Consider the following 57,671-nt stretch of genomic DNA (forward strand, 5'->3'; position numbering starts at 1 on the left):
AGATGTTGCCAGAGAAACAATGAAAGAAGCAGGAGTTCCTGTAGTACCTGGATCTAATGGTATTATTGCGGATGAAGAAGAGGGAAAGAAAGTTGCTGAGCAAATTGGTTACCCGGTCATTATCAAGGCGACAGCTGGCGGTGGTGGTAAAGGGATTCGAGTAGCACGGACAGAAGAAGAACTGGTCAAAGGGATTCAAGTGACGCAAAATGAAGCGGAAAAATCCTTTGGGAACCCAGGGGTCTATTTAGAAAAATTCATAGAGGATTTCCGACATGTGGAAATACAAGTACTGGCAGATAATCATGGCAATGTGATTCATTTGGGCGAAAGAGATTGTACAATTCAGCGCCGCTTGCAAAAATTGATTGAAGAAACACCATCACCAGCCATCAGCGAATCTATGCGTGAACAAATGGGAGAGGCAGCTGTTAAGGCTGCCAAGGCGGTAGATTACTCTGGGGCTGGAACTATAGAGTTTATCTTCGACCAAAAGGATCAAACCTTTTATTTTATGGAAATGAATACACGCATTCAAGTGGAGCATCCCGTTACTGAAATGGTTACAGGAATTGATTTAATTAAAGAGCAGCTGTATATTGCCGATGATCAAGTATTACGTTGGAAGCAGTCGGATGTTACGTTTAATGGCTGGGCAATGGAATGTCGTATTAATGCGGAAAACCCAGTTAAGGATTTCATGCCTTCCCCTGGAACTATTGACTTGTACTTAGCACCTGGAGGATTTGGTGTGAGAGTCGATTCGGCTGCGTATCCGGGTTATCAAATTCCACCCTACTATGATTCCATGGTAGCCAAGCTGATTACATATGGTTCGACTAGAAAAGAAGCAGTCGATAAGATGAAGCGGGCGCTAGAAGAATTTGTTATTGAAGGGGTTTATACTACTATCCCGTTCCATCGCAGAATGATGGCGCACCCTGTCTTTGTGGAAGGTGATTTTAATACGCAATTTTTGGATAAGTATAGTATAATGGAGGAAGAGTAACCAATAGACAAAGGGGGATCATCATGGCTGAAGATCAATTATTAAGTGTTGGTGAATCAACATTACTAGGCAAAGTAGAGATTGCTCCTGACGTATTAGAGGTTATTGCTGGAATTGCCACCGAAAAGGTTGCTGGTGTAGCGAACATGAGAGGGAATTTTGCTGCTGGTGTAGCAGAACGTTTAGGTAAGAAAACACATGGTAAGGGTATTAAATTAGATTCTACAAAAGAAGTTATTACGATGGATGTCTATATTGACATTCTGTTTGGGTATACGATCCCGACCATAGCATACAAAATACAACAACAGGTGAAACAAGCTATTGAGAACATGACAGCTATTCGGATAGCTGAAGTGAATGTTCATGTTGTTGGTGTGCACACGGTGACAAACGACGAAAAAGAAACAGGATCTTAACATGATATGGATGAATAGATAGAAGCCTTGGACGATACCAAGGTTTCTATTTTTATATGGGTAATTGAATTTGAAAAAATTTTATATTCCCCAGCGGAAGCCAACCACGTAGACGTGTGAGTCGTTCGCAGGCTAAAATCGTGACGTCCAGTCACATCGCCTGCACTTGCACGTCCTGTGCATCGCAGCACGAGCTGAAGATCCACTTGGAAAAGTGTTTTTCTTTTTCAAGTTAGCTGAAGCCATGCGGAAAGCGAAGGTCTTGAGTGGAGTTGTCGTGCACACTTATTCTCTCAAAATGACAACTAAGATGTTTAATATAATCCGTATTATCGGCAGTGTATCTAGTTTGAATAGTAATAAAGGATCGGCTGGAATTTGCCCGATTTTATCCTATAGTTAAGAAAGCAAAAAGGTGTCAGCAATAATGGATTAAACGACTTTAACACCGAAATAGCCGTTCGTGGTTAATTGGTAGAAAGCATATAACCTTCTTTGCAGTGAACGTCTAATATTTTTACTAGTGGGTAGTAGCAATCATGAATAGAACGTGGTATCATTTGGTGAGGAAGAATAGATCGTGATAAGGAGTAGAAGAAGTTCATGAAACGAAGAACAGCACGTGAGAAAGCATTGCAGATATTATTTTCGTTAGACGCAGAAGAATACGATGTCCAAACAACAAAGGAGTATATTCTGGAAGAGGACGAACAAGATCCTTTCTTGCTACAGATTGTGGAGGGTGTTATACAACACCAAGTTGAGATTGATCAAAAAATTAAAAATCATTTAGAAAAATGGACGATAGCGCGAATAGCTGTCGTAGAAAGAACATTACTGCGAATGGCAACGTATGAATTATTTTACTATAAAGATGCGCCAGAGAGTGTTATCATTAATGAGGCAATAGAATTAGCGCACATTTTTGGTGATGAAAAATCGGGCAAGTTTATCAATGGCGTATTATCTAAAATGATGAAATAGGGGGAATCTTTGGTGACTGCAGAAGTGATTTATGGGAAAGAATTAGCTCAATCATTGCGAGATGACATGAAAGAAGAGGTGGAAGCCTTGCGGTTAAAGGGGATCATACCTGGTTTAACCGTTGTTTTGATTGGTGATGACCCTGCCTCCAAATCTTATGTCAAAGGAAAGCAAAAGGCCTCTGACTATGTAGGTGTCGATTCGGAATTAATTGAACTTCCTTCTTCTACCAGCCAAGAAGAATTATTGACATTAATCGATGAATTAAATAGTAAAACGACAGTGAATGGTATTTTAGTTCAGCTGCCATTACCAGCACATATTGATGAACAAATGATTATTGAAGCTATTTCGCCGGAAAAAGACGTTGACGGCTTTCATCCTGTTAGTATTGGTCGGATGATGACCGGTAAGGATACCTTTTATCCGTGTACACCATACGGGATTATTCAGATGCTGAAATCAAAACAGATTGACATAGAAGGAAAACATGCCGTTATTATTGGTAGAAGTAATATTGTTGGAAAGCCAGTGGGACAATTATTGCTGGGTGAGAATGCAACGGTAACCTACTGTCATTCGCGCACGAAAGATATGGCCAAGTTTATTGCGGATGCTGATATTTTGATCGTAGCGGTAGGTATCGCTCATTTTATCAATGGCGATCATATCAAAGAAGGAGCAGTAGTCATTGATGTAGGTGTCAATCGTGTAGAAGACGGTTCTTTAACTGGTGATGTAGATTTTGAATCAGCTAAGGAAAAGGCTGGTTTTATTACACCAGTACCTAAAGGGGTTGGCCCAATGACAATTACCATGCTGATGCACAACACGATTAAATCAGCAAAAAAAGCAAACGGCTTGTTGTAAAGTGAAACCAGCTTCTGTTCGTTTAGAAAAATGCTTATGAGAGATATGCAGTTATCCTTATCGAACGCAAGGATAATGACGACCGTAACGCTTTATATTGAGGCGTGTCCCAATATCCGAAAAAGACTGAGAACCTTAAGCCAACGCAAAAATTTGGTGTGTTATTTTAGTTGAGCTTTTTGAACACCTTTCCAAGGTCATTCTCCAAAAGGAATGACCTTCTCTCCCATCGGATAAACTGAATGTAAAGGAATGAGGGCGTGGAAGATCAATATTTATCTGTAACAGCATTAACCAAATATATTAAAAAGAAATTTGATGTGGACGAGCATTTGAATGAGCTTTGGTTAAGAGGGGAAATCTCTAACTTCAAGCATCATTCCCGTGGTCATATGTATATGACCATAAAAGATGATTATGCAAGCATTAGAGCCATCATGTTTCAAAGACAGAATCATCATTTGAATTTCCAACCGGAAAGCGGCATGACTGTATTGATCAAGGGATTTGTCAGTGTGTTTGAATCACAAGGTCAGTATCAGTTGTACATTCAAGAGATGCAGCCAGATGGTATTGGAGCCTTTTATTTGGCTTATGAACAGTTAAAAGAAAAATTGAGCAAAGAAGGTTTATTCGACAAGATACATAAACAACCATTACCTAAGTATCCTCAAAATATAGCAGTGATTACTTCTCCTACCGGTGCAGCCATTCGAGATATCTTAACAACATTAGAGAGACGCTATCCGATTGCAAACGTACTGATTATCCCTGTCCTTGTACAAGGAAAACAAGCGCCATCCTCGATCGTGAAAGGGATTCAGCAAGCAAATAGTATACCAGAAATAGATCTTATCATTACAGGACGTGGTGGCGGTTCACTGGAGGAACTGTGGAGTTTTAATGAAGAGGAAGTAGCACGTGCTATTTTTGCTTCTGATCTGCCTGTCGTTTCTGCAGTTGGCCATGAAACGGACGTGACAATCAGTGACATGGTTGCCGATTTACGTGCGCCTACTCCAACGGCAGCTGCCGAACTGACCGTACCATCGCAGCTGGATTTAATGGAGAAGATCAAACAATCAGAGCAAACGATGCTGCAGTATATACGCAACAAACTGCAACTATTGCAAGATAAGGTAAAGTCGATCAATAATTCGTATGTATTTAAATATCCAGAGCGTTTAGTGTTGGAAAAGGAGCAGCGTTTGATTGATCAGACAGACAGACTGTCGAAACAATTGGAGAGAGTCGTTCAACGTAAACAAGAACATTTACAATTTGTTGATACCCGTTATGAACGTCTAGATCCATTGAGACAGCTATCTAAACAGCAGGAGCAGATAGAGGAAAAGTATAACAGGCTGCAACGGATTACCAAGCAGCAATTTGAACAGAAACGGAACCAGTTCTCCAATACATTGATGCAGTTAGATTTACTTAACCCGGTTCACATTATGAGAAGGGGTTATTCTGTAACCTATAATCAAGAACAGCAAATCATTAAGAGCGTAGAACAAGTGCAGCCAGAAGAGGGAGTTACGATACAATTACACGACGGAGAACTGGACGCGACGATTATTGAAACGAGAAAGGGAGATTCAAGTGACGGAATCGAATGAGCAATTATCTTTTGAGGAAGCCTTAGAAAAGTTAGAAGCTATTGTCCATAAGATGGAAGAAGGAGAAGTACCTTTAGAACAGGCGATGGCTTACTACACGGAAGGAGCCAAACTGTCAAAGATATGTCATGATAAATTGGCTAGTGCAGAAAAACAAATGAAGGAATTACTCACGGAGGATAACGATCGTAAACCTTTTACCATTGAGGGACAGGAGGAAGAATAGTTGAATTCGTCCATTGAAGAATTATTAACATCCGAACAACAGCTTATAACGGAAGCCATTACAAGCAAAATTGAGTCATTACCTATTCCAAAGCGGTTAAAAGATTCTGTCCTATATTCCGTACAGGCAGGAGGAAAACGCATTCGCCCGATATTGATGAAGTGGACTGTTGCTGCACTCGGCGGAAATATTGCTCGAGTGTATCCAACTGCTGTTGCCTTAGAAATGATTCACACCTATTCTTTGATTCATGATGATCTGCCATCCATGGATGATGATAAGTTTCGGCGCGGGCAGCTTACCAATCATAAGAAATTCGATGAAGCCACTGCCATTTTAGCAGGTGATGGTCTATTAACAAATAGTTTTTTTATGGTGAGTAATTCTGATCAATATACCCCTAAGGAGAAAAGTTATCTTATTAGCCTGCTTGCAGAAGCAAGCGGATTAACAGGAATGGTAGCAGGACAATATTTGGATATGCAGGCAGAAAACCAGGAAATCACCATCGATGAATTGGAAGAGATTCATCGTCTAAAAACGGGTGGTCTTATTTCATTTGCGATAGAAACGGGCGGTTTCATAGCGGGTGTAACGAATCAACAACAATTGCTTTTAAAAGACCTCGGTGATTGCTTAGGGCTTATCTTTCAAATTCAAGATGATATTCTGGATGTGGAAGGTGATCAGGCCTTACTTGGCAAACAAGTAGGAAGTGACGTGAGTAACGAAAAAAGCACCTATACGAGTATATTAGGCGTTGATGGAGCCAAACAGCATAAAGAACGTTATGTCCAAAAAATGAAGGGTATTTTAAGCCAGCTTCATTTAACAGACTCTGACCTAGCCCAACTTTGTCATTATATAAGCGAACGTAATCAGTAATGATTGAGGAAAGAGCGATAACATGTTATACTATAATTAATGGCGTGGAGTGGTGCAGTATTCTAGTCGATCCGACGTTTCTGAAGGCGAGCCTAAAAATTCGCCAAAGGGCACATCGATGAAGTTCCTTGTGCTGGCTTGAGCCGCCCAGGCTTGGGTTGGTGCTGGGAGTTAAGGTTGAAGGGCGATCCACAAAGGCATGTGGGCGACGACCCTCCTTCCGCGGAGGCCCATCTCTGTATTTCTTGTTTAGCCAAACAAGGAGTATGGACTGGGGTATGAACCTACGGAGCAAGGATATGGGATATGCTTGTTCGTAGCGTAGCCTGCCTTGAGTGGTACGAAGGGGATTACAGGTAAGAAGATGCCTTGTATTAGGTGGCCACTAATATGAAGTGCTTTTTGTATGAAATTCGTACTGCAAAAGAGGCTAGGGGGCGTTTAAAGATTGCCGAGGAAATCTCCTAGACTGTTCCAATCGGACATTTAAAAGGGATTATAGTGCGGACTGAGTGGTAATCCAGTCGAGCTGATGGTGACATCGCTAAGGCAGGTTTAAAGGGGAACCGCCAGAGTGGCAACACTCGGTACCTGTCTGGGAAAACCTACTGGACCTATGCCGCAGTTTTAACTTTTTAAATGACCATTCCACCTTACATAGAGTATAATAATGAACGAGGTTTACACATATGAACAAAAAACAACTAAAAAAATCAATGAAATTTAGTTTTAGTATTGCCGTTATCACGTTTGTGTTAGCGGCTATTTTTTCAGTAGTCTCTTCTTCTATTCTGGGCGGAGTTATGTCCATTGTTGGGTTGCTGATTGTCTTTCTAATCGTCTTAATTGGCGTTATTTTCGATACACTGGGGATAGCGGCAACAGCAGCTGATGAAGTACCATTCCATGCGATGGCTGCAGAACGAGTTACTGGTTCGAAACATGCCATTTTGATTGTACGGAATGCGGACCGATTTGCAAGCTTTTGTAATGATGTTATTGGCGATATTTCTGGTATAATAAGTGGTACGGCTTCAGCAATTGTTGTCTTACAGATAGCCAATGGTTTCGGACATGGGGAAGGTTCTATTTACTACATCATCATTAACGTGACCCTAACCAGTCTTGTTGCGGCTTTAACCGTTGGTGGAAAGGCGATGGGGAAGTTTCTAGCGATTACCTCTTCTACAAAAATCATCTTTTTTGTAGGGAAAATCATTGCATTTCTTGAAGAAAAACTTAAAATAAAAGTATTATCAAAATCGTAATTAATAAGAAAAAGATAGGGAGGATTCCTTTATGGATCTTACCAAGATAAAAAATCCAGCTTTTTTAAAAAAATTATCTACCGAAGAATTAGAAGTGTTGGCAGCTGAAATTCGCCAGTTTTTAATTCGGAAATTGTCTGTTACAGGTGGCCATTTAGGTGCTAATTTAGGTGTGGTGGAGTTAACATTAGCCTTACACAAGCATTTTAGCAGTCCAACAGACAAGCTATTATTTGATGTAGGCCACCAATCCTATATTCACAAAATTTTAACGGGAAGAACAGATCGTTTTGATACACTAAGACAATATAAAGGGTTATGCGGTTTTCCAAAAATGGTCGAGAGCGAACACGATGTGTGGGAAGCGGGTCATAGTTCTACTTCGTTATCAGCAGCGATGGGAATGGCGATAGCTAGAGATATGAAGCAAGAAGATTATTCCGTTGTTCCGATCATTGGTGATGGTGCTTTGACAGGCGGCATGGCGCTAGAAGCCTTAAACCATATTGGGCATGAGAAGAAAAATTTAACCGTCATTCTAAATGATAATGAAATGTCGATAGCAGGTAATGTAGGGGCACTGCACAATGCCTTAGGCAGGATGAGAAGTGCAGGGAAATATAACCGTGTCAAAGATGAACTGGAATTACTGTTGAAAAAAATTCCGGCTGTTGGGGGGAAAATAGCTCAAACGGCGGAACGAGTAAAAGATAGCATGAAATATTTCATGGTTCCAGGCATGTTATTTGAAGAATTCGGTTTTACGTACTTTGGTCCAGTAGATGGACATGATTTTAAAGATTTAGAAGAGCACATTACGTATGCCAAAAAAACGAAAGGTCCTGTGTTGGTTCACGTAATTACCCAAAAAGGGAAAGGTTATCAGCCAGCAGAAACGGATCAAAAAGATAAATGGCATGGCGTAGGTCCTTATAAGATTGAATCCGGAGAAAAAATCAAGCCTGCGGATGCCGCTCCTGCCTGGAGTCAAGTCGTTAGTGATACGTTGGAACGGGAAGTATCCCGAGAGGATCGCTTAGCGGTCATTACCCCGGCGATGATTTTGGGTTCTAAATTAGACAAGTTTCAAGAGCACTATCCAGACCGTTTACATGATGTCGGCATTGCCGAACAACATGCTGTGACACTGTCTGCAGGTATGGCTACACAAGGAATGAAGCCGTTTCTGGCTATTTATTCCACTTTCTTGCAGCGGGCATATGATCAATTAGTTCATGATGTTTGCCGACAAAATCTTAATGTGGCATTTGGAATCGATCGAGCTGGTTTAGTAGGGGCAGACGGTGAAACTCACCAAGGGGTGTTTGATATTGCCTTTTTACGACATTTGCCGAACATGACAATTATGATGCCAAAAGATGAAAATGAATGTCAGCATATGGTGCATACTGCCTTAACTTATGATGATGGCCCAATAGCCTTGCGTTTTCCAAGAGGAAATGGTTTAGGTGTAGAGATGGATGCAGATTTACACCCGTTGCCGATTGGAAAATGGGAAGTCCTTAAAGAAGGAACAGATGGTGTGATTCTGACTTTTGGTACAACGATTGAAATGGCCTTGGAAGCCAGTCAAATGTTAAAAAAACAAGGATTAAATATCGAGGTAGTCAATGCTAGGTTTATTAAGCCGTTGGACGAACCTTTATTACATGATCGTATGAACAAGCATATACCGATTGTAACGGTCGAAGAAGCCGTGCTGAAAGGCGGCTTTGGCAGTTCAGTTTTAGAATTTGCTGAAGAACATGGATATAAACCACAAATCAAACGTATGGGTCTGCCTGATCGATATATTGAACATGGTAATGTTAAGGAGCTTCTGGCAGAGGTACAGTTAACCAAAGAGCAGCTCGTACTCGAAATGAAAGCACTGTTAACAGCGAGTAATGATAAGCAAAAAAGGGCATGATAAAAGATGGGTAAAAAACGATTAGATCAACTGATAATGGATAGAAATTTGATTGATTCAAGAGAAAAAGCCAAAAGAACTATCATGGCCGGTCTTGTTTTTTCAGAAGGGTTATGCCTAGATAAACCTGGTACAAAAGTGCCTGAAGATATTCCTCTTGAAATAAAAGGAAAGGCGATTCCATATGTTGGCCGTGGGGGATTGAAACTAAAACAAGCGATCGATTTTTTTGGTTTAGATTTATTAGGTCAGGTGATGATAGATGTCGGTTCCTCAACAGGTGGTTTTACGGATTGCGCATTACAGCATGGTGTGACACTTAGCTATGCTGTTGACGTTGGCTATAATCAATTAGATTGGAAATTACGCAATGATCCTCGTGTCGTAGTTATGGAAAGAACTAATTTTCGTTACGTCACACCGGATATGCTTACAAAGGACCAACCAAATTTTGCAACGGTTGATGTGTCCTTTATTTCCTTACGTTTGATCTTGCCACCTCTTTATCAGTTATTAGCAAAACAAAGCAAAGTGGTTATTTTAATAAAACCGCAATTTGAAGCTGGTCGGGATCAGGTTGGTAAGAAAGGCATCGTTAGAGACCCCAAAATTCACCAACAAGTGGTTGAGGAGACGCTAGGATTCGCTCAAGAGCTAGGGTTTCACATTTCGGGTCTTACCTTTTCGCCAATTACTGGTGGAGACGGTAATATTGAATACTTAGCGCTATTGGAAAAATCGACAGCACGTGTCGAGCAGAACCCGCTGCCGTTGCTTATCAAACAAGTAGTAGCAGACTCCCATCAAGCCTTAAAACAATAGCAAAAAAGCAAAGTTGGAGGAACTGGAATGAATAAAGCGCAACGTCAAATTAAGATTCGTGAAATTATTTCTGAACAAGAAATTGAAACCCAGGATGATCTAGTAGCGGCATTACAGAACCAAGGCTATGGAATAACACAGGCAACGATTTCACGCGATATCAAAGAGTTACATTTAGTGAAAGTTCCCGGGACAGATGGTAATTATAAATACAGCTTACCAGCAGATCAAAAGTTTAATCCCTTAAACAAGCTAAAGCGATTTATTATGGACGCTTTTATCAGCATTGATACGGTGACTCATTTTATTGTAATGAAGACCTTACCGGGTAATGCACAGGCAATGGGGGCGTTAATTGATAACTTAGGATGGGAAGAGATTGTTGGTTCTATTTGTGGCGACGATACCATCCTGATCATTTGTAAAACAACAGATGAGGCAATGGCATTAAAAGATAAATTCTTAGAGATGTTATAAAAGGTGTGGAAGCAGATGTTAACGGAATTATCAATCCGAAATTTTGCGATTATCGATGAATTATCTATTTCATTTAATAAAGGTCTAACCGTGTTAACCGGTGAAACAGGTGCTGGAAAGTCCATTGTTATTGATGCATTAGGGCTGTTAATTGGCGGTAGAGGTTCCGTAGAGTATGTCCGTCATGGCGAGAAAAAAGCGGAAATCGAAGGATTGTTTATCGTGGAAGATAACGATCATCCTGTATACCGCATGACCAAAGACTTTGGCTTTGAAATCAAAGAAGATCAGATGTTGGTCTTACATCGAACGATTTCTCATACTGGCAAAAGCATCTGTCGGATTAATGGGAAATTAACCACCTTAGCAATCCTAAAGGAAATCGGCCAATCTATCCTTGATATTCATAGTCAGCACGAAACGCAATCTTTACTTAATCAAGAGAAGCATATCGAATTGCTTGATCAATTTTTGCAAGCAGATCACCCCGCCTTTAAACAAGATTATCGACGTTTTTTTCAACAATGGAAAGACTTAAAGGCGAAATATGAAGCTAATAATAAGAACGAACGTGAATTGGCACAAAGAATCGATCTGTTAGAGTTTCAACTGAGAGAAATTCAAAATGCAGAGCTACAACCAAATGAAGATGAATCTCTAAGTGAAGAACGAAATCATCTTCATCACTTTGAACAGACACATCAAGCATTGAATGAGGCCTACAATGCACTGCATGGTGAACAAAGAGGGCTGGATTGGCTGTCACAAGCTTCCAATAACCTGGAAACGGCTGGTGAACATCATCAAGATATTCAAAAGCTACATCAAACGTATGTTGACCATTATTTTATGATTGAGGAATTGTCCTACCAAATCCGTCAATTTGTTGATTCGATGGATTATGATCCAGCCCGATTGGAATTGATTGAATCCAGACTCCATGAAATTGATCAGTTAAAGCGTAAATATGGACCAACTGTAGAAGAGATAATGACCTATAGTGCCAAAGTCGAAGAGGAACTGGAAGAAATCAGGAATCGTGATCAGCATCTCGCCAACCTGTCAGAAACACTGCAAGAGCTAGCCAGTGATCTGTTAATAGAGGCAAAAGAATTGCATGAGATAAGAAAAAAAGCAGCTTCTACACTAGAAGCTGCAGTGTTAGCAGAATTAAGGGATCTTTATTTAGAAAAGACGACCTTTCAAGTAGATTTATCAATCCCTACACGAGAAAATGGGTTGTTTTTTGAAGGGAAGCACATTCAGCCACATCATAATGGCTTTGATCAAGTTCATTTTCTGATCTCCACTAACCCCGGTGAGCCTGTTAAAGAATTAGCAAAGATTGCCTCAGGCGGTGAAATGTCCAGGATTATGCTTGCTTTAAAGAATATTTTTTCAAAGCATCAAGGGATTACCAGTGTGATTTTTGACGAGGTTGATACCGGTGTGAGTGGCAGGGTAGCACAAGCAATGGCTGAGAAGATTTACAATATTTCAAAAGGATCACAGGTTTTATGTATTACCCATTTACCGCAAGTCGCTTCTATCGCTGATACCCACATAAAAATTGAAAAACTTGTTGAGGATAATCGGACCCATACGACGGTTCAGACCTTAACTTTTGAGCAGCGAATCGAGGAAATTGGCAAAATGGTTACTGGAAATGAATTAACAGAAGCCTCTAAGACTCATGCCAAAGAATTGATTGAAATGAACCAACAAGCAAAATAACCTTCCTAAGCTTACTTTTTCCAAGGTGGAAATCTTCACCCGTTTTTGTTATGTTTAACGGGTTTAAAAAGCCCTCTTTACGGTCAAATTAAAGATACAGATTAATTATCTGGACCAACAAGGAGGGCGATTATGTGAAGAGAGGTTTCATGAGGAAAAGTACAGGATTAATACTCCTTGTCCTATTAATGGTACTCCCATGGTACACACCATTTCAGATATACCTTTCCATTCCCACGCATATTAAAACTTTTGCACAGTCAGAGATCATCAATCCAGATGAAACTGTTCAGGCTTCAGCAGAACAGAGAGTTCAATATGCCACGGATTTAATGGAGAATCAGATACAGGAGAGCGGGGAGCAAGAAATAGTCTATACCTTGAACAATATTCCTGTAAAAAAAGTAAATGTAGAAGCGTATGATGATTTTAAGGTGATTCCTGGAGGACATTCTGTTGGGATTAATCTGCAAACACAGGGGGTTTTGGTGGTTGGCCATCATTTAGTAACGACTAAAGAAGGAACCACATCCCCTGGAGAAGAAGCAGATATTCAAGTAGGGGACAATATAATTTCAATCGATGATAAAGAAATTGCAAGTATGCAGGAAGTGCAACCAATGGTTAAACAAGCAGGAGAAGAACAACAAACATTAGATGTTACTCTAAAACGAAATGACAAAGTGATGGAGACCGAATTAAAACCAACGTATGATGTAAAAGCAGAAGAATATCGGATAGGTATTTATATTCGAGATTCAGCCGCTGGAATTGGCACGATGACCTTTTATGATCCTCAATCCAAAAAGTATGGTGCTTTAGGGCACATTATTTCCGATATGGATACAAGAAAGCCAGTAGAGATAAATAATGGATCCATTGTTCGTTCCGAGATCACGGATATCAAAAAAGGAGAACATGGTGTACCTGGAGAAAAACAAGCGGATTTTATCTTGAAGGATTCCAATTTAGGTAATATTACAAAGAATTCGCCTTTTGGCATCTTCGGTACTTTAAATCAATCTCCGGTTGAGGGAGAATGGTCGAAGCCAATGTCGATTGCGCTCCCTAATGAGGTAGAAGAAGGGCCGGCCAAGATTCTAACCGTTATCGAAGGCGAGAAGATTGAAGCATTTGATGTGGAGATTGTCAATACACTTGATCAATCAGCGCCGGCTACTAAAGGGTTGATATTACAAATCACGGATAAGCGATTATTGGATTCAACAGGTGGTATTGTTCAAGGGATGAGTGGAAGTCCTATTATTCAAAATAATAAAATCATCGGTGCTGTTACGCATGTTTTCGTGAATGATCCAACCAGTGGTTACGGGGTACACATTGAGTGGATGCTGAGCGAAGCGGGTATCGATATCTATAAACAGGATAAGAAGGCAAGCTAAGCCTAATAAAGTCCGTTTCCATTAATAGCTGGAAGCGGGCTTTATTAGGTTTTGTTACAAGTAAGCATCATAATCATATCACAAGCTGTATGAACGTCCTCTGATCAAGAGCACCTATCTGAGAAATCTGAGAAATGACTATAGTTCATTTTCCAGAGCAGGTAAAACAGATCAACATTATCACATGGAACAGTTTGTTTGCAGCACCTGTCTTATTAGCAGTTGATACTTGATTTTCACTATTGAATCCGTTAACAAAATTTGTTATGCTTAAATAAAGATTTTTCGACAAACAGCATGTCGATAATTGACAGTAAGTTTTTTACAACAAAAGCAGGAATTCTCTTTGTTTTGTCGAAAATATTAGTTGATGACAAAATAATTTAGCAAGATCATAATTGAAGGAGGACTTTTTGTGGAAAAAACAAAGGTTATGTTAGTGGATGACAATCGCGAATTGGTGGAATTGATGGAAGAATACTTAGAATACCAAGAGGGGCTTGAGGTAGTAGGCAAGGCTTATAACGGTAAGGAATGCCTGGAAATATTGGAAGATATACAACCGGATGTGGTTGTTTTAGATATTATCATGCCCCATATCGATGGATTGGCGGTGTTGTCAAAGTTAAAGCAAAATGATGAGACAAAGCATATTAATGTCATTATGTTGACGGCATTCGGGCAAGAAGAAGTAACCAAAAAAGCAGTTAATCTAGGGGCATCTTATTTTATTTTAAAACCATTTGACTTAGAGTATCTGGCCGAACAAATTAAGCAGGTCCATGGTATACAAACATCTATACAGCACGAAACTGCGTCTTCTAGTCAATCGTCAAAAAAGAAATTCGATTTAGAGGCCAATATCACACATATTATTCATGAAATTGGAGTCCCTGCACATATTAAGGGATATATGTACTTACGCGAAGCCATTACAATGGTCTATAATGATATCGAACTGTTAGGATCGATTACCAAGGTACTCTATCCCGATATTGCTTCGAAATACAAAACAACTGCTTCACGAGTGGAACGTGCTATTCGTCATGCCATCGAGGTAGCGTGGAGCAGAGGGAATATGGATTCCATTTCTTCTTTGTTTGGTTATACAGTCAGCGTCTCCAAAGCAAAACCCACCAACTCCGAATTTATTGCGATGGTCGCTGATCGTCTCCGATTGGAACATCGAGCGAGTTAAGGTAGTGTGAGGTACGGAAGCTTTATTAAAATAAAAGCATTGATTAATTTGTTGACTTATAAAAGGTCAGAAAAACCGGGCATAATTCGCCCGGTCCTTTACCGACCACTCAAAGTAGCCACTGAACTGCTCGTTCATTCAAGGTCAAAATCATTCCAAGTCCTCTCATACCAAGGATTTTATACTTTCTTACAAAAAAACCGGGCGAAAACCAGCCCGGTCCTTTATTTTGCTATCCGAAATTAGATACTAACTGCCGATTCGTTCCATATAAAATAATTCCAATCCCTATTATATCAATGATTATAAACTTTCCTAATTTACAAAAAAGGGAAAGGGACACGAAATGGTCCCTTTCCCTTCCATCTAAGAATGTTATAGCCACGTTTTATGAGGCATGATCGGATTGTTCATGTTCATTAAGGTAAATCGAGCGAGCTGGAAAGGCTACTTCGACTCCTTCTTCTTTCAAGATATCCATGATTTTAAAATTAATTGCTTCTTTGATATCTAGATGTTCTTCCCAAGCGGTTGTTTTGGTAAAGAGATAGAACATAATATCTAAGCTGCTTTCATTATATTCGGAGAACTTTACAAAAATAGTCTCAGGATGGATATCCTCATTGTTTTTTAAGTAGGTTCTAATCTTGTCTAATACGTTATCCAGCTGTTCTTTCGATGTTTCATACGTGACCCCAAGTGTAAAGGAAATCTGTCGTTTACCCATTAAACTCCAATTAGTAATTGGCTCATTGGAAAGGGTAGCGTTTGGGATGGTCACTAATGAATCCTGAAAGGTACGAATGATTGTACTACGGAAATTGATATCCTCAACCGTACCTTCCACACTAGGTGTCATAATCCAATCCCCAATCGAAAATGGTTTTTCTGTAATAATCACCACTCCACCGAAAAGGTTTTTGATGACTTCTTGTGCCGCCAAAGCAAAGGCTAAACCACCTAACCCTAACCCAGCGACAAATCCGCTGACGTCATAACCGAATTCCTGGGCGATAATACTTAAAGCAATCGCAATGATAATAAAGCGAAGGGCTTTCGATAGGAACGGAAGTAATATTTGATCCACTTCAAAGTTTAGTGTTTCCCCGATCTTTTTGAAGAAAAGGGAAGAGCTTGAGCTTAAATTATAGAGCCACCAGGCAACCGCGATAATGACAGAAATACTGAGTAATTGTCCTACAAGCTCTGCCTTTTGACTGATAAATGGAAAGTAGGCTAACGCGATATAGATACCAATCACTACAAACAAGAAGCGTAATGGCTTCTCAAAAGCCTTAAGTGCAGCATTTAAGAATTCCGTTTTGCTATTATTGGTTAGTTTGACAAATAAATAAAAAACATACTTAATAAAAATCTTTCGAATGAGGAAAGCAACCAAAATGATGGCAATACTAATCCCCAGTTGTATATAGTCGTCCATCGTTATGTTTTCCCAAAATCTCCAATTCAAATAAATCCCTCCTGGTTTCGTTTCGACATGTTGCGGATTTTGATGTTTCTCCCTTTTCCCTTTTTTCCATTCGCACTCTATTATCTTTTACCTTGAATGATTGTACACTTTAACATACTATGCGACAGATTTCCAATCAACCGCTATAAAATTGCATAATAGTTCTCGTTATATAAGTTGAATGAATAATGTGAGCAAAGCCTTACTTGTCACACGTTTTATTATATTTATAAGTTCAACTTATATAATTAAAGTTTACATCTTAAAATCCGGATTTTTTGTCCTACATTATCAGATCATAGCATAATCAAAAATGCATTCGCAACCATTTACCAGAGAATAAGGAGTGAATTTTACGATCTCATGCATGAAGAATCGTTTAGCGTCGATATTCGACTGTATCTTTCGTGTTAGAGCACATTTTTGTTTAACATTTTGTCGTAAGATGTGATACTATTTTAGTGATATAAAATAATTATTGGAGAGGTTAGATACATGAAGGTAGCAAAGTTTGGAGGAAGTTCAGTAGCAAGCGCTGAACAATTACAGAAAGTAGCAAAGATTATCCAGGATGACAAAGATCGCAAAGTAGTGGTTGTTTCTGCTCCTGGAAAACGTTTTTCAGATGATGTGAAGGTAACCGACCTTCTTATTCAATTGGGGGATACTTATTTAAAGGATGAGCCTTATCAAGGACAATTGAAAGTAATCCTCGATCGTTTTCGAGAAATTACCACGGAATTAGGCATTTCAGAAACCATTATTGATGAAATAAAAACAGGAGTGGAACGAATTTTTGCTTCAGACGATAGTGTGGCCTTAAAAATGGACGCACTCAAGGCAACAGGGGAAGACTCCCTTGCCAAAGTATTGAGTGCCTACTTACAATCGCTTGGACTGAAGGCGACGTATTTAAATCCGCAAGAGGCAGGGATTTTGGTTAGTGATACACCTGGCAATGCCCAAATCTTATCGGAAAGTTACGATCTTTTATACCGATTGCGGGAACGGGATGAGATTGTTGTCATTCCAGGATTTTTTGGTTATTCAAAAACAGGTAAATTAGTCACTTTTTCACGAGGTGGATCCGATATCACTGGTTCCATCGTCGCGGCAGGTGTAAGGGCAGATTTGTATGAAAACTTTACCGATGTCGATTCCGTGTATTGTGTCAATCCGACGATTGTTGATCAGCCAAAGCAGATTACATCCTTAACCTATAAAGAAATGCGTGAACTTTCTTATGCTGGTTTTTCGGTGTTCCATGATGAAGCCTTGATTCCAGCGTTTAAAGCGGATATTCCTGTTTCTATTAAAAATACGAATAATCCTAAAGCGATGGGGACTATTATCGTTTCCAAAAAGGAACCACAGCCAAACCCTGTGGTAGGAATTGCAAGTGATACTGGTTTTATTAGTATATATGTCAGTAAATACTTAATGAACCGAGAACTTGGTTTTGGTCGGAAGCTATTAACGATTTTAGATGATGAAGATATCTCATTTGAGCATACACCATCTGGTATTGATGATATTTCCGTGATTATTCGTGAATCTCTATTAACAGAAGAAAAAGAAGCGCGGATTATTTCTCGCATCAAAGAGGAACTTGATCCCGACACAGTTACGGTGGAGCGTGACTTAGCATTGATTATGGTAGTTGGCGAAGGAATGGATAGCGGAATTGGTCTAGCTGATAAAGCAACCCATGCCTTCACCAAAGCTAATGTAAGTATCAAAATGATGAACCAAGGATCTTCTGAGGTATCGATGATGTTTGGCATTAAGTCAGATAAAGTGAATGAATCCGTAAAGGAACTGTATCATATTTTCTTTGAAGTCAATTAAAAATAACAGGTGCTCCTGCTTGATTAAGAGGAGTACCTGTTATTTTTTTCACCCTTGGTTAGCTTTCGTTTGCGGTCTCTATGTAGAATAAAGCCAGCGATAAATACAAGTCCGCCAACAAATAGACCTAATCCGGCAATAAACTGTATGACAATATGGAAAAAGAAAGGTGTTAATTCACCAAAGAATGCATCGCGCATTAATTTGATGCCATAGGTTGCTAAAATGGCAGGTAATACTAATATAAATAAAGCTATAATTCTCAACCGTTTTCCCCCTAATGTTATGGAAATACCTTCATTATAGCAAAAAAAAGAAAGAAAAGAAATCTCATATACCTTGCAATTGTTTGCAAGGTGTATTATCCTTTAGGTATGAAAAAACATGCAAGGTGTGATGAAAATAACTGCAAACATATTCTCCCGTTATCATGATGTATTAAATCAATTGACGATTGCTGTGGTAGTAACAGATAAGACTGGTGTGGTTATCTATACGAATCAAACCGCCTTAACAATGTTTGAACGAGCAAGTTTAAAAGATGTAAAACTAACAGAATTGTTGAAAGCCCCTTGCATAGAAGAAGTGAAACGAGTGCACCACCCACTGGACCGTCTGGATAGAATCAAGACGACCGGTCAGAAGGTGATTAATAACTACGCCCCTTTTTTAGACGAAAAGGGGAGACTGCAAGGAATTTTGTTAAGCATTGAGACAGCTAAGAGCTTTCAAGATCGAGAAAGGGCTATCCATGATACGGATTTAGAGAAAGAAATTTTCGAACAATTGTTGGTAAGCAGCCAACATGAATTTCGGGTGTTGTTAGCCGATCAACAAGTGTGGCTGACTAGTAAACATTGGGATGAAGTGATACGACAAGCCAGCCCATATATGATATCGCTGGCGAATCAACAAGCGACAGAAGTTCTAACATCCAGAAGAGAAAAAAAAGAAACTACTTTGCCAACAACAGCGGCTAAAACAGATAAGGTGCAGTTAATCAGCCGTCCCTTACAAAGAAACGGGAAATTATTAGGTTGTATGCAATATGTGCTAACAGATCCTTCGCATGAATGGAGAAGTGAACTGGAACTGGCAAAAAAAGTGATACGAAAAATAGAAAAAACAGAACAAATCAAGGATATTGCTGGTGAACATCATGTAGTCGAAATTGCTAGAGAGCAGGCAAGGTTGTATGCGAAGATGGATACAACCATCGTGATCCGGGGCGACAAAGGAACTGGGAAGAAGATGTTAGCGCGAGCTATCCATCAAGCGAGCCGCCAAGCCATACACCCGTTTATCATCCAGCATTTTTCCCAGATGGAAGATCATTCTGTTTCTAAATTAAAGGAAAACATGGAATTCGGCACCATTTATTTTCATATAGATGAGGGGCTTTCCAAACAAAAACAGATGCAGCTACTCCATTTTTTGCAGGAGCAGAAATCGGTACGGTGTATATTTGGCACAGAAAAGCTGCTTATACCTGAACTATGGCACGCTCCGTTATATGAATACCTCCAGTCTTATCAAATGATGTTGCCTGCCCTACAGGAACGGCTAGAGGACATGGAGACATTGGTGGAGGTATTCGTTCAGCAGATGAACCTGCAATTTGGTTTCACGATAAAATCAGTGGACCAGCAAGTATTGACATATTGGAAAGGGCTGAACTGGCCGGGTAATGTAGCACAATTACGACAAACCGTTGAACAAACGATCTGGAATCTGGACGTGAGTGATCATGTGATTACCGTCGATCACTTGCCGGGAGAGACATATAGCGCTCAACAGCTGCAACAAACAGAGCGGCCTTCCTTGCAAAACGCCATGGATCAATTCGAACAAAACTATATTTATGAAACATTAGAGGCGCATCACTTCAATAAGACACAAACAGCAAAGGCTTTAGGCGTGTCCGTACGTAACCTCTATTACAAAATGGATAAATATCAGATGGATCGAGGTGTTACATGAGTCATCACGTAACGAAACGAATATTAGTGATTAATCCGATGGTGGAATCCAATCAGATCGCATTATACGAGAATGAGGACTGTATCGTGGAAAAGTCACTCCCTATCAGCGAATTGGGCTTGCAACAGGAGATATTGTTGCAATTAGAGGAACGGAAACAATTGATTGTGGACTTTATGCAGGATATTGGCTTAAATGTGGCGACGATCGATGCGGTATGTGGAATAGGCGGATTGTTAAGACCAATTGAAGGTGGAACTTATCCAGTCAACGAACAGATGATTAAGGATCTAACCGAAGCTATTAACGGTAGCCACGTATCCAATCTGGGGGCACTACTGGCAGCTTCTATTGCTGCGGACTGGCATGTGTCCGCCTACATCGTCGATCCAGTTGTAGTCGATGAAATGATGGATATTGCCAAGAAAACAGGGATTGTTTCGATTGAACGTAGTAGCGTTTTTCATGCGCTTAATCAAAAATCAGCAGCCCGTTCACTAGCACAACGTTTGTATCTGCGTTATGAGGAAGCAAATTTTATTGTGGCCCATATGGGTGGAGGTGTAACCGTTGGTGCTCATCAATATGGTAAGGTGATTGATGTAAATAATGGATTTGATGGGGATGGCCCTTTTTCTTTTGAAAGGGCGGGCAGTATTCCTAATAAAGATTTAATTCATCTTTGTTGGGAAACCAATCAAACTAAAGAAGCGATTGAGCAGCAAATCATCTACCAGAGTGGTATAAAGTCGTATCTAGGTATCGAAAGAAAAAGCGATTTAGCCTTACTATGGAGAACCGATCAGCAGAAGGTGGAGCAAGTCTTCGAGATATTAGCTTATCAAGTAGCAAAAGAAATAGGTAAGATGAGCACCGTTCTGGCAGGGAACGTTAATGCGATTGTATTAACTGGTGATCTAGCTGAATATGATGAATTAAATAAGCAAATTACCAACCAAGTCAGCTGGATTGCAGACGTTTACCATTATCCAGGGGAGAATATTATGTTAGCCTTAGCTCAAGGGACACTTCGGGTACTACAAGGACAAGAAGAAGTCAAGCATTATCATAAATGAGAGGGATGTAATCAATGGCAATGAATTATGATTTAGTTGTTGTAGGTGGCGGTACCGGCGGCTATATAGCAGCTATCCATGCGGCACAGGCAGGACTGAAAACAGCGATTGTAGAAAAAGATAAACTAGGCGGAACATGTTTACATAAAGGCTGTATACCGACAAAAGCATTACTAAAAAGTGCCGCTGTTTATCAACAAGTAAAGCACGCAGAGACTTATGGAGTAGAAACAGGAGAAACCTCTTTCCATCTAGAAACGGCAATGAAGCGGAAAAATCAAGTAGTTGCCACCTTATATAATGGCGTTCAGCAGCTTATTAGCTCCCATAAGATTGATCTATATAACGGTTATGGACGTATCTTGGGACCATCCATTTTTTCTCCGATGGCTGGATCTATTTCGGTGGAGTATGAGGATGACAGAGAGAATGATATTCTAGTTCCCAAAAATGTACTGCTGGCAACCGGCTCTTCACCAAGTTCATTATCATTAGTAGAGGTTGACCACCATTTGATTGTCACCTCTGATGATTTAGTGCATCTGGAACAATTGCCTGAATCGATAGTCATTGTGGGAGGAGGAGTCATCGGGATCGAATGGGCCTCTTTTTTACATGATGTCGGAGTGGAGGTCTCGGTTATAGAGGCGCAAGAGCAAATCTTGCCAGGCTTTGATCAAGATATTGTGAAACAAGTGCGGCAAGATCTACAAAAGAAAGGCATTCATATTTATGAACAGACTTTATTGAAAAAAGTAGAGGCCGACCAAGACGTGACCGTTACCTACCAGCTGACAGACAAGCAGGAGAGCATATCTGCTGATAAGTTGCTGCTAGCCGTTGGAAGAAAAGCCAACACTCATAAGATAGGCGTTGAGAACACCGATATGGAGATGGATGCCCATGGCTTCATCCAAGTCAATAACCATTTTCAGACAAAAGAAGATCATATTTATGCAATTGGAGACATGATAGGTGGCAAGCAGCTTGCCCATGTCGCGACCTATGAAGGGAAGAAAGCTGTTGACCATATGATTGGTGTAAATAGCAGTTCACTCACCGAGCAAGAGATGCCATCTTGCGTTTACAGTAATCCTGAAATTGCCACAATCGGGTTGACCGAACAAGCAGTACAAGCTAAAGGACTGGATTATTCCGTGGCAAAGGTATCAGGGCTTGCGATTGGCAAGGCACATGTAAATGGTAATACGAATGGCTTCACCAAGATTATTACCGATAACAAGACGAATGATGTATTAGGAATTCATATGGTTGGCGATCAGGTAACCGAATTAATCGGCCAAGCTAGTACAGCCAAATATTTTGATAGCTCTGTGTTGGAACTGTCAGAGGTTATCTATCCACATCCATCTTTAAGTGAAATGATAGGAGAAGCTGCATTAGCAGCTGAGAGGAGGAATTAACATGGTTAATCAAACGGAAACAGTAGGACTAGATAAGGACACGTTGGTGGCAATGTATCGAGAAATGTTACTAGCAAGACGCATAGACGAGCGGATGTGGCTCTTGAATCGATCGGGAAGTATCCCATTTGTTGTTTCCTGTCAGGGACAAGAAGTATTGCAAATTGCCACTTCCTTTGCGTTGAATAAGGAGGAAGATCATATCTTACCTTATTATCGTGACCTAGGTGTGGTGTTGCATTTTGGCATGACTACCAGAGAAGTTTTTCTACAAGCTTACGGTAAGGCAGAAGATCCTAACTCAGGTGGTCGTCAAATGCCTGGTCACTATGGCCAGAAGAAAAATCGCATTATTACAGGATCTTCACCGGTAACGACACAAGTACCACATGCGGCAGGTTTTGCCCTTGCCTCGAAGATGGAGCGTAAATCAGCCGTTTCTTTTGTTACCTTAGGGGAAGGTTCTTCTAATCAAGGAGATTTCCACGAAGGATTAAACTTTGCAGCAGTTCATAAATTACCGATGATTGTCATGGTCGAGAATAATAAATATGCAATTAGCGTGCCATTAAGTAAACAGGTTGCCTGTGAGAACATTTCTGATCGAGCAGTCGGTTATGGTATACCTGGGGTGACCGTTGATGGGGATGACGCTTTAGAAGTGTACCGAGTGGTGAAGGAAGCACATGAGCGTGCCTTAAAAGGCGAGGGACCAACCTTGGTTGAAACTATTTCTTATCGACTCACTCCGCACTCAAGTGATGATGATGATATGACTTATCGAACCAAGGATGAAGTCAGTCAATACAAAACGACTGACGGTATTGCGCGATTCCGGGATATGTTAATCGAACAAGGCTATTTGACAGAAACAGAAGATCAAGCGATTGAAGCGGACTTAAAACAAGAGATTAATGAGGCTACAGAGTATGCCGAGCAAGCACCATATGCCGATGTGTCAACATTAACGGATCATGTTTATGGAGTAGGAGGGAAAGCATAGTGGCTGTCTTAAACTATATTCAAGCAGTGAATCAGGCTTTAAAAGAAGAGTTAGAACGAGACGAGAAAGTGTTTATTTTAGGAGAAGATGTCGGGAAGCGTGGTGGTGTTTTTCTAGCGACGGAGGGGTTATATGATCAGTTTGGTGAAGAACGGGTGATAGATACCCCGTTGGCAGAATCAGCCATTGCAGGTGTAGGTATTGGAGCTGCGATGTATGGTATGAGACCCGTTGCTGAGATGCAGTTTGCTGACTTTATTTTGCCGGCAGTGAATCAAATTATCTCTGAAGCGGCTAGGATTCGTTATCGTTCGAATAATGATTGGCATTGTCCGGTGACAATTAGGGCGCCTTATGGAGCGGGTGTTCATGGCGGTCTCTATCATTCCCAATCCATTGAAGCCATTTTTGCTAACCAGCCTGGATTGAAAGTAGTGATGCCTTCCAGTCCTTATGATGTGAAAGGATTATTAAAGGCTGCGATTCGCGATGAAGATCCTGTATTATTTTTAGAGCATAAACGGGCTTATCGTTTGTTGAAGGAAGAAGTACCAGAGGAAGATTATACGCTTCCGATTGGTAAGGCAGAGGTGAAAAGAAGCGGGGAGGATGTCACGGTCATTACCTACGGATTATGTGTGCACTTTGCAAAACAGGCCGCTGAAAAGCTGGAACAAGAGGGAATAAGCACGGAGATTCTTGATTTGCGCACCGTTTATCCAATAGATCAGCAAGCAATTATTGAAGCAGCGTCCAAGACTGGTAAGGTATTGCTCGTTACAGAGGATAATAAAGAAGGCAGTATCCTCGGAGAAGTCGCTGCCATTATTAGTGAGCATTGCTTATACGATTTAGACGCACCTATTACACGATTAGCAGGCCCTGATGTACCGGCAACATCGTTTGCACCGCCATTGGAGAAAGAATTCTTAATCAATGCGGATAAGGTAGAGCAGGCCATTCGTGACTTAGCGGAATTTTAAAGAGGAGTGAGAAACGTGACGATCCAGAGAATTAATATGCCTCAATTAGGCGAAAGTGTAACAGAAGGCACGATTAGCACTTGGCTTGTTCAAGTGGGTGATCAAATTGAGAAGTATGATCCCATTGCAGAAGTGATGACAGATAAGGTAAATGCCGAGGTACCTTCTTCTTTCTCCGGTACCATTACGGAGTTAATTGCAGAGGAAGGCGAGACAATAGAAGTAGGTCAGTTGATGTGTTACATAGAAGTGGAAGGTGAAGCAGAAGAAACCGCCTCTATGTCGGCTGCATCTGCAGAGAGTCAAGTAACAGTGGACACTGGTGATCATACGAATATGAAAAAACGCTATTCTCCTGTCGTGATGCGTTTGGCTCAGGAGCATAATATAGATTTAAATACCATAAATGGCACTGGAAAAGGTGGAAGAATCACGAGGAAAGATGTAGAGGCATGGATAGCAAGCGGAAAATCTGAGGTGAAAGAAACCAACCATTCAGAGCCGGTTTTAGACGCAACGATTGCAGAGCCAGAACCAGAGCCACAAGAAGACGCCATCGAGGAGTTCACACCTCCAATCATTAGAAGAAGAGCAGTGAAGGCAAATCCTGGAGATCGAGAGATACCCGTTACGGGTCTGAGAAAAACAATTGCTCAGAACATGGTACGGTCCAAAACGGAAATCCCGCATGCATGGATGATGATTGAGGTAGACGTCACCAACCTTGTGGCTTATCGTAATGCAGAAAAAGACAGCTTTAGAGAAAATGAAGGCTATAATTTATCCTATTTTGCTTTCTTTTTAAATGCCGTAGCTAAGGCATTGAAAAAATTCCCAGAGTTGAATAGCTGCTGGGCAGGGGATAAGATTATCCAGCGGAATGATATCAATCTTTCTATTGCAGTGGCTCATGAACATGAATTGTATGTACCCGTCATCAAAAATGTGGATGAGAAGAGCATTAAAGGGATTGCGAAAGAAATTGCGCAATTAGCCAAAAAGGCAAGGACGAACTCCTTAACACAAGAAGATATGGAAGGCGGAACCTTTACTGTTAATAATACGGGTTCATTCGGTTCCGTAGAATCAATGGGGGTTATTAATTATCCACAATCGGCTATCTTGCAAGTAGAATCGATTGTGAAGCGGCCAGTGATTATTGATGATATGTTTGCCGCACGTGATATGGTGAATCTGTGTCTATCATTAGATCATCGTGTGTTAGATGGTATTATCTGTGGCGCCTTTATGTCGCACGTAAAAGCAATCCTGGAGAACATCTCCAGCGATACAACACCAATTTATTAAGAACTTGCTGCATCAATGGTAGTTTATAATATAATGATTATTTTTTGCATGGCAAGCGCTCCGTCTAAATCCTACGGAGCGCTTTTTGACATGCCGCTAATTAGGTAATGGTCACAAACTTCCAAATGACGCCGTATAATAGAAGAAGCTCTACAAAAAAACATCAATACCTGCCCAGTCTTATATTACGCATTAAAAGTATATACTTTTTTCGTAAGCGATCAATAACCAAGTATCTATAAATGCAGCATCACCTCCTGTACACTTATGGTAAGACAAAGATACAGGAGGTTTTTCTATTTGATTGTTAATTTAAAGCAAGCGAAAGGGTTTTATATTGTATGTGGAAAAACAGACATGCGGTATGGGATTGATTCGTTGGCTTATACGGTGCAATCCCAATTCCATTTAGATCCTTTTCAAGAAGCGTTGTTTTTCTTTTGTGGAAACAAGCAGGATCGCTTCAAGATGCTGCATTGGGATGGAGAAGGTTTCTGGCTGTTATATAAACGGTTTGAAAATGGGCAATTAAAATGGCCTCGAACGACCAAAGAAGCCCGGGAACTGACCAGTCAACAAGTGGATTGGCTACTCCGTGGTTTTTCGATTGATCCACCGATACAAATCGCTTCTTCTCGCGCCTTTTATTAAATAAAGAGTGCTTTTATATCCCTTTTATGGTATAATATAGTTAGAAAATAAAAGGGAGAAACGCGTATGAGTCCCGAGGAGACATTACTAAAAATCAACGAAGCACAAGTGAAACAAATTGAACAATTAACAGCTCAGCTCGCTCAACAAGCGAATGAGCTGACATTGTTGCGGGAACAAGTCGCTTACCTCACCCAAAAAATCTTCGGTAAATCCAAAGAAACACTACCTCCTGATCATCAACTCACCTTCTTTGATGCAGCAGAAGCCCCTCCTATCGTGGAAGGGGAAATCGAGGAAGTTACCGTGAAACGAAAGAAAACGAAAGGCAGAAAAAAAACCATCTTAGACCAGTTTCCGGAGCATCCTGTTCACCATCAACTGGAGGGGGAAGCCTGTACCTGTCCCACGTGCAAGGGAACGCTGGACGCTATCGGGAGCTATGCCGTGCGAGAAGAAGTCATTTACCTTCCTGCCAAGCTTCAACGAAAGGTGCACTACCAACATGCTTATAAGTGCGCAACCTGTTCCAAGCAGGGACCAGAAGATAAGATTATCAAAGCACCAGTTCCCAAAGCGCCTATCGATAATAGCTTGGGTTCTGCTTCGATTATTGCCCAGTCCATTCATCAGAAATTTGAGTTAAAAGTACCTGCCTATCGTCAAGAAAAAGGTTGGCACCGCATTGGTTTACCTATTACGCGCCAACAAATTGCCAATTGGCATATACGAGTGTCGGATTATTATTTAGCCCCTTTTTATCAACTGTTGAAAGACACGCTACTTCAACAGCCGATGTTACATGCCGATGAAACAACGTATCGGGTATTGGAAAGTGATACCGTGAATACGCATTTTTGGACCTTTTTAAGCGCCAAATATAGTGAAAAGCCGATCACGCTCTATCATCACGATCCAAGTCGGGGAGCCCATGTCGCCCAAAGCTTCCTTGATACGTATAAAGGGTACATCCATTGTGATATGTGGAAAGCTTATCAAGCCCTTTCTAACGTAGAGTTGGTCGGGTGTTGGGCGCATGTTCGTCGCAAATTCATAGACGCGATGCCAAAGGATTGTCCCGCTGATGCGTTGAGTCGACAAGCAGCCGAGAGGTGTGACCAATTCTTCACGTATGAGCGCGCGTGGTCCAAACTATCCGATGAGGAAAGGCTGGAGAAACGCCAAACCATCTTGAAACCCAAAATGGATGCCTTTTTTGATTGGTTACGGGAACAAGATCCTTTATCCGGCAGCAAGTTAGGCGAAGCGATACAGTATGCTTTGACATACGAGTCCACGTTTCGCACGGTCTTGAAAGATGCGAAACTAGCGCTTGATAACAACCGAGCCGAACGGGCCATCAAACCCTTCGTGATGGGAAGAAAAAACTGGTTATTCAGCGCCACCTATGAAGGAGCGACAGCCGCTGCGATTATCATGAGTATCATCGAAACAGCGAAACAAAATAACCTCGTTCCCGAAAAATATATCATTTATTTACTCGAAGAACTTCCTAACCTTCCCACCTTAACCAATGAGGAAGATTTGAAGGCTTATTTGCCATGGCGTTCCCACGTCAAAGAACGTTGCCAGGAAAGAACGCTGCCAAAGCCACGAAACAAGAAATAAGGATAAATCTCCCCAACCCTTCTGTTCCTCTTTCTAGAACAGTTTATCGCAGGGTTGGGGATTTTTCTATACACTTGAGTATTGATCGCTTACCTTTTTTCTATCTTTTCCTATTTGATAAAAAAGCGATTCAAAGACTGTTTTAGAAACTTTCCCTTCCAAATCGCTATCTATGTGTGGTAAAATCAGGACGTTCCTATCTGTGATGTAACACAGTCAATAATTATGTTTTTATATCTTTTGGAATGGTGATGGGATGAAAAATAAAGCAAGATATATCTATGATATACTGATGATCAGTTTGGTTATTATAACGATATTAACCTTATGGGTCGATCACGAAGTAAATTCCATGGTGAATCTAGTAGTTTGGTTGGTTTTTTTAGTAGACTATCTGGTACGAATACTGACAGCGCCAAATAAATGGCAGTTTATTCAGAAGAACCCGTTTCTTCTATTGGCAGTAATACCGCTTGACCAATTTTTTCAGGTGGCCAGAATCGTACGGGTTATTTACTTGTTTCGGATCAAAACAATTACCAAGTACTATGTAACACCATACCTAAAGAATTTATCTTATGTGAAAAAAATATTATTAGGTTCAGTTGTTCCAATTATTGTCGTGATCAATGCTAGTGTTATTTGGCTGATGAACAACAGTTTGACAACATGGATAGAGTCATTGGTGGTAACAGCTAAGCATTTATTTGTGTTTGCTAATAGCTTGCAAACCGTTAATCATTTTCCAACGATCATTCTATTAACGCTGACATCCATTGTAGGTGTTATTATCCAAGGTCTTGTGCTTCAATGGCTTTTTGATCGAATGGCAGAACTTTGGAGTAAACGAAAAGAAGTTTTTCCATCATCCAATAAGGAGAGGTCCTAATGTTTTTAATTGAGACGTTTGTATATATTGGCACCATTGCCTTCGCTATATCAGGGTCATTACTGGCTATCAAAAAAGACTTGGATGTCTTTGGTGTGCTTCTGTTGGGTTTAACAACGGCATTAGCTGGAGGCGTGATACGTGATTTGATGATCGGGAATATACCTCCAACCAATCTGGCCGATCCTCAATATTTTTTAGTGAGTCTGTTGGCTAGTTTAGCTACAATTCTTTTTTATGAAAAACTGAATCGGTTTGAGCATGGGATCGCTTTTTTCGATGCGATTGGTTTAGGTGTTTTTACCGCAGTAGGTGCGAATGCGGCAATTAGTTTAGATTATTCCCAGCCTTTTCTGATTATTACAATGGGTTTGGTGACGGGAATAGGCGGCGGTGTCTTAAGAGATGTCTTTGTGCGCGAGATTCCACTGGTGTTTCGCAAAGAAATCTATGGTATCGCCTCGATTGCTGGTTCAGTCGTCCTTATCTGCACTTATGAATTCATTTCACTCACTGTAAGCCTATATTTATGCTTAATTATTACCTTGATTATTCGTATCCTTGCCTTAAAATGGCGTTGGAATGTACCTATTGTGCAAAAGAAAACAAATATATAATCATCGGCTGGATGTTATGCTAGGACTCCAGCCGCTTATTGGTAGAATATCCGCTGATAATGACACCAAGTGTTAGAATCGCGCTTAATAAAATAGTGACGATCCCAGTTTCTAGCTGAAAAAAATGATAAATGAAAGGTTCATGCACGATCATATCTACACCTGTATATACCAAAATGGCGGAACCAATATAAATGAGATAAGTAAAGCGTTGCATCAGCCAGACAATAAATTTTGCTCCGAAAATCATCAAAGGGATGCTAATAAGAACACCTAAGGCTAACAATGGAAGGTGTCCTTTAGCGGCACCAGCAATGGCTACTACATTATCAAGGCTCATCACAACATCTGCTAAGATAATGGTACCTACTGCCCCATAAATAGAAGGCGAGGAAGCTATTTTCTGGTTTTCATCTTCTTTTAAAATGATTTTGTATCCAATCCATATCAGTAGTAAACCTCCAATAAAATAAATAAAAGGATAACCTAACAGAAAAGTAATCCCGCTGGCAAATAGTATCCGTAACAAGATAGCGCCTGCCACACCCATTAGAATTGCCCTGTTCTGGTATTTCTTTGATAGGTTTTTGGTTGCCATCGCAATGATTAATGCATTATCACCCGACAGTACAATGTCAATAGCAATAATATGTAGTAAGCCCATCCAATCTATATGAAATAAATCCATCCTATCCCTCCTACACAAAGCTTGTTTCTTTCATCTTATGCTTGTCTCTTCTGAAAATATACCTGTTATCGTGATACCAATTTTGTAATAAAAAACCGGGCAAAACCCGCCCGGCGCTTTACGAATAACTAAAAATAGCCACTGAACTGTCGATAAGTTGGATTATGTAAAGTAAGTAGCCCACTTTCTGGAGTGGTAAGTTTGATCGTTTTATCTGTGCGAAGCAAGCGCTCCGGGAATATGCTGCGCTTTCCGTGCGACCGAGCAAGGTCTTTTCATTTAACAGGTGGAAATCCTGTTTGGTAAGGTGCGAACCACACCACCAATAGCGAGTTTTGGACGAAACGGGGCAACCCCAATCGTTAAGCGTAAACAGCAAGGTAATAGGCCTGAAAGTGATAGAGCCTCGTAAGCAGTGAACTAGGGAGGTCGACAGTGTGGAAAGACTGGAAGACCATATACGGTTGATCGCAAAATGGTAAGATGATCGTACTCCCTCGGGGTCTAAGAGCCAGGCATGTTATACAATGATGAGAAGGCAACTCGGGAGGTCCTGTTTGTTCTTTCTTCGTAAAGAAGCGAGTATGGGGATCCAAGCGATACAAAGTAAGGGAACCAAATGACAAGCAGGAAGTCGGACGATCGCATAGTACCGAAGAGGTCGGGCAATGCCGAAAGAGGGAAGGCGGTCGCTCTGACATCGCCCTAGTAAGGGACACATTTCCTACACACGGAGGTAGAAGTAGAGATGGAAACAAAACTTAAGAGGATAACAGAATTAGCGAAAGAAAACCCAAAGAGGAGATTCACCTCGCTCGCTCACCTATTGAACGAGGAGAATCTTCGGTGGTGTCATCACCAACTACCTGCGAAACGGGCAAGTGGGGTGAATGGCACAACGAAAGCGACGTATGGGGAACAGTTGAAAGAGAATATAGCGGATTTAGTCCAGCGAATGAAGCAGAAAAGCTATCGACCGCAGCCCGCGAGACGGACCTATATCCCAAAGGAACAAAGAGGGAAGTTTCGTCCGTTAGGGATACCGGAACACGAGGATAAAATCGTACAGAAAGGGATGGCGCCGATCTTAAACGCCATCTATGAACCAGATTTTCTGGACTGTTCGTTTGGCTTCCGTCCGCAACGAAACTGCCATGACGCTTTGAAGATACTCAACGTCTATATAGAAAAGCGAAAGACCAACTACGTGGTAGACGCCGATATCAAAGGATTCTTTGATAATGTAGACCATAAGTGGATGATGAAGTTCTTAGAACACCGAATCTCCGACCCCAGTTTTCTCCGATTAATTGCCCGATTCCTCAAGAGTGGGTATATGGAGCAGTTAACGCACTACCCAACGGAGAAAGGGACACCACAGGGCGGGTTGATTTCGCCCATTTTAGCGAATGTATACTTACATTACGTACTGGATTTATGGTTCGAACGGCGGGTGAAGAAAGCAAGTAAAGGGGAAGCCTACTTGGTTCGCTATGCCGATGATTTTGTCTGTTGTTTTCAGTATGAGGAAGACGCCCAGGCATTTTATGAAGCCCTACGAGAAAGGCTTCAGCAATTTGGACTGGAACTAGCCGAAGACAAGACCAAGATCCTGCCGTTTGGGCGATATGCGTATGAAAGAGAAAAGCGAAAAGGGAGAAAGAAACCATCCACTTTTGACTTTCTGGGTTTCACCCATTATTGCGGACAAAGCAAGACAGGCAAGTTCCGCGTCAAACGTAAAACAAGTAAGAAGAAAATGGGGAAGAAACTAAAAGAAAGCAAAGCGTGGCTAAGAACGCACCGTCATATGGATATGAAAGATATCGTAGAACGTCTGAGGCGCTCGCTACAAGGATATTATCAATACTACTGTATAACGGATAATATGGATAAAGTGAATGAATTCTACTTTGAGGTGGAGAACCAATTCTATAAATGGATGAACCGCCGAAGTCAGCGGAAATCCTTTGATTGGGAGAAGTTTCAATGTTTTCTCCGGAAATTTCCGTTACCGAAACCCTCCATCAAGGTAAACATCTATGAATTACGGTCCCATATTTCATACATTCTGTGAACGATGGAAGAGAGGAGCCGTGTGCGTTAATTGCGCTCGCACGGATCTGTGAGGGGGGAGAAGCACAATCCCATGAGGGAGAGGCTCTCCTCTACTCGACGTGGGGCCGGCTTCAGCTAACTTGCAAAAGAAGAGCACTTTTACAAGTGGATCTTCAGCTCGTCCTGGTCCCACAGGAGTCTCCGCATATTCCCTCCGCTAGATGGAGTACAACAATGGTTGTTACTGCAAGAAGGAAGCATTCTAGGTACCTAGACAATGTTGTAGCATAAGGAGAAGTCGTCAACTGATTCCATGGTATAAATATAAAAGTCATAACGTAGGATCGAATCGTTCTTAGAAAAAGGTTATGCGGTTTGCTTATTGGCAGAAATATAGTGTCTGGAACACTTCATCTTCGCAGCCATTCGATTGTAGTGCTACTACCCAGCGGAACCTATTTCCGGAGCGCTTCTCAGCACATAAAAAACGTTCAACATGATCACTTGGAGTAGCCTTTTACTTTACATAATCCATCTTATCGGTACTCCGGTTTATTCTAGGTCAGACCATATCAAATCCCCTTATATCAATGATTATCAATCTTCTTAGCTTATTAGAAAAACCGGGTTTAAACCTGTCCGATCCCTTACCGTCCAATTAATACTGCTGGCTTGTCTGTATCCGTAACCTGCAAGATGATCTGATGGATATTTTAGCAATCATAATCAAAAGAAGTCGCATATCAGTAAAGCTAGCTGATTGAAAAAAACGCTGATTCTTGTTACTATTTTAATTATAAACAATGAAGAGAGGAAAGTGAGACAATGGATTTTAATTTATATATGGGTGATGTAGCCGAATCTGCAAGAAAAGAGATCAGAGATGCTGGTTTTACGGAATTAATGACATCAGAGGAAGTGAAGGATTCTTTAGAAAAGCAAGGAACAACATTGGTAATGGTGAACTCCACTTGTGGTTGTGCTGGAGGCGTAGCTAGACCCGCTGCCGCAAGCGCTATTCATTATGACAAGCGTCCGAACCAATTGGTAACTGTTTTTGCTGGTCAAGATCGAGAAGCAACAGAGACAGCCCGCCAATACTTTGAAGGATATGCCCCTTCCTCTCCATCGTTTGCTTTATTAAAGGATGGTAAGATTGTCAAAATGGTAGAACGTCATGAAATTGAGGGACATAGTCCAGTTGAGGTTGTCACTAAGCTGCAACAACTATTTGAAGACAACTGTGATGAATTGTAAATAAGATTCAAAATGCTGAAAGTGTTGTAAAGTTACTTAATAGAGCGGACAAGTTTAGGCTTGTCCGCTCTATTATGGAATAAAAAAGGTGCTGTTTCATTAGCCATTGTGAGAATATGTGATCAGACGGCACCGTAGATTCAATCTGGGTAAGCCATGGTCTTAGTTGATAAACATCGCTAACCCGGTAGTGAATACAGATAGTACCATGGCCACAATCATAATATATATAACCAGCCTAATGCGTCTTTGTCGCTTAGATGCCACTATAAATCCTCCTTTAGTAATTGAGCTTTTTGAACATCCTTTGAAATCGTGTAAAATAGAGGTATGTTCCCATCCTAATCATAGTTTTTATTTTACATCGAATAGCGAACGGGGACAAGGGAATAGTTGTGAAAATAACAAGAAAACATAATAAAAAGGAGTTCATATGATGATTAATCGAGAAAGAGTTGTGGAGCAGTTTCTGACGTTAGTACAGATTAATTCAGAAACTACTAAAGAAAGACAAATTGCTGACTATTTAATTGAAAAATTCCAAGATCTAGGGTTGAAGGTAGAAGAGGATGCAACAGCAGAAATCACTGGACATCAAGCTGGTAATATCATAGCAACATTAAAAGGAAATAACACTAATAAACCATCCATTTATTTTACCGCCCATATGGATACCGTTGTGCCCGGCAATGATGTAAAACCGGTTATTCGTGAAGAAACGATCTATTCTGATGGAACAACCATTCTAGGTGCAGATGACAAGGCAGGTATCACTGCCATTATAGAACTTATTCATCAATTGAAAGAGCAGCCAACAACACACGGAGATATCTCATTTGTGATTATGAGCGGAGAGGAATCGAGCTTAGCGGGATCCCGTCAATTTGATACAAGTCGATTGACGGCTGATTATGGCTATGCTTTAGATAGTGATGGCGATATTGGCACGATTATCGTGGGAGCACCGGCTCAAATAAGGCTAACGGCACTTATTAAAGGGAAAGCAGCGCATGCTGGTGTTCAACCGGAAAAAGGGGTTTCGGCCATCAGCATAGCGGCTAAAGCAGTTACACAAATGCCTTTGGGGCGAATTGATCAAGAAACAACGGCTAACATTGGCAGCTTTGAAGGCAAAGGACCGACCAACGTCGTTTGTGAGGAAGTACAATTAATTGCGGAAGCCAGATCATTGAAGGAAGACAAGTTAACCAAGCAGGTGGAAGCGATGGAACGTGCCTTAAAACAAACAGCGGAGCGAATGGGAGGAGAGGCAGAAGTTACTTTGGAAAAACTATATCCAAATTATAACTTCACAGAAACGGATCAAGTCGTTGACGTAGCGACACAGGCAATAAAAAACATGAATAAAACGACCAAGCTGACCGTCAGTGGCGGTGGAAGTGATGCCAATAATATGTCAGGCAAAGGAATACCAACCGTCAATCTTGCGGTAGGATATCGGCATATTCATACAAAAGCAGAAAATATCGATATAGATGATCTTACAGAAGTACCCTTGTTAATGTATCATATTGTTAAAGAAGCGGTAAAATGAGTTCCAATCATCCAGGATACCCCAAGAATGGTCGTGTAATTCTGCATGTGGATATGAATAGCTTTTATGCGTCGGTAGAGATTGCAGACGATCCTTCTTTAAAAGGGAAGCCATTAGCCATCGCAGGTAATCCCGATGAACGAAAAGGGATTATAGTAACGAGCAGTTATGAGGCAAGAAAAAAAGGAGTCAAAACGACGATGACGTTGTGGGAAGCGAAGAAATTGTGTCCTCAACTGATAGTTAGACGACCAAAGCATGAGCGATATCGCGAGGTTTCTGGTGAGATTTTTCGTATACTAGAGGATTATGCAACCTTTGTTGAACCGGTATCGATTGATGAAGCGTTTCTGGATATTACAGATAGCTACGATCTAGGACATCCGGTTGAGATAGCCGAGGCTATTCAACAACATATTGCCAATGACCTCTCGTTACCCTGCAGCATTGGCATTGCCCCCAATAAATTTTTGGCAAAGATGGCCTCTGATATGAAGAAACCAAATGGGATCACCATATTAAGAAAGCGTGATATTGTTGCTAAACTGTGGCCGTTACCGATTGAAGAAATGTATGGGATTGGTCGTAAGACAGCGGCAAAATTAAACAAATATGATATTTTCACCATTGAAGATTTAGTCGAGTCTGATACCGTACTGTTAAAAGGGATTCTGGGAATCAATGGGGAACGATTAAAAACACGGGCGTTGGGGGAAGATCCAAGGCCGGTAGACCCTGAAAAAGCGGCCAGCTTCAAAAGTATTGGAAGCTCGCAAACCTTTCCGCATGATATTGTGGATTACGACGAATTACGGGGACAATTACGTTATTTAGCTGACAAGGTGGAGAAACGTTTAAAACGTAAAAAAGCAGTCGGAGACAGTGTGCAGCTTACGATTCGTTATAATGATCGCAAGACAATCACAAGAAGAATCAAGTTGAAGGATTATATTGAAACGGCTGATGAGCTCTTTGCTTATGCGGAACAATTATTGGAGCAGCATTGGAATAGTGAACCAGTCCGTTTGCTGGGGGTCACCATACAAAACGCAGTGAAAAAAGAAGGGATGACCTATCAGCTTGATTTATTTCAATACTTGAATGAAAGGGAAAAACAAGAGGATCAGTAAACGAACGGATCTTCTTGTTTATATAAGTCATTCAAACGATAAAGGAGGAAAAATCGGAAGCAATGGCTGTCTGTGGAAACAGGCATTGTGCTTCTGCCAACAACTGCTCTGTTTGGTCTAACTGAAAACGAGAAGAAATATGGGTAAGTATTAATTGTTTTACAACAGCTTGTTGGGCAAGGCTTGCAGCCTGTGTAGTGGTTGTATGGTAATAATCATAAGCAATCCTCTCCTGATCTTTACTAAAAGTTGCCTCATGAACAAGGAGGTCAGCATGTGCAACAAAGTCCACTGTTTCCTTCATGGTTCGCGTGTCACCAAGAATAGCAACGTGTTTCCCTTTTTTTGCTTTTCCAATAAAATCTGCCGTTGCAACGGTTTCGCCGTCTGGCAGTGTGACATAATCTTGTGTTTTAAACTGTTGATAAATAGGCCCTGGTGCAACGCCTCTTTGCTTTAGCTTGTCTGCTTGTAACTGACCAGGGCTGTTCTTTTGTTCGATTCGATAACCATAGCTGTCGATGCCATGATCTAATCGCTTCGCAAAAACTTGAAATTGATCATTTTCATAAATCTTTCCTTCCGTTACCTCTTTGATTAAGATAGGATAAGCAAGTCGCGATTGGCTGACCTGGAGAGAGGTTTCTATGAACGCCTTTAAGCCTTTTGGACCGTAAATCGTAACAGCTTCTTTCCCTCCTTGAAAGGATCTGCTGCTTAAAAAGCCGGGGAGTCCAAAGATATGATCACCATGTAAATGGGTAATAAAAATATGACTCACTTTGCGCGATTTAAGGGAAGTATGTAATAGCTGGTGCTGTGTAGCTTCACCACAATCAAACATCCATAAGCTATTCTGTTCTTGTAATGTATCTAAGATAATCGATGTCACATTGCGCTGTTTGCTAGGCATACCAGCACCCGTTCCTAAGAAGTTTATTTTCATGAGTCCCTTCCTTTCTAAAAATTAGCTATATAAGTTGAACGTATAAATGTAACAAAAACGTGCGACAAGCAAGCCTTTGCTCGCATGATTTCCTGATAATACATCGTTTGATCCATTCACACTGCGTAAATGGATCAAGAGCACATACCAGATCCATGAGAAATGATTTCATTCAACTTATATAGATAGATTAGAGATCCTTTATAAGGAATCTCTTGCCTGTTTGGCTACCTGGGGCACGTCTGTGAAAATAGCATGACAACCCAGTCGTATTGCCCTTTTGATCGTAGCTGGCATATTTACAGTATAAACAGCGACATATAGTTGATTGGCTTGAGCCAGTTTTATTAATGGACCTGATAACAGACGATAGCGAATGTGAATGCCAGCTGCTTGGATGTGTGTTCCATAGCTAATCAAATCTTTGGCTTTTTTTCCTGATAGTAGGCTGTAGTCGATAGATTGCTGCGATTCACTAATATGTTGAATGCTGCGGTGATTGAAGCTGGATATCACACTTTTCTCCAGCATTTGATAATCCGCTAATTTGTTATAAACAACCCGCTCTATCCCTTGGTAAGCAAAGACGTTATTTTTCAATTCAATGTTTAAGGCCAAATGTTTATCTTGATTCCATTTTAACAAATCATCTAACGTAGGGATAGTTGTCCCTTGATAAAAAGGATTTTTCCAGCTGCCAGCATCGAGCTGCTTCAATTCTTGATAGGTTTTATCTTTAATATAACCCTTGCCGTTCGTGGTGCGTTGTAACTTCTCATCATGAATAAGCACAGGGATGTTGTCTTTTGTTAATTGTACATCCGTCTCAATGCCATCTGCTCCCTGTTGATAGGCCAAATCAAAGGCTGGCATTGTATTTTCCGGAGCTTGCTTGCTAGCCCCGCGATGTGCATAAATAATCGTTGTCATGAATTTCTAAGCCTCCAAAAAACGCTGTGTTTCTTTGTATTGTCTTTAAAAAATATATAAAAGTCAATGTAAATGTCTTTGAACTGCAAAGAGTTTGCCTCGTTTTTTATATAACCAATCTTCTTGCAGTTCGTGATCCGGATTGCTTTCGTAATTAATAGTCGGACGGGTTTAAGCATAGTTCTTAGTCAGATCAATCAGCCGGTTTTGGTGATGGTGGGAGCCTATGATATGATAGCAGGAGAAGAAGTGATACGATCACCAGCTGCTGTATGTAAATGGGATAGATAGGGGGAGCAGGATGAGCAAACTACAAGGGAAATATGTACTAATCACAGGGGCTTCCGGTGGTATTGGGGAGGCGATTGCCTATCAAGTGGCTGAACAACAGGGAATCCCTATATTGGTGGCTAGAAGCCAAGAAAAATTGCAAAAAATCGCTAGTCAGATAACGGCCGGCTATCAGGTGAAACCAATCATACGGGTAGTAGATATCACCAATTTTCAAGAGTGGGAGCAAATCTTGCAAGGTTTGATTGCTGAGCTAAACAGGATCGATGTCCTCATTAATAATGCGGGTATTGGTTATTTTGATCGCTATACGGATATGGAATGGGAACGAATCGATCGTATGGTTACTCTCAATAACCGATCGTTGTTTTTTACGACCTATCAGCTATTACCCCACATGTTTGAAGGGACAGACGCACATATTATCAATATAGGTTCACAGGCAGGAAAGATAGCTACACCAAAATCAGCCGTCTACAGTGCCACCAAAGCGAGTGTTATCAGTTTCTCGAATGCATTGCGGATGGAACTAGATGGAAAGGTACGGGTTACTTCTGTCAATATTGGTCCTGTGTCTACCAGTTTTTTTGACACTGCTGATCCTTCTGGACAATATCAACAGAGTGTGGCTAGATACATGTTAAACCCGGATGATGTAGCAACCAAGGTAGTGCAAGCGATTTTCACCCGAAAACGAGAGGTTAACCTGCCAGCTTGGATGCAGGCTGGTAGTAAATTATATCAGATCGTACCCAGGGTGGTAGAGCTATTTGGCAAACGGCTATTTAATAAAAAATAGGGAGGCAAGACAAATGCAATTAACCATAACGGAACGTGCACTTGAAAAGTTATATCAATTAAAAGGCGACAAGCATATATTACTTGCCTTAGTCTATGACACAGATGATTGCGGGTGTGGCGTCAATGGGGTACCTGCTATACAATTGATCAAGGAAGTGTCCGCAAAACAAGAACCAATTGTATGTGATCAAGCAAAAGTAGTGATACAACAGCAGCAGGCGGTTTTCTTTAACAAGGAAATGAAGTTGGATTACAACGGGGCCACATTCCGCCTCTCCAGTCCGGAAGAAATGTTAAACCCATTCATCCATGTGCAAGCAGTATAGTTGTGATGCAGTTTCTTCCGCCTGTTAGTCTTTCTGCATCAAGTTCCATTTATTGCAAGAACGCAAAGCGCAGGAGCGCCCTCTTAAAAACGTAGAGACCTGCGCGTTGCAACTGAGATAAAGGAAACACGGCGACGTGAGGAGTCGATGTTGACTTTCACCCGCAGGGCATAAGTGCGACTTTAGCTCTGTCTGCGCCTATTGGCTTGCCAGTCGCTAAGTCTTCTTATCGTAGGGCGTGTCGTGAAATCTCTAAAGTTTGGCGCCTGGAGCTGGACACGGCTGTTCCTGAATAAAAATTTATTCATGCAAAATGATATACTTTCTTATCTTATAAGAATAGCCGGGCAAAACCCTGCCCGGTCCTTTATTACGAATCAAAAGAAGCTATGGATTGCCGGGTCGTTTCAACTTAACATCTCTCCAAATTTTATTTGCTTTTCTTTCATACAAAAAAGGGACACATCGCAAGTCCAATCGTTGCATGTCTCCCTTTTTGTAGAGCATATCCTAAATGCGGTGTGCTTGATACTGGCTGGCTTTGGTGATTCGCTGGGCCTGCGTGAATTGCTCATTGTCAAATGATTGTTCCAGTGCATATACGTTTTCCTCTAACTGGCTTGGTGAGCTGGCGCCAGCAACTACAGAAGCTATTCCAGGCTGGTTCAGGATATACTGTAAGGATAAACCAGTCAAGGTTTGCCTCTCTCTTAATAAATTAGAAAGCGCACGAACGGTATCGGTTAACTCTCCTTTCTCATAATCCAGGTAGCCTTTCTCTCCTTTTCGGTTAACAAGCTCTTGCCCTTTTGTACTAAGCATACCTTTGGCAAGTGATCCTCTAGTAACCACACTGATGGAATGAGAGGAAATCGTCGGTAATAACTCTTCCGGCCGCCGATCTAATAAACTGTATTGCATCATGATACTACTGATCTGTGAATGCTTGATATATTGATCGATGACATTGGGGCGGATTGACGAAATACCATAATAGCGGATTACGCCTTCCTGAACAAGTTCTTCAAATGCCTCGATCGTTTCGTCTATCGGATCTTCTATCGTGCCACCATGTAATTGATATAAATCAATATAGTCTGTCTGTAGCCGCTGCAAGCTTGTTTTTACCTGTTCTTTAATGTAAGACTTTCGTGGATCCCAGAACCAGCTGCCATCGTCTTGCAGATGATTACCAACTTTGGTAGCTAGTACAAATTGATTGCGTTTTTGTTTCATTACTTCCCCAACCAATTCTTCATTACGACCTTGATCGTAAAGATCAGCTGTGTCCAAATAATTAATCCCCAAGTCAAGGGCAGCATCCATGATTTGTTCGGCTTGTCTTTTTTCTGTTCCTAATGACATACAGCCTAATGCAAGCGTAGACACATCTAAAGAAGTGTTACCTAATGTTCGTTTTTCCATGATAAAAAACTTCCTTTCTTCCTGAAAACTGTGATCCTGCTTTGCCTATTCCCGTCATTTGGAGAATAAAACACGTATATTTATCGCGAGACGAACATCCGTCAGACAGCAGGCTCACTTTATTGTACAAAATCCACGGATAGAATTACAATAAAAGAAGGAAAGAACAAGAAAGGAAGTTAGCGATGCATTCATTTGAAGAAAAGACCTTAGAATCAAAGCCCATTTTTAACGGTAAAATTATTGAAGTACAAGTTGATCAGGTGAGTCTACCCAATGGTGAAATTTCCACGCGTGAACTGGTGAAACATCCCGGCGCCGTTGCTGTGATTGCCTTAACGGAAGAGAATAAAATCGTATTCGTCAGACAATATCGTAAACCATTAGAGAAAGCACTTGTTGAAATACCAGCAGGCAAGCTGGAGGAAGGAGAGCAGCCAGAAACTACTGCAATTCGTGAATTAGAGGAGGAGACTGGGTATACGACGGATCACCTTCAACTGATCCAATCATTTTATACTTCCCCAGGATTTTCCGATGAGATTGTTCACTTGTATTTGGCAGATCAATTACAAGTGTTGGATACGCCAAAGCTGCTGGATGAGGATGAATTTGTTGAACGTATGGAATTAACATTAGAAGAGACAGAAGAGCTTGTGGAAAAGCAAGAGATTCACGATGCGAAGACGGTTTATGCCTTGTTATATTTGAAGTTGCGAGGAATGAAATAGTATGCTGCATTCCTATTATGCGGATTTACATATCCATGTAGGAAGGAATATCCAAGGAGGGCCAGTCAAGATAACTGCTTCTGATCAGTTAACGATTACCAACCTCCTTGAGGAAGCCAGTCAACGAAAGGGAATAGATATCGTTGGGGTTATTGATTGTCACGCTCCACTTGTATTACAGGAGATAAAGCAGTTGATTGCTGATGGAAAGGCGTACGAGAAGAGTCATGGTGGTATTCAGTTTAAGGATACAACACTGTTGCTGGGTAGTGAAATCGAGATTTATGATCAACATTGTCATGGGCCGATTCACGTACTCTGTTTTTTTCCATATATTCAGACTATGCAAAGGTTCTCTGGTTGGCTGTCTCAACACATGAAGAATGTTGAATTAAGTTCACAACGTTATTATGGCAGTGCTCTTTCCCTTCAAGAACAAGTAAAGCAGTTAGATGGCTTGTTTATTCCTGCCCATATTTTTACCCCTTTTAAAAGTTTATATGGAAAGGGTGTGAATCGATCGTTGACAGAGGTATTTCATCCTGCTTTAATCGACGCTGTGGAGCTTGGTTTAAGTGCCGATACCAGCATGGCCGATCATCTGCAAGAATTAGCTAACTATTCGTTTTTAACAAATTCGGATGCCCATTCTTTAGGGAAGATTGCCAGAGAGTATCAGCAATTGATCCTGCACGAGGCAAGCTTTTTAGCCTTAAAACAGGCGCTGCAGCAACAAAGTGGTTGTCGAATTGCAACTAATTTTGGCATGAATCCCAGACTAGGGAAATATTATACGACGGTTTGTGCCAAATGTTTGGCACCTTTCAAGGCAGATAAATGTAAGGAGTGCAGCTCTTCTAAGTTTATTAGAGGAGTGAAAGAACGGGTGGAAGAGTTAACTGACACGTTTCAGATCAACACGAATCGGCCAGATTATTTCTATCAAGCTCCTTTAGAATATTTACCTGGCTTAGGGACGAAAACATTGGATCAACTGTTAGTCCATTTCGGAACAGAAATGAATATCATTCACCATGTCCCAATAAAACAATTAGGTGAAGTGATTCCAGATAAGCTTGTCCAGCTGATCATCGCCTTACGTCAAGGAAAACTATCTATTCAAGCAGGTGGGGGAGGGCGGTATGGTAAGGTTGTGTTCGAATAATATTTTACCACTAAGGTTTGTTCTATTTCGCTAGCTATTATCATAGAGTAGCAATAGAACAAAAGTGGAGGATGTGAACACAATGCAGCTGCCTAAAAAGCAAAATAATATTTTACAGCATATGGTTAAATATCATACGATTTACTTGTTTACAATTATCTTGTTTGTGACTGGGATTGTCTTTGGTGCTATCATTGTCAACAGTATGACATTCGTACAGAAACAAGATTTGTTTTTTTATTTAGAACGATTCTTTTTAGGTTATGTCCAAGAAGATGGAGTTTCTCAACTAGAATTGTTCAAAAATGCCTTGTTTTATCATATACAGTTTTTGGCGCTTATCTTCTTTTTAGGAATTGCAGTTATCGGAGTGCCGATCATTTGGGTGTTGTTATTTGTCAAAGGGGTTGCTGTTGGTTTTACCGTTGGTTTCTTTGTAAGTCAATTAGGTGCAAAAGGGTTGTTATTTTCCTTTGCAAGTATTGCTGCCCAGAATTTGATTATCATTCCGATCTATATTATTGCAAGTACGTTGGCGATGATATTCTCAATTTCCATTCTGCAAAGTATCTTCTCGAAGCGGTATAAACGACCGATGATTCCAAGCTTTTTTCGATATGCTACTGCCTTTATCTGTTTTATGTTGATCATTGCTGTCGCTGCTTTGATGGAATCTTTTGTGTCTTTTGAGTCGATTAAAATCATTGCCGACCAGCTGACTATGGAATGAAATTATTAATTAATAATAATTATTATCAACTTTTTATAATTATCTGAATTGACATCCTACATTAGAATACTTATAATTGAAGATGTAGGGAGGTCTTTATTATGGAATATCGATTAGACCGTATCAAGAAGAAATTACATGCACAAAGTTATAAGCTTACACCACAGCGTGAGGCGACTGTTAGAGTATTATTAGAGCGAGAAGAAGATCACTTAAGCGCGGAAGATGTCTATTTATTGGTGAAAGATAAATCACCGGAAATAGGACTGGCCACGGTGTATCGAACCTTGGAATTATTAACGGAATTAGATATTGTAGATAAAATAAACTTTGGTGATGGAGTATCCCGCTACGACTTGAGAAAAGAAGGAGCGAAACATTCCCATCATCATTTAGTATGTACAGAGTGTGGATCTGTCGAAGAAATAACAGATGATCTATTAGGAGATGTAGAAGGTATTGTTCAAGATGACTGGGGTTTTATTGTCAAAGATCACCGTTTAACCTTCCATGGTATTTGTCAAACATGCCAAGAGCGTATCTGTCAAAATTGTGAAGCGAAAAAATTAGCAGCAAATTAGGTATATTTTTCTGATCTAATGGCATAAATTTTAATAGAGAGAATGTTTTAGAATAAACCTTTCTATTAGGAGCGAGATGTCATGAATGCAGTTGTTAAAATAGGCCTTGATTTGCTAAAGATTTTTGTAGTATTTGTAGTCTGCACCATATTGTTTTATTATGTATTAAGGGCGTTTCATAGTGAATATGAGAAGTTAGATCGTTACGAGTCTCCTCAAGGGAATGCAGTAAAGGTGATGAGTCAGGAAGAAACCGATATGTGGAAACGCCTGAGTATTTTTTTTCGATTGGGAGAATAAAATATGGATGAAATGCAGTATCCGGTAGAAGAGTTTTTTCATTATTTACGCATCGAGCGAGGTCTGTCGGAGAACACGTTAAAAGCATACCAGCGTGATCTAAGGAATTACCTGGATTTTTTGCGTGAAAGTAGACAGATGAAGAATTGGCAGCAAGTCACCCGTCATGAAGTCATGCAGTTTTTATATCATTTGAATGATCAAGGCAGATCCTCTGCAACCATTGCAAGGGTATTGTCTTCTTTGCGATTATTTCATCAGTTTTTGATTAGAGAGTATCAAATAAAAGAGGATCCTAGTCTGCATATTGATACGCCTAAGGCTGGTCGCACACTGCCAAAAGTATTGTCAATGGCAGATGTGGATAAGTTATTAAACATACCGGCAGTGGATAAATTTGCGATTAGAAACAAGGCAATGCTGGAAACATTATATGCCACTGGATTACGGGTAACCGAATTGATTTCGTTAACCATGAATGATCTGCATCTAACCATGGGTTTTGTTCGTTGTTTTGGCAAAGGTTCTAAAGAACGCATTGTACCGTTAGGTGATATGGCCAAAGACGCAATAGAGAAATACTTGCAGTCGGCAAGGCCGGAATTAGTACATAAAAAGCAAACGGAAACGGTATTCGTTAATCACCATGGAAATCCGATTTCACGACAAGGTTTCTGGAAGATTATTAAAACGATTGCCAAACAGGCAGGAGTAGAAAAGGAGCTTTCTCCTCATACCTTGCGCCATTCCTTTGCTACTCACTTATTGGAGAACGGTGCGGATTTAAGGGTAGTGCAGGAAATGTTAGGACATGCCGATATTTCGACAACACAAATATACACCCACGTATCCAATACACGCCTAAAGGATATCTATAAAACGCACCATCCAAGGGCATAACACTACTTTTGGAGTCTGGCAAAAAGGAATCTACCTTTTACCAGGCTCCATTCTTCATTCTGCCTCAGCAAAATATAAAAATCTACAGTAGTTGAATACAAAAGCTTATTCAGAACATTAAAGAAAAACCGGGCAAAATTCGCCCGGTCCTTGACGCATAACTAAAAGTAGCCACTGAACTGCCGATAAGATGGATTATGTAAATTGGCAAGTCCATCTATTCCATGTAGTAAAGTTGATTGTTTGCCAGTGCTAGGAAACGCTCCGGAAATAGGTTCCGCTTTCCGCGAGCTTGGCTCAGCCTCCTCGTCAGCAAAGATCGCTTCCTGCGGGGTCTTCACACTGCGCTTTTCTCGCAGGAGTCTCCACCTATTCCCTCCGCTAGATTGGCGTACAACAATGGTTATCTCTGCAAGGAGAAAGCGTTCTAAGTACCTAGACACTGTTGTAGCAAAAGAAAAAAATCGTCAACTGATTCTTTGGCTGCGTAATGGATCACGGTACTAATATAAAAGTCATAACATAGGATCCAGCCGTTCTCAGAAAAAGGTTATGCGGTTTTCTTATTGGCAGAAATATAGTGTCTGGAACGCTTCATCTTAGCAGTCATTCGATTGTAGTCCTGCTACCCAGCGGAGGAAATAGGTGGAGACTCCTATGGGACCAGGACGAGCTGAAGATCCACTAAAAAGTGCTCTTCTTTTTAGTTAGCTGAAGCCGGCCCCATGGAAAGCGGAACTTATTTCCGGAGCGCTTGCTTTGCACAGATAAAACGGTCAAACTCACCACTAAGGAAAGTGGGCTACTTTACATAATCCATCTTATCGGCACCACCATTCGTTCAAGATCAAAATCGGTCCACATCCTTTCATACTCAGAATTCTATACTTTCTTATCTTTTAAGAAATACTGTGCAAACCCACCCCAGTCCTTTATTACTATATAAGTTGAACGTACAAATGTAACAAAAACGTGTAACAGGCAAGTCTTTGCTCCTATTATTTCATTCAACTTATATCATCAAAATAACATGCTGACTACCGTTTATTACTTGCTCTGAGTTTATGGTAAAGGACTGGAGGGGGGAACTTGGTTTTTCTTTTCGCCGAATGCTCATGCGTAAATCCTTGCGTATAGTCTCAAATAATATGGTATACTAACGGTAAATACAGGGTATTGCAGTAGTAGGAGGGAAAAAAGATGACAAATTTTAATCGTGTATTTTTGATTGTACTTGATTCTGTTGGTATCGGTGAAGCACCTGATGCAAAGCAATTTAATGATGTCGGGGCAGATACGCTTGGTCATATTGCCGAGCACCGACAAGGATTAAATATGCCTGCTATCGGTCAACTAGGCCTAAGCAATATAAGAGAAATTAAAGGAGTTGCTCCAGCAGTGCCGCCAAAAGCGCATTATACCAAAATGCAAGAGGCTTCCAATGGCAAGGATACAATGACCGGGCATTGGGAAATTATGGGCCTTTATATGGAGACACCATTTCGAACCTTTGAACAGTTTCCTAAGGAACTGATTGACAGGATCGAGCAGAAAACCAATCGTAAAGTGATCGGTAATAAACCCGCCTCAGGGACGGAAATTATCAAGGAATTGGGGCAACAGCACATGGAAACAGGTGATTTAATCATTTATACCTCTGCCGATTCCGTTCTACAGATTGCTGCGCATGAAGACATTATTCCGGTTAATGAACTGTACGATATTTGTGAGTACTGCAGGGAAATAACCAAAGAAGAAAAATATATGATTGGCAGGGTTATTGCTAGGCCGTTTGTTGGCGAACCTGGAAATTTTGAACGGACGGCTAACCGCCACGATTATGCGCTCAAACCATTTGGTTATACGGTGATGAATGCACTAGAGGATGAAAATTATGATGTCATTGCCTTAGGTAAAATCTCGGATATCTATGATGGAGAAGGGGTAACGGAAGCAATTCGAACATCAGGTAATGATGACGGAATGGAAAAATTCATCCAATCGATGGATAAGCCGTTTCATGGACTAAATTTCTTAAATCTTGTCGATTTCGATGCAAAATATGGACACCGACGTAACCCAGACGGATATGCGGAGGCGTTAGAGACATTTGATCAACGTTTACCAGAAGTGCTTGATAAGCTGAAAGAGGATGATCTATTAATCATAACCGCTGATCATGGTAATGACCCAACACATCACGGTACCGATCATACGAGAGAATATGTACCACTGTTGATATATCATCAAGGTATCACAGAAGGAAAGAACCTGCCCATACGAAAAACATTTGCTGACATAGGTGCAACGATTGCTGAAAATTTTGCAGTGAAAATGCCAGAATATGGAACCAGTTTTCTGAAAGATATCCAATAAAGAGGGGGATCTGACCATGCGCATGATTGATATTATTGAACGAAAACGAAATGGCGAAAGTTTGTCTGAACAAGAAATTGCCTACTTTATTGAAGGTTATTTAGATGAGAGTATCCCCGATTATCAAGTATCCGCTTTGTTAATGGCCATTTATTATCAGGACATGTCGCAAGAAGAAATAGCTTATCTAACGAAGTATATGGTTGCATCCGGTGACACGATTGATTTGAGTTCCATTCAAGGGCATAAGGTTGATAAGCATTCAACAGGTGGTGTAGGCGATAAAACGACCTTTATTGTCGGACCATTAGTAGGAGCTGCTGGCATCCCTGTTGCGAAAATGTCTGGCCGGGGGCTGGGTCATACAGGCGGAACCATTGATAAATTGGAATCGATCACAGGTTTTAAAGTGGAGTTAACCAATCAGCAATTTATTGATAATGTGAATCGTCACAAACTAGCTGTTGTCGGTCAGACTGGTAATCTTGCACCGGCAGATAAAAAGCTGTACGCCCTTAGAGATGTAACAGCAACAGTCGATTCCATCCCGTTAATCGCCAGTTCCATTATGAGTAAAAAGATTGCCTCAGGAGCAGATGGCATTGTTTTGGATGTCAAAACTGGTTCAGGGGCTTTTATGAAGTCATTAGAAGATTCTCAGCGATTGGCGGAAGCGATGGTTACCATTGGAAACCAATTAGGCAGACAAACTATAGCGGTGATTAGTGATATGAATCAGCCACTTGGATTCGAGGTTGGCAATGCGAATGAGGTAAAAGAAGCGATGCAGGTATTACAAGGAGAGAAGATTGCGGACCTTCGTGAATTAGCAGTTGAGTTAGCAGCTCAAATGACCTTAATTGCAGGTATTTATGATCATTATGACACTGCTGTACAAGCCTTAGAAGCAAAACTGGATAATGGTGAAGCACTAGCCTGCTTCAAAGATTTTATCGAAGCACAAGGTGGAGATTCCGCGTTTATCGATGATTTCAACCTTCTTCCTCAACCTTCTTATAATATAGAGGTGAAGGCACATACAGATGGTTATATTCACGAGATGGCAGCAGAGAAAATCGGTCTGGCGGCCATGCATTTAGGAGCTGGCCGTGCCACAAAAGAAGATACGATTGATCATAGCGTAGGCATTACCTTGAAAAAGAAAATCGGTGATTCTATTGTAAAAGGAGATACATTAGCCATTTTGCACAGTAACAAGGATCAAGCAGACGAAGTAGGCGAGATTGTCAAACAAGCCTATACTATTTCCCAAAGCCCTGCTGAACCAAGACAAATGATTTACCGGGTAGTGAAGTAAGCTAACATTTTTCATCAACTAACTTAGATATTATTGTAACAAGAAGGCAGCTGCTGATAGAGCAGACCTGTCTTCTTTTTTTGTTAGCAATAAAGGGACATAGGGATGGGAAAGCGTTTTACCTTGCAAATCAAACCCATGAACGCGGAGCCTACCCATGGGCAACGTGACATCACCTAACTTAGCGGCAGTGACTTGGTTTTGCGATAAAGGCTCAGGATGCTTTTCACCCGATTTTCTTAGTAGAATGACCTCCTCTAAGAAAATTCATCTGATCCCCGTTTTATGTGACGATCTTTTCTACTGATTTTTGCACTTCTAGTTATATTTCTAGTTTTATTTGGAAAAAATAGAGATGTTACTATTCTGGAGGTGAATCGATTGAAAAAGTCAATCATCCGTTTCATATGCATCATGCTACTGCTTCTATCCATTCCAAATATGGCATTAGCCCAGCAAGAGACGGCCGAAAAGGAAGAAGAGAATCTAGAGTTAGCCACTCACTCCACGTCAGCTATCTTAATGGAAAGGGATACAGGAACCATCCTTTACGATAAAAATGCAGAGGAAAAGCTTCCTCCAGCAAGTATGACAAAGATTATGACGATGTTATTAATTATGGAAGCACTGGCAGATGGACAAATTACGTTAACGGAAACGGTGCAAGTGAGTGAACATGCAGCTTCTATGGGAGGTTCGCAAATATTTTTAGAAGCTGGAGAAGAAATGACCGTACATGATCTGCTAAAGGGGATTGCTGTTGCTTCTGGAAATGATGCAAGTGTCGCAATGGCTGAGCGGATTGCAGGCAGCGAAGAAGCCTTCGTAAAAAAAATGAATGCCAGAGTAAAAGAACTTGGTTTGACATCAACCAAATTTCAAAATGCCACAGGCTTGCCTGCAGATGATCATTACAGTACGGCGCATGATATGGCAGTTATGGCAAAGGCCTTGTTGAAACATCAGGAGATTACCGAGTATACCGGTATCTATGAGGATTATTTGCGGGAAGGAACAGAAGATGAGTTCTGGTTGGTGAACACTAATAAACTAGTTAAATTTTATGATGGTGTAGATGGTTTAAAGACCGGTTATACCAATGAAGCAAAATACTGCTTAACGGCAACCGCAGAAAAAAATGGTATGCGCACGATTGCGGTGGTAATGGGGTCAGATAATACCAAAAACCGCAACAGTGATGTGACTGAGCTGCTGAATTATGCTTATTCACAATATCAAACCAAGTCTCTCTTTGAAAAGGATCAAGTTGTTACGTCGTTTGAATGGCTAAAGGCAGATAAAAATAAGGTGGATGTTGCTACGAGCGACAGTGTATCGATTCTATATGCCAAAGGTACAAATATGGATAATATGGACACACAAATTACCATCGATCAAGATATCCACTTACCGCTGACGAAGGGGACAACCGTGGGTAAACTTGTGGTAAAAAATGGAGAAGAAGTATTAAGCGAAACGGATTTGGTTTTATTAGAGGATATGGAGCAGGCTAATTTATTTCAGTTATTTAAACGTACCTTTCGTTCCTTTTTTCACTTGTAATAGGAATGTATGGAGTGAAAGAGAAATAAAGTCGAATCATTACTAGTTTCGCCGAATAGTTTCTAGTTTTGTCAGGTGGCAGGATTATACGAATGAAAAATAGAAAAAAGAGTTATCGAAAAAAATGGGAGGGAACTATCATGCAATTACAATCACAATTTTCAGTTATGGAGGATGTCTTAATTGTTCGATTAGATGGTGAATTGGATCATCATTCCGCTGCCAAGCTGAAATTAGAGTGGCAACAAAGAATACAAACAGGCAACATTAAACATGTCGTACTTAATTTGAATAAACTCCATTTTATGGATAGTTCTGGTTTGGGCGTGGTATTAGGCCGTTATAAGGAAATTAAACAAATTGGTGGCGAAATGATCGTCTGTTCCGTCAATCCGCCCGTCAAACGATTATTCAATATGTCGGGCCTCTTTAAGATTGTCCGGTTAGAAGCAGATGAACATTTCGCATTAACCAGTTTGGGGGTGGCGTCATGAATAATGCAATGGAACTGAAGTTTAAGAGTATTAGTGCCAATGAGTCCTTTGCACGTATTGCCGTAGCCTCCTTCGTCTCGCAGATCGATCCTAATATGGATGAATTAACCGAAATCAAAACAGTCGTATCTGAAGCAGTTACCAATGCAATTATTCATGGATATGAAGATGATCCCAATCAAGATATTTATATTCGTTGTTCGTTAACGGATGATTTTTTATCAATAACCATCGCTGATGAAGGAATCGGGATTGATAATGTTGATTTAGCCAAAGAGCCTTTGTATACCTCCAAACCAGAATTAGAGCGTTCGGGGATGGGTTTTACCATTATGGAGAATTTCATGGATCGTATTAGCATTACATCCCATCCAGGAGAAGGTACAAAAATAAATATGACCAAACAATTTCAAACCATCAAGAGCATGTGTAAGTAGGTGATGCCTATGAAAACACAAATGTCAAAGACATCACCATTAAGTGATCATGAGGTCAAACAATATATTCAATTGAGTCAAAAAGGCGATGAAGAAGCCAAAGCCATCCTCGTTGAAAAGAATATACGATTAGTTTGGTCTGTTGTACAGCGATTTTTGAATAGAGGTTATGATCAAGATGACTTGTTTCAAATTGGCTGTATTGGTTTGCTTAAATCAATTGATAAGTTTGACTTGAGTTACGAGGTGAAATTCTCAACTTATGCGGTACCGATGATTATTGGTGAAATTCAACGATTTATTCGCGATGATGGAAGTTTGAAGGTAAGCCGATCATTGAAGGAGATTGGAAATAAGATCAGAAAGGCGCAAGACGAGCTTACGAAGCAATTCTCAAGGGCACCTACGATTCAAGAAATTGCCGATGAACTGGAGCTGACGCCAGAAGATGTAATTCATGCACAAGAAGCCATCAAAAAGCCGCAATCGATACACGAAACGGTTTATGAAAATGATGGTGATCCCATCACCTTACTAGATCAAATTGCAGATATGAATGATAACTGGTTTGATAGACTTTCTATTGAACAGATTATCAATGACTTAGATCAACGGGAGCGATTAATCGTCTATTTACGCTATTACAAGGACCAAACCCAAACCGAAGTAGCGGATCGATTGGGCATATCACAAGTGCAAGTGTCACGGATCGAAAAAAAGATTTTGGATAAAATAAAAACAGAAATGCTAACCTAACATGTTCCGCTAGAAAAAATCGGACAGTGCTCCTCGAAAGGAGTCTATGTTCGATTTTTTTGTTTGTAAAATTCACCTATGAAGCGGTTTAGCTCTTTAAACGGGGGCCAAATAATTGAAATGGAATCCATGCCAATGCACTAAAAAATCACCACCTCTGATAAATACCGATAAAGTGGCCTTACCATTGCTTTTTCAAGTGGAACTTCCGCTCATGCCGCAATGTACAGGAAATGTAAAGTGCAGGTGTTGTGACTGGACGTCATGGGTTTAACCTGCGAATGACTTACCCGTCTAGGTGATTGGTCTACGCTAAGGAATAATAATTCCACACTTCTAGCAAGAATTAGCATGACGGTGATCTGATACGAAATCCTGTTTGTATGCTTGATTTTTTGCTGAGGCTAAGAAATAAAACTTCCTTCACCATCATCGTTCTATATCAGTTGAGTGAAATAAATTCTCATGCATCTGCTATGTGTTCTTGATCCATTCGTGTGATTATCTCATCATACTGCGTAAATGGATCAAACGAGGTATTAGCAGGAAATCATGCGAGCAAAAACTTGCTTGTCACACGTTTTGTTATATTTATTCGTTCAACTTATATCGTCACAAGAACCATTTTATAAGTTATCTATTTTATGGTAGGTGCAATGATTTTTGCATGGATCAATCACTGTGATACCTCCTATGTTTCCAATATAAAAGTCATAAGGCGATACATGCCTTGCAGTATCTAGAATGCTTCATGCTCGCAGTGATAACCATTGTTGAGCCATATTCCCGCAGCGCTTGTTTCGCACAGATAAAACGATCAAGCTCATCACTCAGAAAAGCGAACTACTTAACATCATCCACTATATCGATCGATAGCAGATAAAAGAGCCTCCCAAAAACATTTTTCAATCGATCTTGCATGCATGAATTTCCCACATCTTCATCATACTAAGATAAACCATTTAAAGGATGATGTTATATGGCCGAGGATAAAGTATATGTCCGTCTCAAAAAGAAAATATCGGCAGAAAAAGACCAGCAAATTTACTTAAAAGATATCGCCTTTATCACAGGAAATATCGATTATTTAACCGATCTGAAGGACTTACCTATCTATCACATCACGGAAGCAGACAAAAGCATATCGGTAATAGATGGATTTCAGTTGTTGGAAGTTTTGGTGCAGGCATATCCCTTGCTCACCATTGAATTATTAGGTGCAAATCAAGTGATTATTGAAGTGAAAAAACAAACAAAAAAAGTACCTATTTTGTTAATCGCCTTTATATGGCTGCTTATGTGTGTGGGTTCCGCCATGGCGATTATTAATTTCCATTATGATGTCAGCATGGAAGAAGTCCATCAAGGTATTTATTACTTGTTGACCGGTGAAAAGGTGAACAAACCACTTTGGTTGCAAATTCCGTATTCCTTCGGACTGGGCTTGGGGATGATATTGTTCTTTAATCACATCTTCAAAAAACGATTCAATGAAGAACCAAGTCCGCTGGAAATTGAAGTATTCAATTATCAACAGGACCTTGATCAATATGTAGTACAGCATGAAAATGGACTGAACAAACACCGTGATGTCTGAATTAATCCTTATTAGTGCACAAATACTAATAGGACTTGGCTCGGGATTAGTAGTCGGTTCAGGGTTTGTAGCCTTTTTAACGGTATTGGGTATTATTCCCAGGCTTATTCAACTGAGTAAATCGCATCAAAGTTTGCCTGCTTATCAATTCAGCGTGATTATCGGTGCACTGTTAGGTACTTATTTTACCTTTACAGACTGGACGATTGCTTTGCCATTGCCGTTGCTCAGTTTATGGGGATTGCTACATGGCATATTTATTGGCATGCTGGCCGCTGCATTAACGGAAGTATTGAATGTTTTCCCCATATTGATGAAACGACTTGGTATCGATAAAGAATTATTATGGCTATTAATGGCCATTGTCATAGGAAAGATTATCGGTTCTCTCTTTCATTGGCTTTTATTTGTTGAAATTATCTAAAAAGGACGTTATTTATGAAAAAAATTGATCGCTCGATTACAAAAAATCAACAATATTTAACAAATCACCTTGGGATTGATGTATCCTTTGACATCGGATTTCGCGAGTTGATTGTCTTAAAAAGGAAGGTCCAGCTATATTATGTTACAGGCTTAGTCGATGATGAATTTGTTATCGAAGTGATTAAGAAACTGGTTTCCATAAATGATGAGGAAGAAGTAAACAGCGATCTCTATCAAGAGCTGAATAATCGAATTGTACATCAGCAGGTGGAGAAGGCTAAAACAATGGATGAGGCAGTCGATCAAATGCTGTCAGGTTTATTGGTTATTTTTGCTGATGACCAAGAAGAATGTTTTATTGTCGATGTTAGACATTATCCTGGCCGAACACCTGAGGAGCCAGACACAGAAAAGGTAGTTCGCGGTTCAAGGGATGGCTACACGGAGAATATCATTGAGAATACGGCCCTGACTAGGAGAAGAATACGTGATGAAAGGCTGCGTCATGAGATGCTTCAAGTAGGGGAACGATCTAAAACGGATATCTGTATATCTTATATACAGGATGTAGCAGATATTGGTTTGATCGAATTAATTAAAAATGAACTCGGACAGATTAAAGTAGATGGACTCTCGATGGCTGATAAAACAGTGGAAGAATATTTGGTGCACCAAGGTATGAATCCATATCCGTTAGTGAGATATACCGAACGTCCGGATGTGGCTGCAGCTCACTTGTTTGAGGGACACGTACTTATCATGGTGGACACTTCTCCCAGCATGATCATTGTGCCAACCACTTTCTTTCACCACGTACAGCATGCAGAAGAATATCGTGAGTCACCTGCCGTAGGGACGTTTGTGCGCTGGGTTCGATTTATGGGCATCTTTGCTTCGTTGTTTTTACTGCCGTTATGGCTACTGGTGGTATTAGAACCTACCTTGCTACCTGAACAATTACAGTTTATCGGTCCGAACGAAGTAGGAAATGTTCCGATTGTGGTGCAGATTTTAATGGCCGATATCGGGATTGAGTTCCTGCGTATGGCGGCGATTCACACCCCGACCCCGTTATCAACAGCAATGGGGTTGATTGCCGCTGTATTAATCGGGGAAATTGCGATCGAAGTTGGACTATTTAGTTCCGAGGTCATTCTTTATGTTTCAATTAGTGCTATTGGTTCTTTCACCACACCAAGTTATGAACTCAGTGTCGCTAATAAAATCATCCGATTAACCTTAGTCATCGTGACTGCCCTTTTTCAAGTAACTGGTTTCATGTTAGGTATTACGTTATTTATTTTGTTTTTAGCAGCAAAAAAATCGTTGCAAACTCCTTATTTATGGCCGTTTATTCCATTTAATGCGAAAGCAATGTGGCAGATTATGTTCCGAGTAGCAATGCCGCTATCCAAATCGAGGCCAAGTATTGTTCGTACAAAAAATACACAAAAACAAGCATAACTTAGAAAGTAAAACTTGAACTAAACGAAAGCCTATGATAAATTTATTTTATACTTTATGAGCTTACAAACTATTTAGTAGCAACGGTCGAAAGTGCTACCCATTGTTCCTAGTGTCAACCGCTTGGCGGGACAATGGGCAGTATATGGCTGTTTTAACCCATCACTAATGGTGGGGATTTTCAAATCGGATGTATCCCTTGTCAACCTGTCTTTCCATGGGACAAGATAGGGATGGGGGATTTTTGTTTGATATCTAAATAAAGAGACAGAGAAAGCAGGTGGTAGAATGCAGCATGACGCTCAGACAAATGAACAAGGCCATTTACTTATTAATGGTTTAGATAGTGTAGAATTAGCAAAAAAATATGGCACGCCTTTGTTCGTATATGATATAAATAAAGTACGGAATAATGCACGGGCTTTTGTAGAAACCTTTAAAGAGCTAGGCGTACAAGCTCAGGTTGCTTATGCAAGTAAAGCATTCTCTGCTATTGCGATGATCCAAGTCGCCAAGCAGGAACAGCTTAGTCTGGATGTTGTTTCCCAAGGGGAGTTATACACAGCCATTCAGGCCGGATTTCCTGTTAAAAAAATACATATGCATGGTAATAATAAAAGTTATCAGGAAATTTCAATGGCCGTTACCAACAATATCGGCTGTATTGTCGTCGATAATTTCCATGAAATTCATTTATTACAGCAAGTATTAAAGGAACAGCAGAAAACAATGGAGGTCCTTATTCGAGTTACGCCAGGTATTGAGGCACACACCCATGATTATATTCTGACTGGTAATGAGGATTCAAAATTCGGCTTTGATTTAACCAATGGACAGGCCGAAGAAGCTATGAAGCAGCTTAAGGAAATAGATTCCATCGATCTGAAAGGACTACATTGTCATCTTGGTTCACAAATATTTGAAACCGATGGATTTACCTTGGCAGTGGCACGGCTGTTCCAAACCTTACATGATTGGAAACAACAGCATGGTTATGTTGCAGAAGTAATCAATTTAGGTGGAGGTTTTGGTATTCACTATACCGATGAGGATAAACCACTACCGCGTCCTAATTACGTTAGAGCACTGGTTGATAAGGTAAAAGAACAGGTAGAAACCTACCAGCTGCCATTGCCAGAGATATGGATAGAACCAGGCCGATCTATTGTTGGCGATGCCGGTGTAACGCTCTATTCGATTGGATCAATAAAGGAAATACCTCATGTACGTAAGTATGTTTCCGTTGATGGTGGGATGACGGATAACCTGAGGCCAGCCCTTTATCAAGCGAAATATGACGCCGTTATTGCGAATAAAATGAATGCAACAGAAGAAGAAGAGGTGTCAATAGCAGGGAAATGCTGTGAATCGGGAGATATGTTAATATGGGATATCGCATTACCCGAGACAGAAGCTGGGGATATATTAGCCGTTTTTTCAACGGGTGCCTATGGTTATTCTATGTCAAGCCACTATAACCGATTTCCAAAGCCAGCCGTTATATTTGTAGAGAATGGACAAGACCAACTAGTGATTAAACGAGAATCGTATGAAGATATGGTGCAAAACGATCTATCATACGAATAGGGGGAAAAGAAAATGAAACAAGCAATTATCGAATTTGAAAATGGTGAAAGAATTGTGATAGAACTATATGAAGAGGCTGCACCGAATACCGTAGCCAATTTTGAGAAATTAGC

General features: G+C 40.6%; 57 protein-coding genes (2 of these 57 running past the window's edge). 49 read left to right on the forward strand and 8 right to left on the reverse strand.

What is annotated here, in order from left to right:
* From accC to spo0A, 14 genes are all read left to right on the forward strand, one after another.
* On the forward strand, positions 1-1,009 hold the 3' portion of the coding sequence (gene accC / locus E0E32_RS11970) for an acetyl-CoA carboxylase biotin carboxylase subunit (protein WP_066193031.1). 347 nt of this gene lie to the left of the window's left edge; 1,009 of the gene's 1,356 nt are visible here — the last part of the coding sequence; its start codon lies beyond the left edge, outside the window; it ends in the stop codon at positions 1,007-1,009.
* 23 nt (positions 1,010-1,032) lie between these two features.
* A complete protein-coding gene (locus E0E32_RS11975) occupies positions 1,033-1,428 on the forward strand; it encodes an Asp23/Gls24 family envelope stress response protein (RefSeq protein ID WP_066193033.1) in 396 nt (131 codons plus the stop codon).
* Between the two features lie 603 nt (positions 1,429-2,031).
* Complete coding sequence (gene nusB, locus E0E32_RS11980; RefSeq protein ID WP_066193034.1) at positions 2,032-2,412, forward strand: transcription antitermination factor NusB; 381 nt, start codon at positions 2,032-2,034, stop codon at positions 2,410-2,412.
* 12 nt (positions 2,413-2,424) lie between these two features.
* Positions 2,425-3,282: a bifunctional methylenetetrahydrofolate dehydrogenase/methenyltetrahydrofolate cyclohydrolase FolD gene (gene folD, locus E0E32_RS11985; protein ID WP_130859840.1), complete on the forward strand. Its 858-nt coding sequence runs from the start codon at positions 2,425-2,427 to the stop codon at positions 3,280-3,282.
* Positions 3,283-3,542: 260 nt separating this feature from the next.
* On the forward strand, positions 3,543-4,904 hold the full coding sequence (xseA, locus tag E0E32_RS11990; protein ID WP_130859841.1) for an exodeoxyribonuclease VII large subunit: 1,362 nt from the start codon (positions 3,543-3,545) through the stop codon (positions 4,902-4,904).
* Positions 4,888-5,130, forward strand: coding sequence for an exodeoxyribonuclease VII small subunit (xseB, locus tag E0E32_RS11995; protein ID WP_066193041.1), 243 nt, complete (start codon positions 4,888-4,890; stop codon positions 5,128-5,130). Before xseA ends, xseB begins: the two co-directional genes overlap by 17 nt.
* Complete coding sequence (locus E0E32_RS12000) at positions 5,131-6,015, forward strand: polyprenyl synthetase family protein (protein ID WP_130859842.1); 885 nt, start codon at positions 5,131-5,133, stop codon at positions 6,013-6,015.
* Between the two features lie 689 nt (positions 6,016-6,704).
* Complete coding sequence (locus tag E0E32_RS12005) at positions 6,705-7,283, forward strand: hypothetical protein (protein ID WP_066193045.1); 579 nt, start codon at positions 6,705-6,707, stop codon at positions 7,281-7,283.
* Between the two features lie 31 nt (positions 7,284-7,314).
* Entirely contained in the window at positions 7,315-9,213 is a 1,899-nt protein-coding gene (dxs, locus tag E0E32_RS12010; RefSeq protein ID WP_130859843.1) for a 1-deoxy-D-xylulose-5-phosphate synthase, read from the forward strand.
* A gap of 6 nt (positions 9,214-9,219) precedes the next feature.
* Entirely contained in the window at positions 9,220-10,035 is an 816-nt protein-coding gene (locus tag E0E32_RS12015; RefSeq protein ID WP_066193049.1) for a TlyA family RNA methyltransferase, read from the forward strand.
* Between the two features lie 27 nt (positions 10,036-10,062).
* Positions 10,063-10,512: a transcriptional regulator AhrC/ArgR gene (ahrC, locus tag E0E32_RS12020; protein WP_066193051.1), complete on the forward strand. Its 450-nt coding sequence runs from the start codon at positions 10,063-10,065 to the stop codon at positions 10,510-10,512.
* 15 nt (positions 10,513-10,527) lie between these two features.
* The gene (gene recN / locus E0E32_RS12025) at positions 10,528-12,246 is read left to right on the forward strand and encodes a DNA repair protein RecN (RefSeq protein WP_066193052.1); all 1,719 of its coding nucleotides are present in this window, start codon (positions 10,528-10,530) and stop codon (positions 12,244-12,246) included.
* Between the two features lie 149 nt (positions 12,247-12,395).
* The gene (gene spoIVB, locus E0E32_RS12030; protein WP_066196454.1) at positions 12,396-13,649 is read left to right on the forward strand and encodes a SpoIVB peptidase; all 1,254 of its coding nucleotides are present in this window, start codon (positions 12,396-12,398) and stop codon (positions 13,647-13,649) included.
* 415 nt (positions 13,650-14,064) lie between these two features.
* Positions 14,065-14,847, forward strand: a complete 783-nt coding sequence (spo0A, locus tag E0E32_RS12035) for a sporulation transcription factor Spo0A (RefSeq protein WP_066193054.1) — start codon at positions 14,065-14,067, stop codon at positions 14,845-14,847.
* Positions 14,848-15,235: 388 nt separating this feature from the next.
* Here the strand turns inward: spo0A and E0E32_RS12040 are convergent, their stop codons facing one another.
* A complete protein-coding gene (locus E0E32_RS12040) occupies positions 15,236-16,318 on the reverse strand; it encodes a mechanosensitive ion channel family protein (protein ID WP_286171896.1) in 1,083 nt (360 codons plus the stop codon).
* Positions 16,319-16,813: 495 nt separating this feature from the next.
* Here E0E32_RS12040 and E0E32_RS12045 point away from each other — a divergent pair, with 495 nt between their 5' ends.
* Positions 16,814-18,166, forward strand: coding sequence for an aspartate kinase (locus tag E0E32_RS12045; RefSeq protein WP_130859844.1), 1,353 nt, complete (start codon positions 16,814-16,816; stop codon positions 18,164-18,166).
* A 23-nt stretch (positions 18,167-18,189) separates the two neighbouring features.
* Here E0E32_RS12045 and E0E32_RS12050 read toward each other — a convergent pair whose 3' ends face one another.
* On the reverse strand, positions 18,190-18,432 hold the full coding sequence (locus tag E0E32_RS12050) for a DUF2627 domain-containing protein (RefSeq protein ID WP_066193058.1): 243 nt from the start codon (positions 18,430-18,432) through the stop codon (positions 18,190-18,192).
* 130 nt (positions 18,433-18,562) lie between these two features.
* Here E0E32_RS12050 and E0E32_RS12055 point away from each other — a divergent pair, with 130 nt between their 5' ends.
* The 10 genes from E0E32_RS12055 to E0E32_RS12100 all read left to right on the forward strand — a co-directional run bounded on the left by E0E32_RS12055 (position 18,563) and on the right by E0E32_RS12100 (position 29,726).
* Positions 18,563-20,146: an AAA-type ATPase lid domain-containing protein gene (locus tag E0E32_RS12055; RefSeq protein ID WP_161485717.1), complete on the forward strand. Its 1,584-nt coding sequence runs from the start codon at positions 18,563-18,565 to the stop codon at positions 20,144-20,146.
* Entirely contained in the window at positions 20,143-21,222 is a 1,080-nt protein-coding gene (gene buk / locus E0E32_RS12060) for a butyrate kinase (RefSeq protein WP_066193062.1), read from the forward strand. The genes E0E32_RS12055 and buk overlap by 4 nt, the downstream gene beginning before the upstream one ends.
* A gap of 14 nt (positions 21,223-21,236) precedes the next feature.
* Positions 21,237-22,646, forward strand: coding sequence for a dihydrolipoyl dehydrogenase (lpdA, locus tag E0E32_RS12065; protein WP_130859845.1), 1,410 nt, complete (start codon positions 21,237-21,239; stop codon positions 22,644-22,646).
* Position 22,647: 1 nt separating this feature from the next.
* A complete protein-coding gene (locus E0E32_RS12070; RefSeq protein ID WP_130859846.1) occupies positions 22,648-23,649 on the forward strand; it encodes a thiamine pyrophosphate-dependent dehydrogenase E1 component subunit alpha in 1,002 nt (333 codons plus the stop codon).
* Positions 23,649-24,632, forward strand: a complete 984-nt coding sequence (locus tag E0E32_RS12075) for an alpha-ketoacid dehydrogenase subunit beta (protein WP_066193067.1) — start codon at positions 23,649-23,651, stop codon at positions 24,630-24,632. The genes E0E32_RS12070 and E0E32_RS12075 overlap by 1 nt, the downstream gene beginning before the upstream one ends.
* Positions 24,633-24,668: 36 nt before the next feature.
* Positions 24,669-25,940 carry a dihydrolipoamide acetyltransferase family protein gene (locus E0E32_RS12080; protein ID WP_434059217.1) on the forward strand — a complete coding sequence of 424 codons (1,272 nt, stop codon included), beginning with the start codon at positions 24,669-24,671 and terminating at the stop codon, positions 25,938-25,940.
* A gap of 300 nt (positions 25,941-26,240) precedes the next feature.
* Positions 26,241-26,591 (forward strand): IS66 family insertion sequence element accessory protein TnpB, encoded by a 351-nt coding sequence (gene tnpB, locus E0E32_RS12085; protein WP_205410304.1) that lies wholly within the window; start codon positions 26,241-26,243, stop codon positions 26,589-26,591.
* Between the two features lie 66 nt (positions 26,592-26,657).
* Entirely contained in the window at positions 26,658-28,220 is a 1,563-nt protein-coding gene (gene tnpC, locus E0E32_RS12090; protein WP_286171898.1) for an IS66 family transposase, read from the forward strand.
* 256 nt (positions 28,221-28,476) lie between these two features.
* A complete protein-coding gene (locus tag E0E32_RS12095) occupies positions 28,477-29,109 on the forward strand; it encodes a transporter (RefSeq protein WP_066193071.1) in 633 nt (210 codons plus the stop codon).
* A complete protein-coding gene (locus E0E32_RS12100; RefSeq protein WP_066193073.1) occupies positions 29,109-29,726 on the forward strand; it encodes a trimeric intracellular cation channel family protein in 618 nt (205 codons plus the stop codon). The genes E0E32_RS12095 and E0E32_RS12100 overlap by 1 nt, the downstream gene beginning before the upstream one ends.
* Before the next feature lie 19 nt (positions 29,727-29,745).
* Here E0E32_RS12100 and E0E32_RS12105 read toward each other — a convergent pair whose 3' ends face one another.
* Entirely contained in the window at positions 29,746-30,414 is a 669-nt protein-coding gene (locus tag E0E32_RS12105; RefSeq protein ID WP_066193074.1) for a TerC family protein, read from the reverse strand.
* A 748-nt stretch (positions 30,415-31,162) separates the two neighbouring features.
* Between E0E32_RS12105 and ltrA the strand changes: the two genes are divergently transcribed.
* Entirely contained in the window at positions 31,163-32,491 is a 1,329-nt protein-coding gene (gene ltrA / locus E0E32_RS12110; RefSeq protein WP_130859849.1) for a group II intron reverse transcriptase/maturase, read from the forward strand.
* A gap of 806 nt (positions 32,492-33,297) precedes the next feature.
* Complete coding sequence (locus tag E0E32_RS12115) at positions 33,298-33,729, forward strand: BrxA/BrxB family bacilliredoxin (RefSeq protein ID WP_066193075.1); 432 nt, start codon at positions 33,298-33,300, stop codon at positions 33,727-33,729.
* A gap of 162 nt (positions 33,730-33,891) precedes the next feature.
* On the opposite strand, the gene prli42 is transcribed toward E0E32_RS12115, so the two are convergent.
* A complete protein-coding gene (gene prli42 / locus E0E32_RS22260; protein WP_149867529.1) occupies positions 33,892-33,996 on the reverse strand; it encodes a stressosome-associated protein Prli42 in 105 nt (34 codons plus the stop codon).
* A 169-nt stretch (positions 33,997-34,165) separates the two neighbouring features.
* Here prli42 and E0E32_RS12120 point away from each other — a divergent pair, with 169 nt between their 5' ends.
* Complete coding sequence (locus E0E32_RS12120; RefSeq protein ID WP_130860194.1) at positions 34,166-35,284, forward strand: M20/M25/M40 family metallo-hydrolase; 1,119 nt, start codon at positions 34,166-34,168, stop codon at positions 35,282-35,284.
* Entirely contained in the window at positions 35,281-36,414 is a 1,134-nt protein-coding gene (locus E0E32_RS12125) for a DNA polymerase IV (RefSeq protein ID WP_130859850.1), read from the forward strand. Before E0E32_RS12120 ends, E0E32_RS12125 begins: the two co-directional genes overlap by 4 nt.
* Before the next feature lie 31 nt (positions 36,415-36,445).
* On the opposite strand, the gene rnz is transcribed toward E0E32_RS12125, so the two are convergent.
* Both rnz and E0E32_RS12135 read right to left on the reverse strand, forming a co-directional pair.
* Entirely contained in the window at positions 36,446-37,360 is a 915-nt protein-coding gene (rnz, locus tag E0E32_RS12130) for a ribonuclease Z (RefSeq protein ID WP_066193081.1), read from the reverse strand.
* A gap of 201 nt (positions 37,361-37,561) precedes the next feature.
* Positions 37,562-38,290 carry a glycerophosphodiester phosphodiesterase gene (locus tag E0E32_RS12135; protein ID WP_130859851.1) on the reverse strand — a complete coding sequence of 243 codons (729 nt, stop codon included), beginning with the start codon at positions 38,288-38,290 and terminating at the stop codon, positions 37,562-37,564.
* Between the two features lie 132 nt (positions 38,291-38,422).
* Between E0E32_RS12135 and E0E32_RS22265 the strand changes: the two genes are divergently transcribed.
* Genes E0E32_RS22265 through E0E32_RS12145 form a run of 3 tightly spaced genes read left to right on the forward strand, consistent with a single transcriptional unit; the run spans position 38,423 to position 39,708 of the window.
* Positions 38,423-38,581, forward strand: coding sequence for a hypothetical protein (locus tag E0E32_RS22265; RefSeq protein WP_165445023.1), 159 nt, complete (start codon positions 38,423-38,425; stop codon positions 38,579-38,581).
* Positions 38,582-38,591: 10 nt separating this feature from the next.
* Complete coding sequence (locus E0E32_RS12140) at positions 38,592-39,380, forward strand: SDR family NAD(P)-dependent oxidoreductase (protein ID WP_130859852.1); 789 nt, start codon at positions 38,592-38,594, stop codon at positions 39,378-39,380.
* A gap of 13 nt (positions 39,381-39,393) precedes the next feature.
* On the forward strand, positions 39,394-39,708 hold the full coding sequence (locus E0E32_RS12145) for an iron-sulfur cluster biosynthesis family protein (RefSeq protein ID WP_066193088.1): 315 nt from the start codon (positions 39,394-39,396) through the stop codon (positions 39,706-39,708).
* Between the two features lie 510 nt (positions 39,709-40,218).
* Here the strand turns inward: E0E32_RS12145 and E0E32_RS12150 are convergent.
* Positions 40,219-41,133: an aldo/keto reductase gene (locus E0E32_RS12150; RefSeq protein ID WP_066193089.1), complete on the reverse strand. Its 915-nt coding sequence runs from the start codon at positions 41,131-41,133 to the stop codon at positions 40,219-40,221.
* 185 nt (positions 41,134-41,318) lie between these two features.
* Between E0E32_RS12150 and E0E32_RS12155 the strand changes: the two genes are divergently transcribed.
* From E0E32_RS12155 to xerD, 6 genes are all read left to right on the forward strand, one after another.
* Positions 41,319-41,864, forward strand: coding sequence for an NUDIX hydrolase (locus E0E32_RS12155; RefSeq protein WP_130859853.1), 546 nt, complete (start codon positions 41,319-41,321; stop codon positions 41,862-41,864).
* A 1-nt stretch (position 41,865) separates the two neighbouring features.
* Positions 41,866-43,029, forward strand: coding sequence for an endonuclease Q family protein (locus E0E32_RS12160; RefSeq protein WP_066193093.1), 1,164 nt, complete (start codon positions 41,866-41,868; stop codon positions 43,027-43,029).
* Positions 43,030-43,111: 82 nt separating this feature from the next.
* Positions 43,112-43,759 carry a stage II sporulation protein M gene (gene spoIIM / locus E0E32_RS12165; protein WP_066193095.1) on the forward strand — a complete coding sequence of 216 codons (648 nt, stop codon included), beginning with the start codon at positions 43,112-43,114 and terminating at the stop codon, positions 43,757-43,759.
* 101 nt (positions 43,760-43,860) lie between these two features.
* A complete protein-coding gene (gene fur / locus E0E32_RS12170) occupies positions 43,861-44,340 on the forward strand; it encodes a ferric iron uptake transcriptional regulator (protein ID WP_066193097.1) in 480 nt (159 codons plus the stop codon).
* An 81-nt stretch (positions 44,341-44,421) separates the two neighbouring features.
* On the forward strand, positions 44,422-44,640 hold the full coding sequence (locus tag E0E32_RS12175) for a DUF4227 family protein (RefSeq protein ID WP_066193099.1): 219 nt from the start codon (positions 44,422-44,424) through the stop codon (positions 44,638-44,640).
* 12 nt (positions 44,641-44,652) lie between these two features.
* Positions 44,653-45,540, forward strand: a complete 888-nt coding sequence (gene xerD / locus E0E32_RS12180; protein WP_066196461.1) for a site-specific tyrosine recombinase XerD — start codon at positions 44,653-44,655, stop codon at positions 45,538-45,540.
* A 161-nt stretch (positions 45,541-45,701) separates the two neighbouring features.
* On the opposite strand, the gene E0E32_RS22270 is transcribed toward xerD, so the two are convergent.
* Entirely contained in the window at positions 45,702-45,983 is a 282-nt protein-coding gene (locus E0E32_RS22270; RefSeq protein WP_165445024.1) for a hypothetical protein, read from the reverse strand.
* Positions 45,984-46,740: 757 nt separating this feature from the next.
* On the opposite strand from E0E32_RS22270, the gene deoB reads away from it, so the two are divergent.
* The 11 genes from deoB to E0E32_RS12235 form a co-directional block, all read left to right on the forward strand.
* A complete protein-coding gene (gene deoB / locus E0E32_RS12185) occupies positions 46,741-47,916 on the forward strand; it encodes a phosphopentomutase (RefSeq protein ID WP_066193103.1) in 1,176 nt (391 codons plus the stop codon).
* 16 nt (positions 47,917-47,932) lie between these two features.
* Positions 47,933-49,234, forward strand: a complete 1,302-nt coding sequence (locus tag E0E32_RS12190; protein WP_130859854.1) for a pyrimidine-nucleoside phosphorylase — start codon at positions 47,933-47,935, stop codon at positions 49,232-49,234.
* Positions 49,235-49,648: 414 nt separating this feature from the next.
* Positions 49,649-50,797 (forward strand): D-alanyl-D-alanine carboxypeptidase family protein, encoded by a 1,149-nt coding sequence (locus E0E32_RS12195; RefSeq protein WP_078060229.1) that lies wholly within the window; start codon positions 49,649-49,651, stop codon positions 50,795-50,797.
* Positions 50,798-50,937: 140 nt separating this feature from the next.
* A complete protein-coding gene (spoIIAA, locus tag E0E32_RS12200; RefSeq protein ID WP_066193107.1) occupies positions 50,938-51,291 on the forward strand; it encodes an anti-sigma F factor antagonist in 354 nt (117 codons plus the stop codon).
* Positions 51,288-51,728 (forward strand): anti-sigma F factor, encoded by a 441-nt coding sequence (spoIIAB, locus tag E0E32_RS12205; protein ID WP_066193111.1) that lies wholly within the window; start codon positions 51,288-51,290, stop codon positions 51,726-51,728. Before spoIIAA ends, spoIIAB begins: the two co-directional genes overlap by 4 nt.
* A gap of 9 nt (positions 51,729-51,737) precedes the next feature.
* On the forward strand, positions 51,738-52,484 hold the full coding sequence (gene sigF, locus E0E32_RS12210) for an RNA polymerase sporulation sigma factor SigF (RefSeq protein WP_392388598.1): 747 nt from the start codon (positions 51,738-51,740) through the stop codon (positions 52,482-52,484).
* 979 nt (positions 52,485-53,463) lie between these two features.
* Positions 53,464-54,081 (forward strand): stage V sporulation protein AA, encoded by a 618-nt coding sequence (locus E0E32_RS12215; RefSeq protein ID WP_066193112.1) that lies wholly within the window; start codon positions 53,464-53,466, stop codon positions 54,079-54,081.
* Positions 54,074-54,505 (forward strand): stage V sporulation protein AB, encoded by a 432-nt coding sequence (locus E0E32_RS12220; protein WP_066193113.1) that lies wholly within the window; start codon positions 54,074-54,076, stop codon positions 54,503-54,505. Before E0E32_RS12215 ends, E0E32_RS12220 begins: the two co-directional genes overlap by 8 nt.
* 14 nt (positions 54,506-54,519) lie before the next feature.
* Complete coding sequence (locus tag E0E32_RS12225; protein ID WP_066193116.1) at positions 54,520-55,971, forward strand: spore germination protein; 1,452 nt, start codon at positions 54,520-54,522, stop codon at positions 55,969-55,971.
* A 288-nt stretch (positions 55,972-56,259) separates the two neighbouring features.
* Positions 56,260-57,558, forward strand: a complete 1,299-nt coding sequence (gene lysA, locus E0E32_RS12230; protein ID WP_130859855.1) for a diaminopimelate decarboxylase — start codon at positions 56,260-56,262, stop codon at positions 57,556-57,558.
* 12 nt (positions 57,559-57,570) lie between these two features.
* Positions 57,571-57,671 carry the 5' portion of a peptidylprolyl isomerase gene (locus tag E0E32_RS12235; protein WP_066193120.1) on the forward strand. The gene runs 334 nt beyond the window's last position, so the window shows 101 of its 435 coding nt (coding positions 1-101); it begins with the start codon at positions 57,571-57,573; the stop codon falls past the right edge of the window.

The sequence above is a fragment of the Gracilibacillus phocaeensis genome (assembly GCF_900626275.1).
Taxonomy (GTDB): Bacteria; Bacillota; Bacilli; order Bacillales; family Amphibacillaceae; genus Gracilibacillus; species Gracilibacillus timonensis.

Excerpts from the sequence above, each read along its gene's own strand:
- E0E32_RS11975 (WP_066193033.1), top strand. The coding sequence starts at position 1,033 with ATGGCTGAAGATCAATTATTAAGTGTTGGTGAATCAACATTACTAGGC.
- nusB (WP_066193034.1), top strand. The coding sequence starts at position 2,032 with ATGAAACGAAGAACAGCACGTGAGAAAGCATTGCAGATATTATTTTCG.
- E0E32_RS12005 (WP_066193045.1), top strand. The coding sequence starts at position 6,705 with ATGAACAAAAAACAACTAAAAAAATCAATGAAATTTAGTTTTAGTATT.
- dxs (WP_130859843.1), top strand. The coding sequence starts at position 7,315 with ATGGATCTTACCAAGATAAAAAATCCAGCTTTTTTAAAAAAATTATCT.
- E0E32_RS12015 (WP_066193049.1), top strand. The coding sequence starts at position 9,220 with ATGGGTAAAAAACGATTAGATCAACTGATAATGGATAGAAATTTGATT.
- ahrC (WP_066193051.1), top strand. The coding sequence starts at position 10,063 with ATGAATAAAGCGCAACGTCAAATTAAGATTCGTGAAATTATTTCTGAA.
- recN (WP_066193052.1), top strand. The coding sequence starts at position 10,528 with ATGTTAACGGAATTATCAATCCGAAATTTTGCGATTATCGATGAATTA.
- spoIVB (WP_066196454.1), top strand. The coding sequence starts at position 12,396 with ATGAGGAAAAGTACAGGATTAATACTCCTTGTCCTATTAATGGTACTC.
- E0E32_RS12045 (WP_130859844.1), top strand. The coding sequence starts at position 16,814 with ATGAAGGTAGCAAAGTTTGGAGGAAGTTCAGTAGCAAGCGCTGAACAA.
- E0E32_RS12055 (WP_161485717.1), top strand. The coding sequence starts at position 18,563 with ATGAAAATAACTGCAAACATATTCTCCCGTTATCATGATGTATTAAAT.
- buk (WP_066193062.1), top strand. The coding sequence starts at position 20,143 with ATGAGTCATCACGTAACGAAACGAATATTAGTGATTAATCCGATGGTG.
- lpdA (WP_130859845.1), top strand. The coding sequence starts at position 21,237 with ATGGCAATGAATTATGATTTAGTTGTTGTAGGTGGCGGTACCGGCGGC.
- E0E32_RS12070 (WP_130859846.1), top strand. The coding sequence starts at position 22,648 with ATGGTTAATCAAACGGAAACAGTAGGACTAGATAAGGACACGTTGGTG.
- E0E32_RS12080 (WP_434059217.1), top strand. The coding sequence starts at position 24,669 with ATGCCTCAATTAGGCGAAAGTGTAACAGAAGGCACGATTAGCACTTGG.
- tnpC (WP_286171898.1), top strand. The coding sequence starts at position 26,658 with ATGAGTCCCGAGGAGACATTACTAAAAATCAACGAAGCACAAGTGAAA.
- E0E32_RS12095 (WP_066193071.1), top strand. The coding sequence starts at position 28,477 with ATGAAAAATAAAGCAAGATATATCTATGATATACTGATGATCAGTTTG.
- E0E32_RS12100 (WP_066193073.1), top strand. The coding sequence starts at position 29,109 with ATGTTTTTAATTGAGACGTTTGTATATATTGGCACCATTGCCTTCGCT.
- E0E32_RS12105 (WP_066193074.1), bottom strand. The coding sequence starts at position 30,414 with ATGGATTTATTTCATATAGATTGGATGGGCTTACTACATATTATTGCT.
- ltrA (WP_130859849.1), top strand. The coding sequence starts at position 31,163 with ATGGAAACAAAACTTAAGAGGATAACAGAATTAGCGAAAGAAAACCCA.
- E0E32_RS12115 (WP_066193075.1), top strand. The coding sequence starts at position 33,298 with ATGGATTTTAATTTATATATGGGTGATGTAGCCGAATCTGCAAGAAAA.
- E0E32_RS12120 (WP_130860194.1), top strand. The coding sequence starts at position 34,166 with ATGATTAATCGAGAAAGAGTTGTGGAGCAGTTTCTGACGTTAGTACAG.
- E0E32_RS12125 (WP_130859850.1), top strand. The coding sequence starts at position 35,281 with ATGAGTTCCAATCATCCAGGATACCCCAAGAATGGTCGTGTAATTCTG.
- rnz (WP_066193081.1), bottom strand. The coding sequence starts at position 37,360 with ATGAAAATAAACTTCTTAGGAACGGGTGCTGGTATGCCTAGCAAACAG.
- E0E32_RS12135 (WP_130859851.1), bottom strand. The coding sequence starts at position 38,290 with ATGACAACGATTATTTATGCACATCGCGGGGCTAGCAAGCAAGCTCCG.
- E0E32_RS12140 (WP_130859852.1), top strand. The coding sequence starts at position 38,592 with ATGAGCAAACTACAAGGGAAATATGTACTAATCACAGGGGCTTCCGGT.
- E0E32_RS12145 (WP_066193088.1), top strand. The coding sequence starts at position 39,394 with ATGCAATTAACCATAACGGAACGTGCACTTGAAAAGTTATATCAATTA.
- E0E32_RS12150 (WP_066193089.1), bottom strand. The coding sequence starts at position 41,133 with ATGGAAAAACGAACATTAGGTAACACTTCTTTAGATGTGTCTACGCTT.
- E0E32_RS12155 (WP_130859853.1), top strand. The coding sequence starts at position 41,319 with ATGCATTCATTTGAAGAAAAGACCTTAGAATCAAAGCCCATTTTTAAC.
- E0E32_RS12160 (WP_066193093.1), top strand. The coding sequence starts at position 41,866 with ATGCTGCATTCCTATTATGCGGATTTACATATCCATGTAGGAAGGAAT.
- spoIIM (WP_066193095.1), top strand. The coding sequence starts at position 43,112 with ATGCAGCTGCCTAAAAAGCAAAATAATATTTTACAGCATATGGTTAAA.
- fur (WP_066193097.1), top strand. The coding sequence starts at position 43,861 with ATGGAATATCGATTAGACCGTATCAAGAAGAAATTACATGCACAAAGT.
- E0E32_RS12175 (WP_066193099.1), top strand. The coding sequence starts at position 44,422 with ATGAATGCAGTTGTTAAAATAGGCCTTGATTTGCTAAAGATTTTTGTA.
- xerD (WP_066196461.1), top strand. The coding sequence starts at position 44,653 with ATGCAGTATCCGGTAGAAGAGTTTTTTCATTATTTACGCATCGAGCGA.
- deoB (WP_066193103.1), top strand. The coding sequence starts at position 46,741 with ATGACAAATTTTAATCGTGTATTTTTGATTGTACTTGATTCTGTTGGT.
- E0E32_RS12190 (WP_130859854.1), top strand. The coding sequence starts at position 47,933 with ATGCGCATGATTGATATTATTGAACGAAAACGAAATGGCGAAAGTTTG.
- E0E32_RS12195 (WP_078060229.1), top strand. The coding sequence starts at position 49,649 with ATGCTACTGCTTCTATCCATTCCAAATATGGCATTAGCCCAGCAAGAG.
- spoIIAA (WP_066193107.1), top strand. The coding sequence starts at position 50,938 with ATGCAATTACAATCACAATTTTCAGTTATGGAGGATGTCTTAATTGTT.
- spoIIAB (WP_066193111.1), top strand. The coding sequence starts at position 51,288 with ATGAATAATGCAATGGAACTGAAGTTTAAGAGTATTAGTGCCAATGAG.
- sigF (WP_392388598.1), top strand. The coding sequence starts at position 51,738 with ATGAAAACACAAATGTCAAAGACATCACCATTAAGTGATCATGAGGTC.
- E0E32_RS12215 (WP_066193112.1), top strand. The coding sequence starts at position 53,464 with ATGGCCGAGGATAAAGTATATGTCCGTCTCAAAAAGAAAATATCGGCA.
- E0E32_RS12220 (WP_066193113.1), top strand. The coding sequence starts at position 54,074 with ATGTCTGAATTAATCCTTATTAGTGCACAAATACTAATAGGACTTGGC.
- E0E32_RS12225 (WP_066193116.1), top strand. The coding sequence starts at position 54,520 with ATGAAAAAAATTGATCGCTCGATTACAAAAAATCAACAATATTTAACA.
- lysA (WP_130859855.1), top strand. The coding sequence starts at position 56,260 with ATGCAGCATGACGCTCAGACAAATGAACAAGGCCATTTACTTATTAAT.